The organism is Micromonospora sp. NPDC049559, assembly GCF_040676675.1.
Classification (GTDB): domain Bacteria; phylum Actinomycetota; class Actinomycetes; order Mycobacteriales; family Micromonosporaceae; genus JBFAPK01.
This window is the reverse complement of sequence record NZ_JBFAPK010000023.1, coordinates 56,327-112,725: the sequence shown is the minus strand read 5'-3', so window position 1 is coordinate 112,725 and position 56,399 is coordinate 56,327. Positions and strand designations below refer to the sequence as shown.

Here is a 56,399-nt window from a genome sequence, read left to right as displayed (position 1 = left end):
CGTCAACGCCGCCGGCGACGTGGCCGGCGTGCTGTTCGGGCGCAAGGGGACGGTGCCGGTGGTCTGGCGGGGCGTCAACGCGAAGGCGTGGCCCGAGGAGGTCAAGGCCCCGGGGAAGGCGCTGGCCTTCGGCATCTCGGACGCCGGGGTGGTGGTCGGCACGGTCGAGGGGGAGAAGGGGTCCGTCCCGTACCAGTGGGACGCGGCCGGGGTCGGCAGCCCGCTCGCGCTCCCGGACGGGACCAGCGCCGCCACCGTGCTCGGGGTACGCGGCGACTGGGCGTACGGCCTGCTCTTCCCGAAGCCGACCGACGGCGCGGACCCGTCGGCCGTCGAGCAGCGCAAGCAGGCCGCCGCCCTGGCCCAGGAGAAGCTCCAGCCCTACGGCCCGGAAGCCACGCGTGGACCGGGGACGGCCGCGGGGTTCCCGAACCCGGCCGCGACCCGACAGCTGGGCATCGCGGCCGTCTGGGACCTGCGCAACGGTACGGCCGCCGTGGTGACCGAGGGGCGGATCGGAGTGGTCAACTCGCGCCGCTGGCTGGTCGTCAACCGGCCGGAGGGGCTGGCCGAACTGCGCGCCCCCGACAACACCTCGCGGGAGTTGCCGGGCCTGCGGGGCAAGCCGGACAGCTACGCCGCCGCGCTGAGCGAGGACGGCGGCTGGATCGGCGGCAGCAGCGCCGGCGTGCCGGTCCGCTGGAACTGCCCCTGACCAGGGAGCGGGTCGAGCGGGTCCGCCGCTCAGGCCGGGTACGGCACCTCGACGAGCCGGTCGTCCGTGACGTCGGCGACCGGCGCCCACGCCTCGTACACGCCGCGCTCGTAGCACTGCGCCCCGAGCGCGGCGATGTTCTCCGGGCTCGGGAAGCAGAGGCGCAGCCGCAGCCAGGCCGCCTCCTCCCGGAGCACCAGGCAGTCCGTGCCGCGCCAGGTGGCGTACCGGGCTCGGCGGCTCACCGACTCCACCGGGTAGCGGGCGGCCCGGGTCATCGCCAGCACCCGGAACTCGCCGGGCAGGTCGGCGACGGCCTCGTACACCTGGTCGCCGTACCGGCCGACGAGCTGGGTCGAGCGGGGCGCGTCGCCGGTCGGCACGTACTCCTGGTCGGGGGAGATGTTGGGCACGGCGGCGAGCAGGTGCCGCCACTGCGGGCCGGCCAGCCGCAGCCAGCCCCGCTGCTCCGGCTGGTACGTGTAGAGCACCACCTCGTCCCCCTGCGGCGTGTACGCGAGCAGGCTCGCGTTGGCCGGCATGGGCAGGTCGGCGAAGTTGCGGGTGACGAACTCGGGGATCAGGTGCCGCCCGCTCGGGGTGAACCCGGTGCCGAGCACGGGTGAGCCGATCCGGTCGTGCGGTGGGATCCGGGCCAGGTCGCGGTAGCCGTCGCCGACCGGTACCGCGTAGTCGATCGGGTCGATGGCCCGCCAGCGCAGCGCGTAGACGACGTCGGGCGCGGCGCCCCCGGTGGCGTCGGCGTCGGTGCGCAGCAGCGACAGGCCGGCCGGGGTGCGCAGGTGCGCGACGTCGTGCTCGCGGTAGCAGAAGCCGTACGGCAGCCACCCCCGCACGTGCCCGGCGAGCTGCCGCGCGGAGAGCACCTTGATCATCCGGGTGCCGCGCCGGATCAGCGCCGAGCCGAGCACGGCCGAGAGCACCGGGTGTTCGGCGTTGGCCGGGTTCTGGCTGAGCTGGTGGATGTCGGCCCAGCCGCGGGTCTGGCTGAGCGGCGCCATCAGCGGCGCGTCCAGCTCACCCGCCTCGCCGCGGCCTGCCGCGCTCCGGCCCGGCTCGCCTCGGCCGGGCTCGCCCCGGTCGGGCCGGGCCCCGGAACCGACGGCCGTACGGTCGGGCCGGCTGGACACCCCGGAGATCTCGGTGAGGTGTACGAACCGGTGCCACCCGTACCGCGACGTCGGCCGGGTGTCCCGGTCGAACCCGTCGACCGGCTCGGCGCTGTACAACTCGTACGCCGCCCCACGGGCCAGCTCCTCGGCGGGGTAGACGGCGCCGCGGTAGCTCACCCGGAGGCCCGCCGGTGCCTCTGCGCCGCTGGTTCGGTCAGTGACGCTCACGTGGGCGAACGTAGGGTCGTCCGGTGCCCGTCACGTGAACGGCGGATTGCCGGGAGGCTACCCGGGCGACCATGGTGAACAGGGCAAACCGTCCGGCGGGGGAGTTCGGGGCCGTCCGGTCAGCCGGTTCCGCCCGTCCGGCCGGTGACCGGGACCGATCATCCGGCCGGGCGCGCGGGACCGGGTCCGCGGTATGTGATGCTGGCGGGTGATGACTGAGCCTGCCAAGTCCCGCGGCGGCAAGAACGGCCGCCGGGCGGGAGAGTTCCCGCCGCCGCCCGAGCCGCTGCCGCTGCCGGTGTTCGACAGCCACACCCACCTCGACCTCACCATCGCCGAGGCCGGGGTGCCCGGCGGTGGGCCCGGGACCGACCCCGACGGGCGTGTGCCCGACGGAGGATCCGACGCAGGCGGGCTCGACCCGATCGCCACGGCGCTCGCGGTGGCGGCCGAAGCCGGGATCGACCGGTTGGTCCAGGTCGGCGTCGACGTCCCGTCGTCCCGCTGGGGGGTCGAGCTGGCCCGGCGCGAGCCGGCGGTGCTGGCCACCGTCGCGGTGCACCCGAACGAGGCGCCGCTCCTCGACGACCTCGACGCGGCGCTGCGCGAGATCGAGACGCTCGCCGCGGACGACCGGGTACGCGGGATCGGCGAGACGGGACTGGACCACTTCCGTACCGGCCCCGAGGGGCGCGCCGCGCAGGAGCTGAGCTTCCGGGCGCACATCGCCATCGCGAAGCGGTACGGCAAGCCACTCATGATCCACGATCGCGACGCGCACGACGACGTGTTGCGGGTGCTGGACAGCGAGGGCGCGCCCGACACGGTGATCATGCACTGCTTCTCCGGTGACGCCGCGTTCGCCGCCGAGTGCGTCCGCCGCGGTTACCTGCTGAGCTTCGCCGGCACGGTCACCTTCGCCAGCGCCGGGGCGCTGCGCGAGGCGGCCCGGGTCACCCCGCTGGACCAGATGCTGGTGGAGACCGACGCGCCGTACCTGACCCCGGTGCCGTACCGGGGCCGCCCCAACGCGTCGTACCTGATCCCGCTGACCGTCCGGGCGCTGGCCGAGACGACCGGCGCCGACCTGGCCGAACTCTGCACCGCCATCTCCGCCACCGGCGAGCGGGTCTTCGGGCCGTGGCGGCCGTGACCGGGCCCCTCGGCGGCACCGGGCTGCTCGGCCCGGCCGAGATCCGGGAGCTGGCGGCCCGGCTGGGCGTGGCGCCGACCAAGCGGCTGGGCCAGAACTTCGTCCACGACCCGAACACCGTCCGCCGGATCGTCGCCGCCGCCGGCCTGGCCCCCGAGGACGTGGCGCTGGAGGTCGGCCCGGGGCTCGGCTCGCTCACCCTGGCCCTGCTGCCGGTCGTCGCGCACGTGCACGCCGTCGAGATCGACCCGGTGCTGGCCGGCGCCCTGCCGGAGACCGCGGCGGCGTACGCCGGACCGCCCGGCGCGGCCCGGCTGACCGTGCACCGGGCCGACGCGCTGCGGGTCACCGCCGCCGAGTTGGCCGACCCGCCGCCGACCGCGCTGGTCGCCAACCTGCCCTACAACGTGGCCGTACCGGTGGTGCTGCACCTGCTCGCCGAGCTGCCGAGCCTCGCCCGGGGGCTGGTGATGGTGCAGAAGGAGGTCGCCGACCGGCTCACCGCCGGCCCCGGCTCCAAAACCTACGGCGTACCGTCGGTGAAGCTCGCCTGGTACGCCGCCGCCCGGCCCGCCGGCCGGGTTCCGCCCAGCGTCTTCTGGCCGGTGCCCAACGTGGACTCCGGGCTGGTCGCCTTCGTCCGCCGCGACCCGCCCCGCACCGACGTACCCCGGGCCCGGGTCTTCGCGGTGATCGACGCCGCGTTCGCGCAGCGGCGCAAGACGCTGCGCGCGGCGCTCGCGGGCTGGGCGGGCGGCGCCGACCGGGCCGCCGCCGCGCTCGTCGCGGCCGGGGTCGACCCGGGTGCCCGGGGCGAGTCGCTCTCCGTCGAGCAGTTCGCCGCCGTGGCCGCGTCGGCCCCACCGGCCCCGCCGGCCGCCGAGTAGGCTGGCGCCGTGCCCATCAGGAGGTGTACGACATGACGGCCCAGCCGCTGGGGCCCGCTGGCCGCCCGCTGTGGTCACCCGATCCGGTGCGGCAGCGGTTGGGCAACTACACGGTCGAGGACGTGCTGGCCCTCCCCGACGACGCGCCCCGCGTCGAGCTGCGCGATGGAGTGATGATCGTGGTCCCGTCCCCGACCTTCGGCCACCAGGACATCAGCGCGCTGCTCTGGATGTGGCTGCGCCAGCACGCTCCGCTGGATCTGGTGCCGAGTGTCGCCACCGGCGTCCTGATCGACGGGGTGCAGACCTTCGAGCCGGACGTGCTGCTGCTCCAGCGCGAGACGCTCAACCCGCAGAGCCACTATGCACTGCCCGACCACGTGGTGCTGGTGGTGGAGGTGGTCTCGCCGAGCACGCGCCGGCGGGACCGGCTGGAGAAGCCGGCCGGGTACGCCGCCGCCGGCATCCGGTACTTCTGGCGGATCGAGCAGGACCCGGTCCGGATCTACGCGTACGAGCTGGTCGACGGCGGCTACCAGCTGGTCGCCGAGGCGGCGGAGGAACTGGTGCTGGAGAAGCCGTTCGAGATCCGCCTGCCCGTGCGGGACATCGCCGGATGACCGAAGCGTGGGGGCCGGACGACGAGGACGACCGTCGTCGGCGGGGGGCGTCCGGTCCGGTACGGGTCCGGGTACCTTCCAAGATCAACCTGCACCTCGGTGTCGGCCCGCTGCGCGCCGACGGCTACCACGAGCTGAGCACCGTCTACCACGCCATTTCGCTCTACGACGAGCTGACCGCCCGGCGCGGGGACACCCTCACCCTCACCATGGAGGGCGAGGGCGCCGGCGAGCTGGCCCTCGACGAGTCCAACCTCGTCATCAAGGCGACCCGGGCGCTCGCCGCGTACACCGGCATGCCCGCCCACGCCCGGCTGCACCTGCGCAAGCAGATCCCGCTCGCCGGCGGGCTCGCGGGCGGCAGCGCCGACGCGGCCGCCGCCCTGGTCGCCTGCGACGCGCTCTGGGGCACCGGGCTCTCCCGCGACGAGCTGGCCCGCATCGCCGCTGGCATCGGCTCCGACGTGCCCTTCCTGGTGTACGGCGGTACCGCGCTCGGCACCGGCCGGGGCGAGGTGGTCAGCCCCGTGCTCGCCCGCCCCGTCTCCTGGCACTGGGTCGTCGCCGTCGCCGACGGCGGCCTCGCCACCCCGCAGGCGTACGGCGAACTGGACCGGCTCCGCGCGGCCGGCGGCGCCCCCGAGCCGGTCGGCGAGCCCGACGCGCTGCTGGCCGCGCTGCGCCAGCGCGACCCGGCGGTGCTCGCCGCGGCGCTCGGCAACGACCTCCAGGCCGCCGCGCTGTCGCTGCGCCCCGCCCTGGCCGAGACGCTGAAGGCGGGCGAGGCGGCGGGCGCGCTCGCCGGCCTGGTCTCCGGGTCCGGGCCGACCTGCGTCTTCCTGGCCCGGGACGCGGCACACGCCGAGCGAATCGCCGACGAGCTGATCGCCGCGAACGTCTGCCGGGACGCCCGCGCCGCACACGGACCGGTCGCCGGGGCCCGGGTGAGCTGAGCCGGCCGCCGGCCCGGAACCCGCCGGCCGCGACGGTCCGCCCCGCCCGGGTCCCCGCGGGCGTACCCTTGACCGTCGCAGGCGTCCTCCCGAGCCGTCACCGGCCGGCGGGACGCCTTGATCGTGGAAAGGTGAGTGTGGGTGGCAAACATCGTCAACCTCGACCGGGTCTCCAAGGGGTACGGCGCGGCCGGGCAGTTGCTCACCGACGTCTCCCTGGGCCTGGACGACGCCGACCGGATCGGCGTGGTCGGGCTCAACGGCGCCGGCAAGTCGACGTTGCTGCGCCTGCTCACCAAGACCGAGGAGCCGGACGCCGGACGGGTCACCCACCGGCGCGACCTGCGGGTGGCCTGGCTGCCGCAGACGCTGCGGCTCGACCCCGAGGCGACCGTACGGGACGTCGTCCTCGGTACCGCCTGGCTCGCCGAGGGCTTCGGCGCCGAGCACGAGTGGGCCGGCGACGCGGGCGTACGGGCCATCCTCGACGGCCTCGGCATGCCGTACCTCGGGCTGGACCACCCGGTCGGCCCGATGTCCGGCGGCGAGCGGCGACGGGTGGCCCTGGCGGCCCTGCTGGTCCGCTCGACCGACCTGCTGATCCTGGACGAACCGACCAACCACCTCGACGTCGCCGGGGTGGACTGGCTGGCCCGGCACCTGGTCAAGCGGCGCGGCGCGCTCGTGGTGGTCACCCACGACCGCTGGTTCCTGGACGCGGTCTGCACCACCACCTGGGAGGTCGCCGACCGGACGGTACGCGGCTACGAGGGCGGCTTCGCCGCCTGGACGCTGGCCCGGGCCGAGCGGGAGCGGGTCGCCGCGGCGACCGAGGCCCGCCGGCAGAACCTGCTCCGCAAGGAGATCGCCTGGCTGCGCCGGGGGCCGCCCGCGCGCACCTCCAAGCCGCGGTTCCGGATCGAGGCGGCCAACGCGCTGATCGCCGACGTGCCGCCGCCGCGCGACTCGGTCTCGCTTCAGCGCCTGGCCACGGCCCGGCTCGGCAAACAGGTGTACGACCTCGAACACGTCACCCGGTACGCCGGCGACAAGCTGATCCTGGACGACCTGGACTGGCAGGTCGGGCCGGGGGACCGGATCGCCATCGTCGGTGCCAACGGCGCCGGCAAGACCACGCTGCTGCGGCTGCTCGCCGGCGTCGCCGAACCCGACCAGGGCCGGGTGGCCACCGGATCGACGGTACGGCCGGCCTTCCTCTCCCAGGAACTGGCCGAGCTGCCGAACGAACTGCGCGTGCTGGAGGCGGTCGAGGAGGTGGCCCGCCGGGTCGTGCTCGGCGACCGCGAGCTGGCCGCCTCCCAGCTGGCCGAGATGTTCGGTTTCGACGACCGCCGGCTCTGGACGCCCGTGGGCGACCTCTCCGGTGGGGAACGGCGCCGGTTGCAGCTGCTGCGGCTCCTGGCCGCCGAGCCGAACGTGCTCCTCTTCGACGAGCCCACGAACGACCTGGACACCGACACGCTGGCCGCGCTGGAGGACCTGCTCGACTCCTGGCCGGGGACGCTGGTGGTGGCGAGCCACGACCGGTACCTGATCGAGCGGGTCACCGACGTCGTCTACGGCATGTTCGGCGACGGCCGCCTCGTCCATCTCCCCGGCGGCATCGACGAGTACCTCGCCCGGGTCGCGGCCGGCGCCCCCGGTGACGCCGGGCGGGCGCCGCGGACCGTCGAGGAGAGGCCGGCCGCCGCGCCGGCCCCGGACGGCGGGCTCTCCGCCGCCGAGGTGCGGGCGGCGCGCAAGGAACTGGGGCGGCTGGAGCGCCAGATCAGCAAGCTGGAGCAGCGGGAGGCGGCGCTGCACGGGGAGATGGCCGACCACGCCACCGACTACGCGAAGATCGCCGAGTTGGACGGCCAGCTCCGGTCCGTACGGGCCGAGCGGGAACAGATCGAGGAGGCCTGGCTCACCCTCGCCGAGCGGGTACCGCAGGGCTGAGCGACCGGCCGGCGCGGGGCTGACCGGCGGGGGTGTGCGGCGTCACCCGGGCGCATGCGGGAGAATCGTCGACGATCCCCCACTGGCACACGGCGTTGGAGAGTTCGAACCATGGCCCACAACCCCGTCAATCACCCCGCCCGGCCGGTCTACCGGGCCATCGGCGGGCTGACCGGCATCTATCTGGTGATCTTCGGTGTCCTCGGCGTGCTCCAGACCGGGGACGGCGAACTGTTCGCCCAGGACGACAAACTCGTCCTCGGACAGGGCGTCAACCTGGCCGGCTCCGCACTCTCGATCGCCCTCGGGGCGATCGTGCTGATCGGCGTACTCATCGGCCGCAACGTCGACGTCGCGATCAACAAGTGGTTCGGCTACCTCTTCCAGGCGATCGGCCTCGGCTCGCTGGCGCTGCTGCGGACCGACGCGAACTACCTCGACTACTCGCTGGCCACCTGCGTCGTCATGATGCTCCTCGGGCTGGTGCTGCTGATGGCCGGCATGTACGGCAAGGTCGGCACCGACGAGGAGGCCAAGGCCTGGCGGGACGCGCGGCTGGTGCTCTGACGCCGCCGCCCCGGGTGGGCTTCGGCGAAACCGGGTCCGACCTTCTCCGCTACGAGCGACAATTCGGGTGAAAAGTCGCTCGTAGCGGAGGTGGCAGGCGCATGGCGCACATCCCGGTCAACCACCCGGCCCGGCCGCTGTACCGGGTCCTCGCCGCGCTGAGCGGGCTCTACATCCTGATCTTCGGCGTCTTCGGCATCTTCGAGACCTGGGACGACTCGCTCTTCTCCCGGAACAGCCACTGGGTGCTCGGACTCCGTACCAACCTGGCGTTCGCCCTGGTCTCCGTCGTCTTCGGGGCGGTCGTGCTGTTCGGGGCGCTGCACCGCGGCAACCTCGGCCACTTCATGAACCTCACGGCCGGAGTGGTCTTCCTGGTCGTCGGGCTGGTGATGATGTCGGTCCTGCAGACCGACGCCAACATCCTCAACTTCTCGATGTCGACCGTGATCGTCTCGCTCCTCTTCGGCCTGCTCTTCCTCGCCACCGGCCTGTACGACAAGATCGGGCCGCACGAGAGCGCCGAGGCCGAGCAGGCGTACCGCCGCAACCCCCTCTGACCGCCCCGCCGACCGGATGCCCCGGCAGTACGGTCAGCGCGCGCGCCGGGTGAGCAGCGTCGGCTTCGGCTCCAGGTGCGACAGCCCGTTCCAGGCCAGGTTCACCAGGTGCGCCGCCACGGTTTCCTTGCGGGGCTTGCGGACCTCCAGCCACCAGCGGCCGGTCAACGCCACCATGCCGACCAGGGCCTGCGAGTACAGCTCGGCGAGCTTCGGGTCGTAGCCCCGGCTGGAGAACTCGGCCCCCAGGATGTGCTCCACCTGGTGCCCCACGTCGTTCATCACGCTGCTGAAGTTGCCGGTCGCCGACATCAGCGGCGACTCGCGTACCAGCACCCGGAACCCGCTGGTCTCCTCCTCGATGTAGCCGAGCAGGGCGAGCGCGGCCTGTTCGAGCATGGCCCGGGGATGTCCGGCGGTCAGCGCCGTGGTGATCCGGTCGAGCAGGGCGCGGACCTCGCGGTCCACCACCACCGCGTAGAGCCCCTCCTTGCCGCCGAAGTGCTCGTAGACGACCGGCTTCGAGACCTTGGCCCGGGCCGCCACCTCCTCGATCGAGGTGGCGTCGAAGCCGCGCTCGGCGAAGATCTGGCGGCCGATGACGATCAGTTGCTCGCGGCGCTGCGCCGCGGACATCCGTACCCGGGAACTCGTCTTGGCGGGTGGGGGCGCCTGGGCCGGCAACCGCCGGGGTCCGGCGCCCTCGGTGCTCGAGCCGTTTGCCACCTCGTCACCTCGCTGGCGCTCGGCGATACCGTTCCTCCGGGTGTTGCGTCTACTGCTGCCCTCGCCGCCCTCGCTCACCCGGCCATCCTGCCAGGCGCTGTCGCCGGGCAGGACGACCGGAGAGAGGTCGGTCACTGGGACGCGGCCGGTTTCGCCAGTTTCGCCGCGATCCGCTCCGGCTTCGGCCAGCGCACGTCGTACGCCGCGCCGACCTTCTCCAGCAGCCAGATCGTGCGGGCCGAGATGTCGATCTGCCCGCGTAGGACCCCGTGCCGCGCCGAGGTCGGATCGGCGTGGTGCAGGTTGTGCCAGCTCTCGCCGAAGGACAGGATCGCCAGCGGCCAGAAGTTCGCGGCGCGGTCGCCCTGGCGCACCTCGAACGGGCGCTCGCCGTAGACGTGGCAGACCGAGTTGATCGACCAGGTGACGTGGTGCAGCAGGGCGATGCGCACCAGGCCGGCCCAGAAGAACGCGGTCAGCGCGCCGGTCCAGGACCAGGTGACCAGGCCGCCCACGAGCGCCGGACCGAGCGCCGAGATGATCACCAGCGGGCCGAAGAGCCCGGTGACGCGGCGGATGTCCTTGTCGGCGAGGAGGTCCGGGGCGAACCGCTCCCGGTTGGAGAGTTCCCGGTGGAACAGCCACCCGACGTGCGCGTGGAAGAGGCCCTTGGTCAGCCCCCAGACGCTGGTACCGAAGCGCCACGGCGAGTGCGGGTCGCCGTCGAGATCGGAGAAGGCGTGGTGGCGCCGGTGGTCGGCGACCCACTGGGTGATGTCGCCCTCGACCGCCAACGAACCGGCGACCGCCAGGGTCACCCGCAGCCACCGCTTGGCCTTGAACGAGCCGTGCGTGAAGTAGCGGTGGAAGCCGACCGTGATGCCGAGCCCGGCGACCACGTACCAGACCAGGGCGATGGCCACGTCGGTCCAGGTCAGCCAGCCGCCCCAGGCTGCCGGCACGGCGGCGATCAGGGCGAGGAACGGGATCACGACGAAGGACCAGAGGGCGACCAGGATCCCGGGGGACTGGACGCCTTCGGTGAGCGGCTTCGGGCCCCTCGTGTCGGTGTTGGCGGGCGGTTCGAGGAGAGCGGTCGACATGGCACCTCGCAGTGGGGAACGCTGATGATTCAGCAACTTACGCCTACGTCACCGTAACCTACGCTCGCGTAGCTCGCTACGGACGAGTTTCTGGCAGTTGCCTGGGAGGCATGGACGGTCGTCGTCGTACCGGCACCCGGATCGGCAGCTCGCCGGCTGGTTCGACGGGCGGCTCCGGCGTGCCGGGGGAGCGTGCCAGGAGACCGGGTCGGGCGCCGTCGCCGCGACGGCGATCCGTCGTACGTACGTTCTAATCTGCTGCTCATGGCCGATCCTCTCGCCGACGAGGTGCGCCGGCTGCGTACCGTCGAGCGGCTCTCCGCTCGCCAGATCCAGGCCCGGCTCGGCATCGGCAAGGGCCGGCTGTACGAGCTGCTCCGGGGCGTACCGCCGCCGGAATGGACCCGGCGGCCGAACGCCAAGGACGGACTGCGCGCCCGCGCCGTCGAGCTGCGCGGCGAGGGATGGTCGGTCAACGAGATCGCCGGCGAGTTGGGCGTCGCGAAGTCCACCGTCTACCAGTGGGTCCGGCAGCTGCCGCCGGGCACGGATGCGGACCAGGCGGCAAAGAGACGTGCTCGCAGCAAGGCCATGAACGAGGCGCGCTGGGCTGAACATCGGATCGATCGGGAGAGAGCGCGTGCTGAGGTGCACGAACGAGCTGTTGATCGGATCGGTCCGATCGACGACCGTGATCTGCTCCTGCTCGGGGCGGCTATCTTCTGGTGCGAAGGGACAAAGTCGAGGCCGTGGCGCCGCGACGACCGACTCCAGCTCATCAACAGCGACGTGCGGCTGCTCGCGCTCTTCTTGCGCTTCCTAGAGTCGTGTGGAGTGGAGCGAACCGTCCCGAGCTACCGGGTCAGCATTCCATGAGTCTGCTGACGTCGATGCCGCGGTGGCCTGGTGGGTGCGGGAGCTGAGCCTGCCGATCGAGAGGTTCCGTCGCGCAACGCTGAAGCGCCACGCGCCCAAGACCTCGCGCTACAACACGGGCGAGGACTACCACGGTTGCCTAGTTGTCGATGTGCCGCGGAGTAAGGAGTTGTACTGGTTGGTTGAAGGCGTAGTCACCGGCCTGAGCAGGACGAAGGGATAGCAGGTAGCCTGTGCGGGGCAAGGCCGTTAGTCTGGCTCCGCACACTTTCGGCCGTGGTGTAATTGGCAACACCCAAGATTTTGGTTCTTGTGTTTCAGGTTCGAGTCCTGACGGCCGAGCTGGGTCTTATGTCCGTTGCGCGTCGATGGCAGGGAGTCCGAAGCCCTGGCCAGTCCGCCCGGTTAGCATGAGGCCGCAGACTGCCCAGCCGCTCGACGGGAGCTTTCTCGTGTCCCAGCCCCGTGCCCGTACCGTCGTCGTTCTCGCCGCGGGTGAGGGCAAACGGATGAAGTCGGCGCTGCCCAAGGTGCTGCACCCGCTGCTCGGCCGTACCCTGCTCGGGCACGCGCTGACCGCGGCGGCGCCGCTCGGGGCCGAGCGCACCCTGGTCGTGGTCGGTTACGGCGCCGACCAGGTCGCCGGCCACCTCGCCGAGGTCGCCCCGACGGCCGAGCCCGTGTTGCAGGCCGAACAGCGGGGCACTGGTCACGCGGTGCGTACGGCGCTCGACGCCGCGCCGGACGCCGCCGGCACCGTGGTGGTGCTCAACGGCGACGTGCCGTTGCTGCGCGCCGAGACGGTCGCGGCGCTGGTCGAGGCGCACGAGAGCGCCGCCGCGGCGGCCACCGTACTGGCCGCCGAGGTGCCCGACCCGACCGGACTCGGCCGGATCGTGCGCGACGACGCCGGCCGGTTCGAGCAGATTGTCGAGGAGCGCGACGCCACCCCGGCCCAGCGTGGCATCCGGGAGATCAACGCCGGGATCTACGCGTTCGACGCCGCCCGGCTGCGCGACGCGCTGCGCAAGCTCTCAACCGACAACGACCAGGGCGAGGAGTACCTCACCGACGTCTTCGGCCTGCTCGTCGCGGTCGGCGAGCCGGTGGCGGTGCACGTGGCCGCGGACGCGACCGAGACGCTGGGCTGCAACGACCGGGCCGAGCTGGCGGGGCTGCGCCGGCTGCTGCGGGACCGGGTGAACCTGGCGTGGATGCGGTCCGGGGTGACCCTGCTGGACCCGGAGACGACCTGGATCGACGTCACGGTCACGCTGGAGCGCGACGCGCTGGTGGACCAGAACACCCAGTTGCGGGGCGCCACGACGGTCGGCGCGGAGGCCAGGATCGGTCCCGACGTCACGCTGATCGACAGTACGGTCGGTGCCGGCGCCACGGTGCTGCGCAGCCACGCGGTCGGGGCGGAGGTCGGCCCCAGGGCCAGCGTCGGCCCCTACGCGTACCTGCGCCCCGGGTCCCGGCTGGGGGTCGCCACCAAGGTCGGCACCTTCGTCGAGACCAAGAACGCGGAGATCGGTGACGGCTCGAAGGTGCCGCACCTGTCGTACGTGGGTGACGCCACGATCGGCGAGCAGAGCAACATCGGTGCCGCGACGGTCTTCGTGAACTACGACGGTGTCGCCAAGCACCGGACGGTGATCGGGAGCCACGCCCGGACCGGGGCGGACAACATGTTCGTGGCGCCGGTGGAGGTCGGCGACGGCGCGTACACGGCCGCCGGGTCGGTGATCGTCGACGACGTACCGCCGGGGGCGATGGGTGTGGCGCGGGCCCGGCAGCGCAACGTCGAGGGCTGGGTGGAGCGCCGGCGGGCGGGTACCGCGGCGGCCGAGGCGGCCCGGGCCGCGCGTTCGGCCGGGGTGGTGACCCCGACGGACGCCGCCGAGGTGGCCGTGGAGATCGAGGTGCCGGCGGATCCGGCGGCACCGGCGGTGGGTGGGCGAGTGATTTCGGACCAGCCGGGTACTTCGGTGGGGTCGGCGGAGGGTGCCGGCTCGCCGGTGGTCGACGCAAGCCAGGGTGACCAAGCCCACGGCCGGCCTCACGGGGTCGGCGGTGGGTCGGGGGCGGGACATACTGCAACCGAATAGTCCCTGGTCTACCGCCGGGAACCACCGACTAACGGGAGCAGACGAGCCGATGGGTAGCATCGTCGCCGAAAACCGTAAGAGCCTGATGCTCTTCTCCGGCCGGGGATTTCCGGAGTTGGCGCAGGAACTCGGCGAGGTGCTCGGCGTGGCGCCGACACCCGCCGATTCGTACGAGTTCGCCAACGGCGAGATCTTCGTACGGTTCAAGGACTCCGTGCGCGGGTCCGACGCCTTCGTGGTGCAGTCGGTGACCCACGGTGTCAACAAGTGGGTCATGGAGACCCTGATCATGATCGACGCGCTGAAGCGCGGTTCGGCGAAGCGGATCACCGTGGTCCTGCCGTTCTACCCGTACGCCCGGCAGGACAAGAAGCACCGCGGCCGGGAGCCGATCTCGGCGCGGCTGGTGGCGGACCTGCTGAAGACGGCGGGCGCGAACCGGATCCTGACGGTGGACCTGCACACCGCGCAGATCCAAGGCTTCTTCGACGGGCCGGTGGACCACCTCTTCGCGATGGACATCCTGGCCGAGTACGTGGAGCGCAAGTACGCCGGCCGTCCGCTCACGGTGGTGGCGCCCGACTCGGGCCGGGTACGGGTGGCCGAGCGCTGGACCGACCGGCTCGGCGGCTGCCCACTGGCTTTCATCCACAAGACCCGCGACCCGCTCAAGCCGAACCAGGTGGTCGCCAACCGGGTCGTCGGTGACGTGGAGGGCCGGGTCTGCCTGATCGTCGACGACATGATCGACACTGGCGGCACCATCTGCAAGGCGGCCGAGATCCTGAACGAGGCGGGCGCCTCGGAGGTGCTGGTCGCGGCGACGCACGCGCTGCTGTCGGACCCGGCGACCGAGAAGCTGAAGAACAGCCGGATCAGCGAGGTCGTGGTGACCAACACGCTGCCGCTGCCGCCGGAGAAGCGCCTGGACAAGCTGACGGTGCTGTCGATCGCGCCGCTGCTGGCGCGGGCGATCCGCGAGGTCTTCGACGACGGTTCGGTGACGACGCTCTTCGGCGGTCTGAGCTGACGCCTGCCCGCCGCCCGGCCGCGGGTACGCGCCGGTGTGGGTGCGGACGGGTGCCCGCGGCGGGTGTGGGTACCGGCCTGCAGGGTGGCGGCTGGCCTCGGGTAGACTAGTCCGGTTGCCACGGCGAGGGTGCCCTGCGGGCCGCTGAGCGAGCGCCGCACGGAGGCGCCGTCATCGACGCGGTGCTCCGGGCAGTGTTCATGTACGCAAGAGCCCCAGCGAGCCCCCCGCCCCGGCACCGCCAGTCGACGTACCGCCGTAAGCGACCGTATCAGGAGTTTTGCCGTGTCCGAGGTAAAGATCAGCGCCGAGCCCCGTACCGAATTCGGCAAGGGTGGTGCCCGTCGTACCCGTCGGGCCGGCAAGGTGCCCGCCGTGCTGTACGGCCATGGCGAGAAGCCCAAGCACATCGCCCTTCCCGCCCGCGAGTTCGCCGCCGCGATCCGGCACGGTGGCGCCAACCAGCTCTTCACGATCGAGATCAGCGACGGCACCCAGGCGCTCGCCCTGCCGAAGGCGATCCAGCGTGACCCGATCAAGGACACCTTCGAGCACGTCGACCTGCTGCTCGTCCGCCGTGGCGAGAAGGTCACCGTCGACGTACCGGTGCAGCTCACCGGCGAGCCGGCCCGCGACACGCTGGTGATGCACGAGCACGACACCCTCTCGGTCAACGCCGACGCGACCCGGCTGCCGGAGGCCCTGGAGGTCTCGATCGAGGGCCTCGAGGTCGGTGCGCAGATCACCGCCAAGGACGTCAAGCTGCCCACCGGCGTCGAGCTCGCCGCCGACCCGGACGCGGTGCTCGTCGTGATCACCGCCGCCCCGACCGCCGAGCAGCTCGAGTCCGAGGGCCCGGAGCCGGCCGAGGAGGAGGCGACCGAGGCCGAGGCCGCGGAGGCCGCCGAGGCGGCGGCCGAGTCGGCCGACCAGGCCCAGGCGCCCGCCGAGGCCTGATCCGTACCGTGCCCCAGGCGCCGCCGACCCGTCGGCGGCGCCTGTTCCGTACTTCGGCGAGGATGTGAAGGTGTCGGACGAGGCTCACCCGTGGCTGCTGGTCGGGCTCGGCAACCCCGGCAAGGAGTACGCCGGTAACCGCCACAACGTCGGCTTCATGGTGGTCGACCTGCTGGCCGGCCGGATCGGCGCGAAGTTCGGCCGGCACCGCCGGGCGGTGGCGGAGGTCGCCGAGGGGCGGCTCGGGATCGGTGGGCCGCGGGTGGTGCTGGCCAAGCCGATGACGTACATGAACCTCTCGGGCGGCCCGGTCGCCGCCCTGGCCCAGTTCTACAAGGTGCCGCCGGGCCAGGTGGTCGCGGTCCACGACGAGCTGGACATCGCCTACGGCCAGCTGCGGGCGAAGTCCGGCGGCGGCGAGGGCGGGCACAACGGGCTGCGCTCGATGTCCAAGTCGCTCGGGACGAAGGACTACATCCGGGTGCGGTTCGGCATCGGCCGCCCGCCGGGGCGGCAGGATCCGGCGGACTTCGTCCTGTCGGACTTCTCCAGCACCGAGCGCAAGGAGCTGGAGTTCCTGGTGGACCGGGCGGCGGACGTGGTGGAGTCCGTCGTGACCCGGGGCCTGGAGTGGGCGCAGAACGCGTACCACGGCGGCTGACGGCGTGCCGTCGGGTCGAGCCGGGGCGGATATCCGACGGGTACCCGCCGACGGCCCGCCCGGCGGGGTCCGGGTCGGTTAGTCTGCGTCAGATGCGGGTCGGCCGGTGCCGGCCGACCGGTGGAGACGATCGGTGACCAGAGCGCGCCCGGGGACGGCGACGCGGTCGGCAGGATCGGAGATCGGTGATGGGCAGTCCCCCGATGCTCGACGCGGCGTTCGCGCGCTGGCTCGCCGAGCGCGCCGGTCAGGCGTTGGTCGAGGTCCGGGCCGAGCTGGGGTACGCCGACCCGGGCGCGCTGCGGGCGGCGGGCGACAAGGTCTCGCACGACCTGCTCCGTACGGAGCTGGCGCGGTGGCGCCCGGCGGACGCGGTGCTGTCGGAGGAGGACGAGGGCGCCCGGCTGGCGTGGGCGGCCGGGGTCGACGGGGCGGTACCGCGGCTGAGTGCCGAGCGGGTGTGGATCGTCGACCCGCTGGACGGTACGCGGGAGTTCGCCGAGGAGGGCCGGGCGGACTGGGCGGTGCACGTGGCGCTCTGGGCGCGGCGGGCGTCGCAGGAGCACGGGCTGGTGGGCGGGGCGGTGGCGTTGCCGGCTCAGCACCGGGTGCTCGGTACGGATTTTCCGCCGGCGTACCCACCGCTGACGGCGGAGGCGGCCAGTGCCGGTAGCGGGCGGCCGATCCTGCTGGCGGCGAGCCGGAGCCGACCGCCGGCGTTCCTAGAGGATCTCGCGGAGGCGCTGGGCGCGCGGTTGGTGCCGATGGGTTCGGCCGGGGCGAAGATCGCGGCGGTGATCGCCGGGGACGTGGACGCGTACGTGCACGCGGGTGGCCAGTACGAGTGGGACTCGGCCGCCCCGGTGGCTGTGGCGATGGCCACCGGTCTGCACGCTTCCCGGATCGACGGTTCTGCGTTGAGATACAACGAGGCCGATCCGCGCCTGCCCGACCTGGTGGTCTGCCGCAAGGACCTGGCCGTTCCGCTGCTCGCGGCGCTGCGGCAGCACGGCGGATAGCGCCTCTGCGCCCGGCCGGCCGGGGTCACGCGCTGGTGGACCGCCCGCGCGCCGGGTTCCCGGCGAAGGCGGGGAGGGACGCGCCAGGGGTATCCGGGGTACGCTGGTCGTCATCTTGACTTGACCGACCGGAAAGGTCTGGAATTCGGATGACCACGCCCGCCGCCCGCTGTCCGGCCCGTGTCGCCCTCTTCCCGTCCACGGCCGATTCCTGTCCGTCCCGCGCCGTCGACCCGTCCCGCGCCGCCGTCCCCCCGAACCGGGCCGCCGGCCGCGCGGCCCGCTCGCCGTACCGGGGGTGGTCCGCGTGACGGGCACGAGCGCGGCGTACCGGGTTTCCCACCTGGACGCGCTGGAGGCGGAGAGCATCTTCGTCTTCCGCGAGGTGGTGGCGGAGTTGGAGCGGCCGGTGTTGCTCTTCTCCGGCGGCAAGGACTCGATCGTGATGCTCCGGCTGGCGCAGAAGGCGTTCGCCCCGGCGGGCATCCCGTTCCCGGTGATGCACGTGGACACCGGCCACAACTTCCCCGAGGTGTTGGAGTTCCGGGACCGGCGGGTGGCCGAGCTGGGCCTGCAACTGCTGGTCGCGAGCGTGCCGGAGGCGCTGGAGGCGGGGCTGGTACGGGAGTCGCCGGACGGCACCCGCAACCGCATCCAGACGCCGGTGTTGTTGGCGGCGGTGGAGAAGTACCGGTTCGACGCGTTGTTCGGCGGGGCGCGGCGGGACGAGGAGAAGGCGCGGGCGAAGGAGCGGGTCTTCAGTTTCCGCGACGAGTTCGGCCAGTGGGATCCGAAGAACCAGCGGCCGGAGCTGTGGTCGCTGTACAACGGCCGGCACCACCCGGGGGAGTCGATCCGGGTGTTCCCGCTGTCGAACTGGACCGAGCTGGACGTCTGGCACTACATCGCCCGGGAGGGGCTGGCGCTGCCGTCGATCTACTACGCGCACGAGCGCGAGGTGGTGGAGCGCGACGGCATGCTGTACGGGGTGAACGAGTTCCTGCCACCCCGCTCGGGTGAGGCGCCGTTCGTGGCGCGGGTGCGGTACCGGACGGTGGGGGACGCCTCGTGCACGGCGGCGGTGGCCTCGCGGGCGGCCACGGTGGCCGAGGTGATCGCGGAGGTGGCCGCGACCCGGCTGACCGAACGCGGCGCGACCCGGGGTGACGACCGGGTCAGCGAGGCGGCGATGGAGGACCGCAAGCGGGAGGGCTACTTCTGATGACGGTGACGCCGGTGACCGAGCAGGTGGGCGCGGCCGACGGGTCGCGGGTGACGGAGTTGCTGCGGTTCGCCACCGCGGGCAGCGTCGACGACGGCAAGTCGACGCTGATCGGTCGGCTATTGTACGACACGAAGTCCCTGTTCACGGACCAGTTGGCGGCGGTCGAGGCGGTGAGCGCGGCGCGGGGGGACGAGTACACGAACCTGGCGCTGCTGACCGACGGGCTGCGGGCCGAGCGCGAACAGGGCATCACCATCGACGTGGCGTACCGGTACTTCGCCACGCCGCGGCGGAAGTTCATCATCGCGGACACCCCGGGGCACGTGCAGTACACGCGGAACATGGTGACCGGGGCGTCCACGGCCGACCTGGCGTTGATCCTGGTGGACGCCCGTAAGGGGCTGGTGGAGCAGTCCCGCCGGCACGCGTTCCTGTGCTCGTTGCTGCGGGTGCCGCACCTGGTGCTCTGCGTGAACAAGATGGACCTGGTGGACTTCTCGCGGGAGGTCTTCGAGCGGATCGCCGACGAGTTCACGGCGTTCGCGGCGAAGCTGTCCGCGCCGGACCTCACGGTGGTGCCGGTGTCGGCGCTGCACGGCGACAACATCGTGTCCCGGTCCGCGCGGATGCCGTGGTACGAGGGGCCGTCGTTGCTGCACCACCTGGAGCGGGTGCACATCGCCTCGGACCGGAACCTGGTGGACGTGCGATTTCCGGTGCAGTACGTGATCCGGCCGCAGTCGACCACGGTCACCGACTACCGGGGGTACGCCGGGCAGGTCGCCTCGGGGGTGCTCAAGCCCGGCGACGAGGTGATGGTGCTGCCGTCGGGGTTCACCAGCCGGATCGCCTCGATCGAGACGGCGGACGGGCCGGTGGCCGAGGCGTTTCCGCCGATGTCGGTCACCGTGCGGCTGACCGACGAGATCGACATCTCCCGCGGGGACATGATCTGCCGTCCGAACAACGCGCCCGCGGTGACCCAGGACGTCGACGCGATGCTGTGCTGGATGGACGAGTCGCAGCCGCTGCGGGTCGGCGGCCGGTACGCGGTGAAGCACACCACCCGCAACGCGCGGACGATCGTGCGCGGCCTGCAGTACCGCCTGGACGTGAACTCGCTGCACCGGGACGAGGAGGCGACCGAGCTGCGGCTCAACGAGATCGGCCGGGTCCGGTTGCGTACGACGGTGCCGCTGCTGGCCGACGAGTACCAGCGCAACCGCACCACGGGCGGGTTCGTCCTGATCGACGAGGCCACCAACCGCACCGTCGCCGCCGGCATGATCATCGGCACCAGCTGAGCGGCCGGGCGCGGTACCAACCGAGCGGCCGAGCACGGCACCGGCCGGGCGGGCCGGGGTACGGCCGGCGCGGCGCGGGAGCGGACGCCGGCCCTCTGCCGTCGGCGAGCCGATGGCAGAGGGCCGGTTCTGATCAGTCCAGCCGGGTGGCGGACGACAGGGGGCCGGTGCCGGTCAGTCCAGCCGGGTGGCGCCGGGGCCGGGGGTGACGGTGAACGAGAGCGGCGCGGCGAAGCCGCGGGCGGCGTACGCGTCGGCGACGGCGGCGGCCACCGCGTCGGCGGCGGACGCGTCGACCAGCGCCAGCACGCAACCGCCGAAGCCGCCGCCGGTCATCCGCGCCCCGTACGCCCCGGCGGCCAGCGCCGCCTCGACGGCCGTGTCGACCTCCGGGACGGTGATCTCGAAGTCGTTCCGCATCGAGGCGTGCGACGCGGTCAGCAGCGGTCCGATCTCCCGGATCCGGTCGACCCGGAGCAGCTCGACCGTGTCGAGCACCCGCCGGTTCTCGGTGACCACGTGCCGGGCCCGGCGGCGTACCACCGGATCGTCGAGCCGCGCCAGCGCCGCGTCCAGCTCCTCGAACGCGACGTCGCGCAGCGCCGGTACGCCCAGCCGCTCCGCGGCCGCCTCGCAGGCGGCGCGCCGGGCCGCGTACTCGCCGCCCACGTGCCGGTGCGGCGCGCGGGTGTCGATCACGAGTACGGCGAGCCCGGCGGCCGCGCAGTCGAACGGGATCTGCTCGACCGCCAGCGAGCGGCAGTCCAGGAAGAGGGCGTGCCCCTCCCGGCAGCGGATCGAGGCGGACTGGTCCATGATTCCGGTGGGCGCCCCGGCGTAGACGTTCTCGGCCCGCTGCGCCACCGCCGGGCGGTCGTCGACCGGCAGCTCCAGTCCGCCGAGGTCGACCAGCGCGGTGAGCACCGCCGACTCCAGCGCGGCCGACGAGGAGAGCCCGGCGCCCAGCGGTACGTCGGAGGCGATGGCCAGCCGCGCTCCCGGTACGTCGAACCCGGCGTCGGCCAGCGCCCAGACGACCCCGGCCACGTACGCGCCCCAGTCGGGCACCGCGCCCGGGCGCAGCGCCGAGCCATCGAACGAGATCTGTTCGCCGGACTGCTCCGACCAGACGGTCCAGCGGCGCTCCTCGACCGGGGCGGCGGCGACCACGGTGAGCTGTGGCAACGCGAACGGCAGCACGAAGCCGTCGTTGTAGTCGGTGTGCTCGCCGATCAGGTTGACCCGGCCCGGCGCGGCCCAGCTGCCGGCGGGCCGGTCGCCGTACTCGGCGGTGAAGCCCTTGGCGGCGCGGGCCGCGACCTCGCCGGTCATGCGCCCGCCCCCCGCTGCTGGGTCGGTCCCTGCTGGTAGAAGGCCCAGGCGTCGCCGACCATGTCCCGCAGCGTCGGCTTGGCCGGCGTCCAGCCCAGCTCCTCGCGGGCCCGGGCCGAGGAGGCGACCAGCTCGGCCGGGTCGCCCTCGCGCCGGGGCGCGACCTCGACCGGGATCGGGTGCCCGGTCACCTCGCGGACCACCTCGACCAGCTGCCGGTTGCTGAAGCCGTTGCCGTTGCCGAGGTTGTAGATCCGGTGCCGGCCCGGGGTGGCCGCCTCCAGCGCCAGCAGGTGCGCCCGGGCCAGGTCCTCGACGTGGATGTAGTCGCGCACACAGGTCCCGTCGACGGTCGGGTAGTCGTCGCCGAAGAGCTGCAGCTTCTCCCGCTGCCCGGCGGCCACCTGGAGCGCGATCGGGATCAGGTGGCTCTCCGGGTCGTGCCGCTCGCCGATGGCGATGCCGGGGCGCAGGTACGCGCCGGCGACGTTGAAGTAGCGCAGCGAGACCGCGGCGAGGTCGTGGGCGATCGCCTCCGAGGTCAGCGCCATGTCGACCGCGAGCTTGGTGGCGCCGTACGTGTTGGTCGGCGCGGTGGCGGCGGTCTCGGGGATCGGCAGCTCGGTGGGGTTGCCGTAGACGGCCGCGGTGGAGGAGAAGACGAAGCGGGGGACCCGGGCGGCGCGTACGGCGTCGAGCAGCGCGAGCGAACCGACCGTGTTGTTGGTCCAGTACAGCTCCGGCTTGATCATCGACTCGCCGGCCTGGATCAGCGCGGCGAAGTGCAGCACCCCGTCGAAGCCGGCGTCCGGCGTGAGCACCTGGGCGGCCTCGCTGACGGCGGCGCGGACGAACGTCGCCTCCGGGGCGAGGGCCTCGGCGTGACCGGTACGCAGGTCGTCGAGGACGACGACCTGGTGCCCGGCGTCGATCAGCATCCTGGTGACGACGCTGCCGATGTAGCCGGCGCCCCCGGTGACGAGAAGTTTCACGTATGCCTCCTCCGCGCCGGCGCTGCGCCGGCGGTACCGGTCGACGTCGTGCCGGCGGCGCTCGCCCCGGCACGTCCATCATTTTCGACCATTATCCAACAGAACCGAACATTCGGATCCGGCCATGGTGCCCACGTCGGCCGACCCCCGTGTCTACCATCTCTGGCATGCGGGAATCCGGCAGTACCGGGCCCCGGCGCAGCACGCCGGGGCGTCCTCGACGGCAACCCGGGCCACTGGCCCGCGGGTTGGCCCGGGTCATCGTCCGGGCCGCCGACTCGGCCACCCGGCTGGTCACCGACGTGCTCGGGGCCACCCCCGGCGCCGGCCGGGAGCGGATCAGCGAGGCCGAGCTGCGCGCCCTGGTCGCGGCGAACACTCGGATCGACCCGGACGAGCGCCGGATCCTGGAGGAGGTCCTCGTCGCCGGCGCCAGCCTGGTCCGCGAGGTGATGATGCCCCGCACCGAGGTGACCTTCCTCGCCGCGGGGCTCACCCTCAAGGAGGCGGCGCAGCTGGTCCGGACCGAGACGCATACCCGCTACCCGGTGGTGGACGGTACGCACGACGACGTGATCGGCTTCGTGCACCTGCGCGACGTGCTGCTCCGCCCGGACGACGACGGGCGCGGCACGATCCGGGAACTCACCCGGGAGGTCAAGCAGTTGCCCGGCAGCAAGCGGGTGCTGGCCGCGCTCACCGAGATGCGCCGGGAGCGGCAGCACCTCGCCGTGGTGGTCGACGAGTACGGCGGTACCGCTGGCATCGTCACCCTCGAAGACCTGATCGAGGAGCTGGTCGGCGAGATCCACGACGAGTACGACGCCGCGCCCGAGCCGGTGCTCGCCGGGGTGCCCGCGGTGGTCGACGGGCGCCTCAACCTGGCGGACTTCGCCGAGCGGACCGGCTTCGCCCTGCCCGCCGGCCCGTACGAGACGGTGGGCGGGTTCGTGATGGCCGCCCTGGGCCGGCTGCCCGTCAGCGGGGACGAGGTGCAGGTGAGCGGGGAGGACGTGCGCCCGCTCGGACATGCGGACCCGTACGCCGGGCCGGGCGCCCACGACCCGCTCGCGCGCGGGTCCGACGGGGTCGAGCCCGGCGGCTGGGTGCTGCGGGTGCTGGCGCTGGAGGGCCGCCGGGTGGCCCGGGTGGCGATCTCCCCGGCCCGGCTGCCCGAGCAGCGCCGGACCGCCCCGCCGCAGCCGCCGCCCGCCTCGTTGTCGCCGGCACCGTCCCAGCCGCCGCCGACTCCCTCGCAGCCGCCGGGCGGGCCGTCGCGGCTCAGCTGATCTGAAGCTTCCGCCAGGTCGTACCGTCGGCCGAGAAGGCCACCCAGCCGCTGCCGAAGAGGTCGTAGGCGACGTACCCGGCCCGGGTGCGGGCCAGCCGCCCGACCGCGGGGAGGGTCCCCTCCGCGCGGCGGAAGCTGCGCCCGTCGTCGGCGCTGAGGTACCAGCGCCGGTCGGTACCGGCCACCAGCAGCCGGCCGTCGAGCAGCGGCACCAGCGCGCCGGCCAGCGCCGCCGGCCCGCCGCCCCCGGCCCCGGCGGACCGGGTACGGGCGAACGTCCGCCCCCCGTCGGCCGAGTGCCACAGCGAGTACAGCTCGCCCCCCGGTCCGAGTACGGCCGCGTAGGCGTGGCTGCCGAGCTGGGCGACCTCGACCGAGGCGAGGGCGCCGGGCGGCGTCTCCAGCACGGCCGACTGCCAGCTGCCGCCGCCGTCACGGGTCACCGCCACGACGGCCCGCCCGTCGCGTACCCCGCCGACCCACCAGCCACCGTCGGTGGCCGGGGCGTCCGCCACCCAGCAGACGCCCAGCGGCGGCTGCCGTACCGGCCCGCTGTCGTGCACGGCGCCCTGACGCCAGAGCCGCACCTGCGCGCCGCAGCCGGCCGTACCGCCGTCGCCCGGCCGCAGCAGGTCGTCCGGTCCGGCGGTACCGGCCGCCGTGCCGGCCGGGGGCGGGTCCGCCGCCGTCCAGCTCCCGCCCCCGTCGAGCGAGGCGTACGTCGTCGGGCCGGTGATCATCAACGGGCCGGCGGGAAAGGCCAGCAGCTCGCCGCCGGCGGTCCGGGCCACGTCGGGCGGGAGTTCGTGGACCGTCCAGGTCAGGCCGCCGTCGCTGGTCCGGGCGGTGTCCCGGCGGCAGGGGTCGGTGCCCGGGCAGGAGGTGAGCAGGTAGCCGTGGCGCGGGTCGGTGAACTCGACGTCGCCGATCGCGCCGGGCAGCTCCCAGACGTTGGCGCCGCCGACGAGGCCGTGGACGACGATGCCGTCGGCGGAGTAGGCGGGGTCGGCCGAGGGGCTGGCGGCGGGCGCCGGGCGCGCCCCGTCCGGCCCGAGCACCCGCCCGGCGAGCGCGGTCGCGGCGACGACGCCGAGCAGGGCCACCGCGACGCCGAGACCTCGCCGGCGCCGCCGGGCAGCCGCGCGTCGTCGCAGCCGTTCCAACGGTGGCCCGTCGATGCGGTCGAGCAGGTCGACCCGCCCCTGCGCGAGGCGTACGTCCAGCTCAGGCATGTCTCACCTCCGGGTTGCCCGGCGCGGCGGCCGGCGCCGCCCCGGCGGGCCCGACGCCTGGCCGGGCCGGCGCCGCGCCGGGCGGCCCGACGCCTGGCCAGTCCGGTGCCGCGCCGGGCGGCCGGTCGGTTGCGGGCCGGTCGGGCAGGTAGTCGCCGAGCGAGACGGCCAGCGCCGACCGGCCGCGGGACAGGCGCGACTTCACGGTTCCGGCCGGCACGCCGAGCAGCCCGGCGATCTCCTCGACCGGCAGGTCGGCGAAGTAGTGCAGGACGATGACCTCGCGGTACGCGGTGGGCAGCACGGCCATCGCGCTGCGCAGGTCGGCCCGCTCCGGTCCGGGGGCGGGCTGCACGAGGTGGGCCACCGGCCGGTCGCGCAGCAGGATCAGGTCCAGCAGCCGGCGGCGGCGCCAGCGGCGGCGGACGACGTTGACCGCGACGGTACGCAGCCACGCCTCCGGGTTGTCCACGTCGGCCAGGCCGCGCGGCCGGGCCAGGGCGCGGGTGAACGCCTCCTGCACCACGTCCTGCGCCTCGTTCAGGTCCGTGGTGAAGGCGTAGACCTGGGCGACGAGCCGCCGGTAGCTGGCGTGGTACAGCTCGCCCATCGCCCGGTCCGCCTCGGGCCGTCCGCCCATCGCCCCGCCCGTCGTCGCGCCGGTCGCCGCCCGCGCCACCGGCGGCCGGCCGCGCGCCGTCGGGGTACCGGCCGCGCCGCCGCGGTACGGGCGACTCGAGCGTACGAGTCACCGCCGGCCGCGCGGGTTCCCCGGGCGGTACCGGAATTCGCGGGCGGCACGCGGATTGGCACGGGGCCGTCCGGGCGTGTGTCGGGGGCGGCTGTCAGAATTGCCGGCATGTCCGACGCTCCTGCCCGGCTCCGGGTGCTCTCCGGCATCCAGCCGACCGGTGACTCCTTCCACCTCGGCAACTATCTCGGCGCGGTACGCCACTGGGTGGCGCTGCAGGAGACCCACGACGCCTTCTACTGCGTGGTCGACCTGCACGCGATCACGGCCGGGCACGACCCGGAGGTGCTGCGCCGGCGCACCCGGGTCTCGGCCGCGCAACTGCTCGCGGTCGGGCTGGACCCGGAGCGCTGCACGCTCTTCGTGCAGTCGCACGTGCCGGAGCACCCGCAGCTGGCCTGGGTGCTGAGCTGCATCACCGGCTTCGGCGAGGCGAGCCGGATGACCCAGTTCAAGGACAAGTCGGCCAAGCAGGGCGCCGACCGGTCCAGCGTCGGGCTCTTCACGTACCCGATCCTGCAGGCGGCGGACATCCTGCTCTACCAGGCCGACGCGGTACCGGTCGGCGAGGACCAGCGCCAGCACCTGGAACTCACCCGCGACCTCGCCGGGCGGTTCAACACGCTCTTCGGGCCGACCTTCACGATGCCCGCGCCGCACATCGTCCGGGACACCGCGAAGATCACCGACCTGCAGGACCCGGCGGCCAAGATGTCCAAGTCCGCCTCGTCGCCGGCCGGCCTGATCGAGCTGCTGGAGGACCCGGCCCGGTCGGCCAAGAAGATCCGGTCCGCGGTGACGGACACCGGGCGGGAGATCCTTTTCGACCCGGAGCACAAGGCGGGCGTCTCCAACCTGCTGACGATCTACTCGGCGCTGACCGGGCGGGGCATCGACGAGCTGGTCGTGGCGTACGCCGGCAAGGGCTACGGGGATCTCAAGAAGGACCTCGCCGAGGTGCTGGTGGAGTTTGTCCGCCCGATCCAGGAGCGGACCCGCACCTACCTCGACGACGCGGCGCAGCTCGACAAGCTGCTCGCGATCGGGGCCGAGAAGGCCCGCGCCGTGGCGGCGCAGACCCTGCGCACCGCCTACGACCGGGTCGGGTTCCTGCCGGCGGGCAGGAATGGCTGACCTCGACCTGTCGGCGGGCAGGAATGGGTAGCACCGAGCGGAGCGTGGTCGGTACCGCGCCGTGGCCGGGCGTGGACGCCCGCACGGCCCAGATCGGCGTCGCCGTCAACATTCCGGAGCCGTGGGGCGAGTACCTCACCCGGTGCCGGGCGGAGGCCGGTGACCCGCAGGCCAAGGACATCCCGGCACACGTGACGCTGCTCGGGCCGACCGAGATCCTGCTGGCCGACCTGCCCGCGGTGGAGGAGCACCTCGCCGAGGTCGCCGCCGAGCACCTGCCGTACACCGTGCACCTGCGCGGCACCGGCACCTTCCGGCCGGTCACCGAGGTCGTCTTCGTGGTGGTGGCGGCCGGGATCAGCGAGTGCGAGCTGCTCGCCGCCGCCATCGGCTCGGCCCCGGAGCTGCGCCGGGAGACCCGCTTCCCGTACCACCCGCACGTCACGGTGGCGCAGGACGTGGCGCCCGAGGCGCTGGACAAGGTGTACGAGGAGCTGGCCGGCTTCTCGGCGCTGTTCGAGGTGGAGGGCTTCACCCTCTTCTCGCACGGCGGGCAGGCCCGCTGGCAGCCGCGCCGCCACTACCGCCTCGGCGGGTAGCGGCCGGCGCCGGGCCGGTGGCCGCCGGACCCGGACCGGGGGAGTGCGGCGCGCCGGAGTGGGCAGCGGCGCCGGTTACGGGCCGGCGTCGCGCGGATCGGCGAGGATGACGGCGTGAACGTCTTCGATCGGATCGAGGCGGCGATCGACCGGCCGGTGTCGGCGCTGCGGCGGCGGTACCGCCGGTTCGACCACCTGTGGCGCGCCCTGATCCGTTACAACGAGGTTCTCGGCGGCCGGCTCGCGGCGGCCATGGCGTACTACGGCTTCTTCGCCGTCTTCGCGCTCGGCCTGGTGGGGTACTGGATCTTCGCCGCGGTGCTCGAACAGAACGACGCGGTCAACCACGCGGTCTCGGGCTTCCTCGAGCAGCACCTGCCGTTCCTGGACCCGGTGGAGATCCAGCAGGGCAGCGGGCGGGTCGGTGCGATCGGTCTGGTGCTGCTGGCGTTCACCGGGATCGGCTGGGTCGAGGCGATCCGTACCTCCCAGCGACTGATCTACGGCTTCGAGCAGCACCCCGGTTACATCGTGATCCGCCAGCTGCTCGACCTCGCGGTGCTCGTCTTCCTCTTCGTGCTCCTCGGCGTCTCGATCGGCGCGGTGGACGCGCTGGAGTCGCTGCTGGCCTGGATGCTCGGGGCCCGCTCGCTCGGCGCGTCGATATCGAGCTGGATCCTGTCGCAGCTGGTGAACATGGTGATCGCCGCCGCGCTGCTGGCCGTGGTGCCCCGGCTGCGGATGAGCGCGCGCCGGCTGCTGGCGCCGGTGCTCGTCGTCTCGCTCGGCATCACCCTGCTCAACTCGGTCGGCCGCTACTACGTGATGCGCTGGGAGCGCAACCCGGCGTACACGGTGGTCGCGGGCGCCGTCGGCGTGCTGCTCTACCTGTACCTGCTCAACCAGCTGCTGCTCTTCGGCGCGGCGCTGGCGGCGACGAGCCGGCACGGCCGGGTGGTCGACCTGGCGGACCGCAACGCCACGCCGCCACCGCCGCCCGGCGGCCCGCCCCGCTGATAACTTGTCGTTCGCGAGCCGTTACCGGGAGGCGCTGCCGAAGTGATCGTTTCCGTGGACCAGGATTCGCCGGTCCCGCCGTACGAGCAGGTGCGCGCGCAGATCGCCGCGATGGTCGGAGACGACCGACTGCCCGTCGGGACCCGGCTGCCCACCGTACGGCAGCTCGCCGCCGACCTGGGCTTGGCGGCGAACACGGTCGCGCGGGCGTACCGGGAACTGGAGGGCGCCGGACTGATTCAGACGCGCGGGCGGCACGGTACCTTCGTCGCCCCGGGCCGCAACGACGCGCTCGACCGGCTCCAGCGGGCGGCCTCCGGGTACGCGGACGAGGCGTACCGGCTCGGCGTCGAGCCCGCCGCCGCGCTGGCGCTGGTCCGCGCGGCGCTGCGGCTCGACGCCGGCTGACCGGGCCGGGCGCCGCCGCTCGTCGCCCGTCCCGGCGCGGCCGGGTCCGGCCCTACGCGGCGGTACCCAACCGCACCCCGCCGGCACACTCGACCACGCTGCCGGTCATGAAGCCGTTCACGGCGGTGAGCAACACCGCCGAGGCCACGTCCTCGGGGCGGCCCACCCGTCCGACCGGCAGCGCATTGGCGTGCTCGGCGAAGAGCGCCTCGCGCTGCTCGGCCGGCAGGCCGTCCCACCAGGGCGTGTCGACGATGCCCGGGGAGACCGCGTTGACCCGCAGCGGGGCGAGTTCGACCGCCAGCGGCCGGACCATGGCCTCCAGCGCGCCGTTGATCGCGGCCAGTCCCGCCGTGCCCGGCAGCGCGGCGCGCGCCGACGCCGCCGTGACGAACGTGACCGAACCGTCCGGGCGCAGCCGGGGCAGGGCCGCGCGCAGGATCCGCAGGTGCGCCCAGAACTTGCCCTCGAAGCCGGTGCGCAGCTGGTCCAGGTCGAGCGAGGCGAAGGCTCCGCCGCCCGCGCCGCCGCTGAGCGCCAGTACCAGTTCGTCGTAGCGGGTCTCCTCGCCGAAGAAGTCGGCCAGCTCGGCCGCTGACGCGGCGTCCACGCGGCGGGGCTGGTACGCCAGGCGGCCCGGCGCGGAGAGGACCCGATCCACGGGTAGGCGAATCGGGGCAAATCATGTCAGCCGCAGCCGCGCGACGGCCATGATGGCTCCGTGGGTGCCCTAGTGACGTTGCAGCTGCCGGACGACTCGCCGGTGCTCGACCTGCCGTGGATCATCACGTTCGGACCCCTGGACGACGAGGACGACTGGGAGCCGGTGGTCTGCGGCCCGTACGAGCGGCTGCATGCCCTGGCCCTGGCCGAGTCCGTGGTCGCCGACGAGGAGCTGATGGCCGTGGTCGAGCCGCTGCTGCCCAGCGCCTCGGCGGACGAGGTGCGCGGCGAGATCCTCGCGGCGAAGACGGCGGCCGAGGACGAGGCGGCCCAGGCCGAGGACGCCGAGGTCTACGGCGACTACGACGAACTCGCCGTGGCCGAGCCGACGGAGACCGTCGAGCAGGAGGCCGAACCACGCCCCGCCCCCACCCCCGACGAACTGCGCGCCGGCTTCACCCGCATCGGCGCCATGCTGGCCCGCCTCGGCCAATAGCGAGCAAGCGGCAGCGGCGCCGGCGTCGTCCTGGAGCCGAGGAACGCGCCGCGAAGCGGTCGCGCCCCGCAGGCGAAGGACGATCGCCTCCCGGGCGCCGCGAAGCGCAGCGAGCGCGGAATTACAGCCCAGCCGCCCGTCGGCGCGGGGCACAACGGACGACCAGGTCGGTCGGGGTTACCCGCTCCGGCGCTGTCGGAACCAGCGGGCGCGGCCGGCCGGGCCGGGGCGAGCCGGAGCCGTTCCGGTCAGGCCGGTACCGCCAGCGAGGCGGAACCGGGTCCGGCCGGCTCGGCGGCGACCGGGGTGGCGTGCCGGGTCGGTGCGATCGCGGTGGAGCCTCGGACGACCAGCTCGGGCCGGAAGACGTACTCGGAGTGGGGCGCCGCGTGCCCGTTGATCTCGTCGACGAGGGCCCGTACCGCCGCCACCGACATGGCGTTCACCGGCTGCCGCACGGTGGTCAGCGGTGGGTCGGTGAAGGCGATCAGCGGGGAGTCGTCGTACCCGACGACGGAGAGCTGGCCCGGTACCGACAGGCCGCGCTGCCGGGCTGCCCGGATCGCTCCCAGCGCCATCAGGTCGGAGCCGCAGACGAGGCCCGTCACGCCGCGGTCGAGTAGCCGTCCGGCGGCCGCCTCGCCGCCCTCCACGCCGAACAGCGACAGCTCGGTCAGCTCCGCCAGCTCGGCCTCGTCGAGTCCGACCAGCCGTTTCATGGCGGTCTTGTAGCCGCTCACCTTGCGCTGTACGGGTACGAAGCGGGCCGGCCCGGTGATCAGCCCGATCCGCCGGTGGCCGAGCGCGACCAGGTGCGCCACGGCGAGTTCGCCGGCCTCGCGATCGTCGCAGGAGACGAAGGGCGCCGGGACTCCCGGGACGTACCCGTTGACGAGGACGATCGGCATCCGGCGGGCGACCAGCGCGCGGTAGCGCTCGTGGTCCGCCGAGGTGTCGGCGTGCAGGCCGGAGACGAAGACGATTCCGCTGACCTGCCGGTCGAGCAGCATCTCGACGTACTCGTCCTCGGTCACCCCGCCGGGGGTCTGGGTGCAGAGCACCGAGGTGAAGCCGGTCTGCGCCAGCGCCGATTCGATGATCTGGGCGAACGCCGGGAAGATCGGGTTTTCCAGCTCGGGTACGACCAGCCCGACGAGACCGGCGCTGCGCTTGCGCAGCCGGGCCGGACGCTCGTACCCGAGTACGTCCAGTGCGGTGAGCACGGCCTGCCGGGTCTCCGGCGCGACGCCGGGGCGGTCGTTGAGCACCCGCGACACGGTCGCCTCGCTGACCTGCGCCTGTCTGGCTATGTCGGACAGTCGTGCGCGCATGGCGGAACCTTAGCCTACGGGCAAGTTTTTGCGCAGTCTTCCGCAAGTGCTGCCATTTTTTGCAACGTCGCGCTAACACCGCGGCAATCTGCGCCGAACCCCGGCACCGGGCCCGGTGCCGGAACGCCGCTCAGTCGTGGCCGCCCGTACCGCCGGCCGACCGGGCGGCGCCCAGCAGCGTGCGTACGCCGGCGAGGTAGCTCTCCGGGTCGGGCGATCCGGTGAGGATGCGTTGCAGGAGGTAACCGGGCATCAGGCCGAACAGGGCCGCGCCGACCGCCTCGTCGTCGGCGTCCGGCGGCAGCTCGCCCGAGCGCCGCGCCTGGCCCGCGAGGGTCACGTAGTAGGCCCGGAAGCCGGTGTACTTCTCGCGGACGAATCCGGCCAGCACGGGGTCGCGCAGGGACTCGGCCCAGACCTGGATGGCGATGCGCAGCAGGCCGTCCGGGCCGGACTGGCGGTCCACGAGCGTCAGCACCCGCGCCAGCGCCTCGGCCAGCGGCAGCGGGGGGTCGTGCCGGGTGATCTCCCGGAGGAGTTCGTCGAGCGCGCCGATCGCCTCTTCGGCGATCGCGGTGACGAGGTCGTTCTTGCTGCGGAAGTAGCGGTAGACGGCGCCCACCGACAGGCCCGCCTCGGCGATGACGTCCTGCATCGAGGTGCTGTGGAAGCCGTTGCGCAGGAAGCACGCGCGGGCCGCGGTCATGATCTGCTGCCGGCGGGCGGCGAGGTGTTCGTCGGAGACGCGTGGCACGCCTCCCAGCATAAAACGAACGTTCGTTCTTGACGCCTGGAACGCCCGGGTGTCATCCTCCTCGCATAAAAGAGAACGAGCGCTCGTTTTTGGAGGAAGGACGATGTCCCACCCCACCCGGCGGCGCCCCTCGCCGCCGCTCCTGGCGGCCCTGCTCGCCGCCGTCGCGGTCGTCGCGCAGGCGCTGCTCATCCCGCTCTTCGCCGCGCCGGCGGCCAACCTCGCCCCCCGGGACCTGCCGATCGTCGTGGCCGGCCCGGCGCCGGGCACCACCGAGTTGGCGAACCGGCTCGCCGCCGCCCAGCCGGGTGCCTTCGAGATCCTCGTCCGGCCGGATGCCGCCGCGGCCGAACGGGCGCTGCACGACCGCGAGGCGTACGCCGCCTTCGTCGTCGGCCCGGCGGGTCCGGTGCTCTACACGGCGCCCGCGGCGAGCCCGACCGTGGCGTCGCTGCTGGTCCAGGGCGCGGCCGAACTCTCCGGCGGGCGGCCGCCGCGCGTGGTGGAGGTGGTGCGCGCCGATCCGGACGATCCGCGCGGCAGCGGCTTCGGGGCCGGGTTCCTGCCGCTGGGGATGACCAGCGTGGCGGTCGCCGTGCTGCTGAGCCTGCTGCTCCCGGGCCGGGTCGCCCGGCTCGCCGGACTGCTCGCGTACGGGGTCCTCGCGGGCCTCGGCGCGGTGGCCGTCTGGCAGGGCTGGCTGGGCGTGCTGCCCGGCGCGTACCTGGCGGACGCGGCGGCGGTCGGGCTCTTCGCGCTCGCCACGGCGGCGACCGTGGCCGGCCTCGGGGCCCTGCTCGGGCGGGCCGGCATCGGCCTCGGCGTGTTGGTCGCCTTCCTGCTCGGCAACGCGCTCGGCGCGGTCAACGCCGCTCCCGAACTGCTCCCGCAGCCCTGGGGGACGGTGGGCCGGTGGCTGCCGATCGGCGCGGGCGCCGACCTGATCCGTTCCACCGCGTTCTTCGACGGGGCCGCGGCGGCGCGGCCGCTGGGCCTGCTCGCCGGGTACGCGATCGTCGGGCTGCTGCTGGTGCTCGTCGGGCGGGCCGCCGTGATCCCCCGGCACACCGCGCGCTGACCGCGCTGCTCGCCCTCGGACGGCGGCGGCCAGGGCTGGCCCGTGGCCCGGGGGTCGAGCGGCCCCCGGGTCCGGGGTGGCCGGGCCGGCGGGCGATTTGGGAGGATGGCCGCCGTGGAAACTCTCCGGCTCGTATTGCTCTTCATTCACCTGATCGGGTTCGCGCTGCTGCTCGGCGGCGGGATCGCGCAGTACCTGACCGGTCAGATCCGGATCAACGGTGCGATGCTCTGGGGCTCGGTCATCCAGCTGCTCAGCGGCCTCGGACTCGCCGCCCCGCTGCGCGACGGTCACGAGCCGGACCCGGCGAAGCTGGCCGTCAAGCTCGTGATCGCGGTGCTGATCCTCGTGATGGTCTTCGTCCCGCGCAAGCGCACCGTCGTCGCCCGTGGGCACTTCCTGGCGATCATCGGGCTGACGCTCGCCAACGCCGCGGTGGCGGTGTTCTGGCGGTAGCACCCGTCACGGCGAGCCCGCCGTGACGCTCCGCAGTCGCTCCGACCGATGTGGCACCCCGCTCACCTGCGGAAAGTCCCCGAACGCGACGTTGCGCCCCTTCGCCCGGTAGTCCCGCCAACCCGTGGAGTGATCTCCCCCACGGGACAGTTACGTGAGGGTAACGAGCGTTCAACAGTCAGGCAGCATTGTCTGCCGGTGGGTGGGCGCGGGCACTACGCTCCCGTCCGTAACGTGGGACGCCGGCGGGCAGCCGCAGGCCGGCTTAAGGCTGCCACCGCAGACAGCGCGGTGCGCAATCGGAAGGAGACGTCTTGCGCTCTGTGCGTGGGATGCGGATTGTCTCGGTACTCGCGGTGGGCGGGCTCGCGCTGGGCGCGGCCGCCGCGTGTGGTGAGGCGCCCAAGGATGGCAACTCCGGCGGCGACGCCGCGAAGAAATTCAGCGCCTGCATGGTCACCGACGTCGGCGGTATCGACGACAAGTCCTTCAACACCTCGGCGTGGAAGGGTCTGCAGGAGGCCAAGGCCGAGAACAGCAACATCGAGATCAAGAACACGCCCTCGAAGTCCGAGGCGGACTACGAGCCGAACCTGACGCAGTACGTCAACCAGAAGTGCGACTTCATCCTGGCCGTCGGTGGCCTGATGGGTGAGGCCACCTCCAAGGTCGCCCAGGCGCACCCGAACCAGCAGTTCGGCATCGTCGACTCGAAGCGTCCCGAGAGCAACATCTTCCCGATGCAGTTCGACACCGCGCAGGCGGCGTTCCAGGCCGGGTACCTCGCGGCGGGCATGACCAAGACCGGCAAGGTCGGCACCTACGGCGGCATGAAGATCCCGCCGGTGACGATCTTCATGGACGGCTTCGTCGACGGCGTGGCCCAGTTCAACAAGGTCAAGGGCAAGAACGTCCAGGTGCTCGGCTGGGACAAGGCCACGCAGAACGGCTCGTTCACCAACGACTTCGTCAAGCAGGACGAGGGCAAGAAGGTCAGCGACACGCTGGTCGCCCAGGGCGCCGACATCGTGATGCCGGTCGCCGGCGCCGCCGGCCAGGGCACCACCGCCGCGGCCCAGGCCTCCAACGGCAAGTTCTCGGCCATCTGGGTCGACGTCGACGGCTGCGAGAGCACGCCGAACTGCCCGGCCCTGCTGACGACCGTGGTGAAGAACATCCCGGACGCGGTCAAGGACGCCGTGCTCAAGGCCGCCAAGGGCGAGAAGCTGGCGCACGACCCCGGCTTCCTCGGCACCCTGGCCAACAACGGCGTCGAGCTGGCCCCGTACCACGATTTCGACAGCAAGGTGCCGGCGGAGCTGAAGGCGGAGGTCGAGAAGCTGAAGACGGACATCGTCTCCGGCGCGATCACCGTCACCTCGCAGAGCCAGCCCAAGTGAGGCGGCGCCGGCCGCGCCGACCGGATCTCCGGTCGGCGCGGCCGGCCACGCCGGGCGACGCGGCGGTCGCGCGCGACCACCGCCGGTAGGACCGGTAACGACCCCGGCCGCCCCGCGGCCCGCACCGGAGCGGCAGCTCCGCCGGGTGGGGCGGCCGGCAGCGTCCGCGCGACGGACCTGGCACAACGCGTACGAGGCCGAGAAGCGGCCGGTCCGCGCGGACCGGTACGGCAGCGGCTAGGCTGCACCATCGCCCGACTCCCAGGAGGTCACGCTGAGACTCGAACTGCGCGGCATCACCAAGCGGTTCGGTGATCTGGTCGCCAACGACCAGATCGACCTGACGGTGGAGCCGGGAGAGATTCACGCGCTGCTCGGTGAGAACGGCGCGGGCAAGTCCACGCTGATGAACGTCCTGTACGGGCTGCTCCAGCCGGACGAGGGCGAGATCCTGATCAACGGCGAGCCGGTCCAGATCAAGGGACCGGGGGACGCCATCGCCGCCGGCATCGGCATGGTGCACCAGCACTTCATGCTGGTACCCGTCTTCACGGTCGCCGAGAACGTGATGCTCGGCGCCGAACAGGTGCGCGGCGGCATCACCGGCTTCCTGGACCGGCGGCGGGCCCGCCGGGAGGTGGCCGAGGTCTCCGAGCGGTACAACCTGCGGGTCGACCCGGACGCGCTGGTCGAGGACCTGCCCGTCGGCATCCAGCAGCGGGTGGAGATCGTCAAGGCGCTCACCCGCGAGGTCGACCTGCTGATCCTGGACGAGCCGACGGCGGTGCTGACCCCGCAGGAGACCGAGGAACTCCTGGCGGTCATGCGGTCGCTCAAGGCCGCCGGCAAGTCGATCGTCTTCATCACCCACAAGCTCAAAGAGGTCAAGGCCATCGCCGACCGGATCACGGTCATCCGGCGCGGGCGGACCGTCGGTACGGCCAGCCCGGAGGCGACCGAGGACGAGCTGGCCGCCGCGATGGTCGGCCGCTCGGTGAGCCTGGAGGTGACCAAGGCGGCGGCCCGGCCGGGCGAGCCGGTGCTCCAGGTCGAGGGCCTGATCGTCGACGACGAGCGGGGGCACCGGGCGGTCGACGGCGTGGAGCTGACCGTACGGGCCGGCGAGGTGCTCGGCATCGCCGGCGTGCAGGGCAACGGGCAGACCGAGCTGGTCGAGGCGATCATGGGTCTGCGACCGGTGCTGAGCGGCTCCGTCATGCTGGCCGGCGACCGGATCGACGGGTGGTCCACCAAGCGGGTGCTCCGGGCCGGCGTCGGCTACGTGCCGGAGGACCGCAGCGTCGACGGCCTGGTCATGGAGTTCTCCGTCGCGGAGAACCTGGTGCTGGACCTCTACGACCGCCCGCCGTTCGGCTCGGGCCTGGCGCTGCGACCGGACGCCATCGCGTCCTCCGCCCGGGAGCGGATCGAGCAGTTCGACGTGCGTACCCCCTCGGCCGACGCCGCCGTGGGCACCCTCTCCGGCGGCAACCAGCAGAAGGTCATCGTGGCGCGGGAGCTGTCCCGGCCGCTGAAGCTCTTCGTGGCCTCGCAGCCGACCCGGGGCGTCGACGTCGGCTCGATCGAGTTCATCCACGGCCGGATCATCCGGGAGCGGGACATCGGCACCGCCGTGCTCGTGGTCTCCAGCGAGCTGGACGAGGTGATCGGCCTGGCCGACCGGATCGCGGTGATGTACCGCGGGCGGATCCTCGGCATCGTCGGACCGGAGACCCCGCGCGAGGAGATCGGTCTCCTGATGGCCGGTGTCACCCCCGAGCCGGCCGCCGCCGACAACGCCGGAGCCGGCAAGGCCGGTGGCCCGGACAGCCCTGGCAGCGACGAGGAAGAACATGAGTGACGTGAACCCCGCCAGCGGCTCCGGGGCGCCGGAGCGGGAACCGGCCGGCGCCGCGTCGCCGGACCAGGCCGCCGCGCCGGAGCAGGCTCCCTCGCCGGAGCAGGCCGCGTCTTCGGCCGACGCCGCGTCGCCGGACAAGGACGTGGCGACCGAGTCGCGCCGGGCCGAGTCCGCCGCGTCCGACGGCGACCCGAGCGCCGGCAACGCCGGCCCCGCCGCCACGGACGCCGGCCGGTCGGGCCGTGCCGCCACCGGCACCGGCGCGCCGGAGGGGCGCGGGCCGGGGCTCGGCCAGCTCTTCCTGCAGAACCTCTGGTCGGCGAACACCGTCACGGTCACCGTGCTCGCCCTGGTGCTGGCGATCGTGATCGGCGCCGTACTGATCATCATCTCGGACCCGGACGTGCTCGCCACATACGGATACTTCACCGCCCGCCCCGCCGACGCGATCAATTCGAGCTGGTCGGTGGTGAGCGAGGCGTACGCGAACCTCTTCAAGGGCGCGGTGGTCGACCCGGCCGCCGTCTCCGGCTGGGCCGACGGCAGCAACGGCTGGCAGCTGGTCTTCGCGCCGATCTCCGAGACGCTCACCTACACCGCGCCGCTGGTCTTCACCGGCCTGGCGGTGTCGCTGGCCTTCCGGGGTGGCCTGTTCAACATCGGCGCGCAGGGACAGGCCACGCTCGGCGTGATCCTCGCCGCGCTGGCGGGCTTCCTGCTGCCGCTGCCGCCGGTACTGCACCTGATCGTGGCGCTGCTGGCCGGCGCGATCGGCGGCGCGATCTGGGGCTTCATCCCCGGCATCCTGAAGGCGCGGCGGGGCGCCCACGAGGTGATCAATACGATCATGCTCAACTACGTCTCGCTGTACTTCCTCTCCTGGATCATCAACCAGCGCGGCGTGCACGAGCCGACCCGTACCGACGCGATCAGCAAGTCGGTCGAATCGTCGGCGCAGCTGCCCCGGCTGCTCGGCGGGGACCTGCGGGTGCACGCCGGCATCCTGCTGGCGGTGCTGGCCACCTGGGGCGTCGCCTGGCTGCTCAACCGCTCCACGTTCGGCTTCGAGCTCCGCGCGGTCGGCGCCAACCCGGACGCGGCCCGCACCGCGGGCATCAGCGTCACGAAGACGTACGTCCTGCTGATGGTGCTCTCCGGGGCGCTGGCCGGGCTGGGCGGCAGCAACATGGTGCTCGGCACCACAGCCAGCGCGCTCACCCCGGCGGTGGCCGCGCAGATCGGCTTCGACGGCATCCTGGTCTCGCTGCTCGGGCGGAACAAGCCCTGGGGCGTAGCGCTCGCGGCCCTGCTCTTCGGCGCGCTCCAGGCCGGCGGCAACCGGATGCAGTCGTACGCCGGCATCTCGCTGGAGCTGGCGACCGTGTTGCAGGCGCTGATCGTCATCTTCATCGCCGCGCCGGCGCTGGTAAAGGCGATCTTCGGGCTCCGCGCGGCGCGGGCGGCCAGGTTGCAGACGAGCGTGGCGAAGGGCTGGTAGGGACGTGTCCACGATGGCGGTCGACGATGTCGCGCTCGCACCCGTGAGCGTGGGGTTCTGGACCCGCAACCGCAAGATCGGTGCCGGGCTGCTGCTGGTCGGCGCGCTCGCCGCGGCCGTCTTCGGCCCGCTCGCCACCGGCCAGGAGGCGCGCTTCACCCTCAGCGAGGACGCCGGCGGCGCGGCCCTGGAGATCCAGGGGACGCTCGGGGCGATCCTCTTCGGGTTGATCGCCGCGGCGGCCGGCGCGGCGCTGCTGGTCGGCCTGCCCCGGCGCTGGTTCGGTCCGCTGCTCGGGGTCGGCGTGGTCGCGTTCGTCCTCTCCTTCCTCTGCTGGCAGGTCTCGGCCGCGCCGGCCGGGCAGAACTTCATGCCCCTGGTCAACATGCTGCGGGGCACGTTCCTGCTCGCCCTGCCGTTGATCTTCGGGGCGCTCGCCGGGGTGCTCTGCGAACGCTCCGGCGTGGTCAACGTGGCGATCGAGGGTCAGCTGCTGACCGGCGCCTTCGCCGGCGCGCTCTTCGGCACGATCACCGGCAACGTCTGGATCGGCCTGGTCGCCGCGGCGCTCGGCGGCGCCTTCATCTCGCTGCTGCTCGCCGTGTTCGCCATCCGCTACCTGGTGGACCAGGTGGTCATCGGCATCGTGCTGAACCTCTTCGCGGTCGGGCTGACCGGCTTCCTGTACGAGCGGCTGATGCAGTCGGACGCGCAGGCGTACAACCAGCCGCCGCACTTCGGCACCTGGTCCATCCCGCTGCTGTCGGAGATCCCGGTGCTCGGGCCGGCGCTGTTCCGGTCCAACATCTTCCTCTACCTCGCGCTGGTGCTGGTGCTGGTCGTGCACGTCGCGCTCTTCCGGACCCGGTGGGGGCTGCGGACCCGGTCGGTGGGAGAGCACCCGACGGCCGCCGACACCCTCGGCGTACGGGTGCTGCGCCTGCGGTACCGCAACGTGCTGCTCGCCGGGCTGGTGGCCGGGATCGGCGGCGCCTCGTACACGCTGGCGTCGTTCACCTTCAGCAAGAACATGATCGGCGGTAAGGGCTTCATCGCCCTGGCGGCGCTGATCTTCGGGCGGTGGAGCCCCACCGGTGCCCTGCTCGCCGCGCTCTTCTTCGGCTTCGCCGACCAGCTCGGCACGTACCTGGGCGCGGTCAACAGCGTGATCCCCAGCGAGTTCCTGGCGATGCTGCCGTACCTGGCGACGATCCTGGCGGTGGCCGGACTGGTCGGCAGGGTCCGGGCTCCCGCCGCCGACGGCAAGCCCTACGTGAAGGGCTGACCAGCGGCGGTGCAGGATGGAACGGTGACACCAGAGGTCGACTGGGCGCGGCTGCGGGCCGCCGCCACCGAGGTGATGCGGCACGCGTACGTGCCGTACTCGAAGTTTCCCGTCGGCGCGGCGGCGCTGGTCGACGACGGCCGGGTCGTGGTCGGCTGCAACGTCGAGAACGCGGCCTACGGCGTGGTGCTCTGCGCCGAGTGCGGCGTCGTCTCGGCGCTGCACGCCACCGGCGGCGGCCGGATCGTCGCGCTCTCCTGCGTCGACGCGACCGGGCAACCGCTGATGCCGTGCGGGCGCTGCCGGCAGCTGCTCTGGGAGAACGGCGGCCCCGAGTGCCTGATCGAGGCGCGGCAGGGCCCGCTGCGCATGAGCGAGCTGCTGCCGCACGCCTTCGGCGTGGAGGACCTGGACGCGATCGTCTCCGGGCCGGCGGTGCCGGCCGTACCGGAGCGGCTCGCCGCCCTGCGCGGGCGCGGCACGGTCTTCGTGCACGCCGACGTCTCCGGCGGCCAGCAGGTCTGGACCGCCTACTGGGAGCGGTCCACCGGCGGCGACGACCAGCCGGCCGGGGTGCTGGAGGAGGCGCCGAGCTGGGCCGAGGCCGACGAGGCGATCGCCTGGGGGCACGCCCGCACGCCGCGCGTGGTGGTCGTGGACGCCGAGGGCGCCATGTTCTGGGCGGGCGAGAGCGACCCGCCCGGCGAGATCCCCACCCGCTGGCCGGGTACGGAGTAACGCCCGCCCGTACAGCCGCCCGCCGATCTAGGGCAAATCCTCGTTAGTGGATCTCCATTCATCGAGATTTGCCCTAGATCGGCGGGGAGAGCGGGTTCGGCGGGGAGAGCGGGTTCGGCGGGGAGAGCGGGTTCGGCGGGGAGAGCGGGTTCGGCGGGGAGAGCGGGTTCGGCGGGGAGTACGGGGAGTACCGGGAGTACGGAGAGGGAAGGTACGGGATGGGCGGGTTCGCCGCGGTCGACGTGATCCGGACGAAGCGCGATGGAGGGGTGCTCTCCGACGCGCAGATCGACTGGGTGGTCGACGCGTACACCCGGGGCGAGGTCGCCGACGAGCAGATGTCGGCGCTGGCCATGGCGATCCTGCTGCGGGGCATGACCCCGGCGGAGATCGCCCGGTGGACCGCCGCGATGATCGACAGCGGGAAGCGGCTGGACCTGTCGGCCGTACCGCGCCCGACCGCGGACAAGCACTCGACCGGCGGCGTCGGTGACAAGATCACGCTGCCGCTCACCCCGCTCGTGGCGGCCTGCGGCGCCGCCGTACCGCAGCTCTCCGGTCGCGGCCTCGGGCACACCGGCGGCACCCTGGACAAGCTCGAATCGATCCCCGGCTGGCGGGCGGCGCTGGACAACGAGCGGTTCCTCGCCCAGCTCGCCGAGGTCGGCGCGGTCATCTGCGCGGCCGGCGACGACCTGGCCCCGGCCGACCGCAAGCTCTACGCGCTGCGGGACGTGACCGGCACGGTCGAGGCGATCCCGCTGATCGCCAGCTCGATCATGAGCAAGAAGATCGCCGAGGGGACCGGGGCGCTGGTGCTGGACGTCAAGGTCGGCTCCGGCGCCTTCATGAAGTCCCTGGAGACCGCCCGCGAGCTGGCCCGCACCATGGTCGAGCTGGGCACCGCGCACGACGTGCGTACGGTCGCGCTGCTCACCGACATGTCCACCCCGCTGGGGCGTACCGTCGGCAACGCGGTCGAGGTCGCCGAGTCGGTGCAGGTGCTGTCCGGCGGCGGGCCGGCGGACGTGGTCGAGCTGACCCTCACCCTCGCCCGCGAGATGCTCGACGCCGCCGGGCTGCCCGACGCGGACCCGGAACGGGCCCTGCGCGACGGCCGGGCGATGGACGTCTGGCGCAGCATGATCCGGGCCCAGGGCGGCGACCCGGAGGCGCCGCTGCCGGTGGCGAAGGAGACCGAGATCGTCCGCGCCGACCGGGACGGCTTCGTGGCGGGACTGGACGCGTACGCGATCGGGATCGCCGCATGGCGTCTCGGCGCGGGCCGCGCCCGCAAGGAGGACCCGGTCAGCGCCGCCGCCGGGGTGGTCCTGCACCGTAGGCCGGGCGACCCGGTCCGGGCCGGCGACCCGCTCTACGAGCTGCGCGCCGACGACGCGGAACGGATTCCGGCCGCCCGCGCGGCCGCCGAGGCCGGGGTGAGCATCTCCGCCACCCCGCCGGCGGCGACACCATTGGTCATCGAGCGGATAGCCTGACCGCGGCGCCGCGCACGCGCTGGTGGGGCACGTGCGATGGACGCGCCGAGAGACGAAGTAGGGAAACGAACGCCGTGTCCGTACCCGTCCCCGACCCCCGGGCCATCCGCGAGTCCAACCTCGACGAGCTGGAGCGGCTGCGGCTGCCGCTGCCGCCGGAGGAGTTCCCGCTGGTGTGGGAGCCCGGCGACGAGGTGGAGCTGCGCCCGACCGCCGAGATCGAGGCGCGTACCGCCGTGCTGCACCTGGTGCTGGCGCGCTGCTTCGGCATGCCGCCCGAGGCGGGGATGAGCTGGCTGCTCGGCTCGCACCTGATGGAGAAGGTGACCCCGCCGGAGTGGCAGTTCGTGGTCGGGGGCCGGGGCGACCACCGCTCGTTCGTCCTGCACCACGACGCGGTATTCGCGCTCGCCTGGGTGCTCGGGCTGACCCGGCACCTGGACCCGACCGCCCCGACCGACCAGGACCTGATGGAGCGCCTGCCGAACATCGCCCAGGGTGAGACCTTCGCCGAGTGGCGGTCGCGCACCCTGGCCGCGCCGCGCCCGGCCGTCGAGACCGCGGCGGTGCTGGACCTCTACTACTGCCTCGACTGGGCGTACCTGGAGGCGGAGCGCACCGGCGCGCCGCTGCCGGGCCTGATCGACGCGAACGCGATCGGGCAGCGGCGCTGGGCGCTGGAGTGGGCGGTCGTCTTCCGCGGGCCGTTCCACGACGAGCCGGCCGGCTGGGAAGAGGTCGACCTCTCCACCTGACCGGGCGGGCGCCCCGGGAGGGCTCAGCGCGGACGGTAGACGGCGAGCCGCACCGACGCGGTGACCGCGACCGGCTCGGGCAGCGCGGCGATCCGGGCCGCGAGCCGGTCGGCGTCCGCGTGCCAGGCGCTCGGGCCCATCCCCACCAGGGTGCGCACCTGCGGGCGGGGCAGTTCGAGCGTACGGCGGTGCGGCGCCTCCTCGACGAGCGTGAAGTGCGCGGCCAGGCTCCCCGCCACCCGTTCCGTCTTGTCCGGGTCGACCCGGAGCAGCCCGAGCGGGTCGATCAGCTCGGTGAGGTGCTCCGGGCCGGGCGTCACCACCAGCAGCGCGCCGTCGCGGCGCAGGATCCGGTGGAACTCCGCGCCGTTGCGCGGCGCGAAGACGTTCAGCAGCAGCGCGGCCGACGCGTCGGCCAGCGGGAGCGGGCGCCACGCGTCGGCCAGCGCCGCGTCGGCCCGCGGGTGCGCCCGGGCGGCCCGGCGCAGCGCCGGCTTGGAGACGTCCAGCGCCAGTCCGCTCGCGCCGGGCAGGGCGTCGAGCACCGCGGCGAGGTACCGGCCGGTGCCGGCGCCGACGTCCACCACCACCGGATCCGGGTACGCCCCGGGCGGCGCGTACCGCGCGGCCGAGCCGGCCAGCGCCGCCGAGATCACGTCGTAGTGGCCCGCGCCGAGGAACTCCTCGCGGGCGGCGACCATCTCGGCGCTGTCGCCCGGGTGCGGGGCCCGCCCGGCGAGCAGGTTCACGTACCCCTGCCGGGCGATGTCGAAGCTGTGTCCGCGCGGGCAGCGCAGCGTCCGCGCGGTGCCGGCCGCGCCGGGGGCCAGCGGCTCGCGGCAGAGCGGGCAGCGGAGCTGGCGCAGCGTCTCGGTCCTCATGTCGCGAGCGGATGCTACCCGAGCCGGCGGCCCGTCGCCCTTCGGTCGCGCCCGGCGGACGTGCCGTGCCGGCTCTCCGCCCCGGCGGCCGACTAGGGTCGGAGCATGGCGGCAATCGGATACGAAGAGATCGTCAAGGCCCCGAAGGCCCTGCTCCACGACCACCTGGACGGCGGACTGCGGCCTCGAACGATCGTCGAGTTGGCGGACGAGGTGGGACACCCGCTGCCGGCCACCGATCCCGACGAACTCGGCCGGTGGTTCGTGGCGGCGGCCGACTCGGGCTCGCTGGAGCGGTACCTGGAGACCTTCGCGCACACCGTGGCGGTGATGCAGACGGTCGAGGGGCTGCACCGGGTCGCCGCCGAGTGCGCGCTGGACCTGGCGGCCGACGGTGTCGTCTACGCCGAGGTGCGCTTCGCGCCCGAGCAGCACCTGGAGCGGGGTCTGAGCCTGGACGAGGTGGTGGAGGCGGTGCTGGCCGGCTTCGCCGACGGCGCGGCGCAGGCGGCCCGGACCGGCCGGCCGATCCGGATCGGCACGCTGTTGACGGCGATGCGGCACGCGGCGCGCTCGCAGGAGATCGCCGAACTCGCCGTGCGGCACCGCGACCGGGGCGTCGTCGGCTTCGACATCGCCGGCGCCGAGGCCGGTTTCCCGCCCACCCGGCACCTCGACGCCTTCGAGTACCTGCAGCGGGAGAACTTCCACTTCACCATCCACGCCGGCGAGGCGTTCGGGCTCCCCTCGATCTGGCAGGCGATCCAGTGGTGCGGCGCGGACCGGCTGGGGCACGGGGTGCGCATCGTCGACGACATCACCGCGGGCGCCCAGCCGGTGTTGGGGCGGCTGGCCGCGTACGTCCGGGACAAGCGCATCCCGCTGGAGCTCTGCCCCTCGTCGAACGTGCAGACCGGCGCCGCCCCGTCCATCGCGGAGCACCCCATCGGCCTGCTGCGGGACCTGCGCTTCCGGGTCACGGTCAACACCGACAACCGGCTGATGAGCGGTACCTCGATGTCGCGGGAGATGGCGCTGCTGGTGGAGGCGTTCGGCTACGGCTGGGCGGAGCTGCAGTGGTTCACCATCAACGCCATGAAGAGCGCCTTCATCCCGTTCGACGAGCGGCTGAGCATCATCAACGAGGTGATCAAACCGGCGTACGCGAAGCTGCTGGCCTGACCGGCGCGGCGCTCACCGCGGGGGCGGTCGCGAGCAGCTCGGCGACCTGCCGGACCACCTGCCGACCCCGGTACGGCTGGCAGCCGAGCCCGGCCTGGCGGCGCAGCACCGCGGGTTCGGCGCGCAGCAGCGTGACGCCGCGCCGGACCAGCAGCCCCGGCCCCTTGCGCCGCTCGCTCAGATCGCGGGCGAGCCGCCGGACGAAGGTGACGGTACGGGGCCGGCGCAGCGCGTACGCGCCGGCGAGCAGTCCGCGCCGGCGGCATTCCTGAACGATCTCGGCGGCGAAGATCCCTTCGGCGACGAAGAGTGGCGAACCGGCCAAGTCCAATGTCCGGGTGTCCACCCGACGGTCCGCGCCGATCGCGTAAACCGGCACTTCGGCCTTGCCGTCGGCGATCAGTCGGGCAATGGTTTCCACCGCTGCGGCGGAATCCCACGCTTCGGGTGACTCCCAGTCCGCGACGCCGCCGCGCCGGGGGAGGGTAGGGTCGTCCCCGTCCTTGTAGAAGTCGTCAAGGGAGAGCACGGGGAGCCCGGTACGTCGGGCGATGTACGACTTGCCGGACCCCGACGGGCCGGCGAGGAGTACGACTCCTAGAGGGCGTCTCATTACTTTCCGTAACTCCGAGCAGACGGATAGCTATCAAATTGCTTGAACATCTCAGCACACTCTCGGTGAGGAACAGCCTGGGCTTTCTCTTTGAGTTACGGCGTGATGGAATCTCGGGGGTCCGACCCGCCCAGGGTCGGTCGCTGAGCGGTGCCCACCAATCTACCGGGCACCAAAACGGAGGGCGGTGACGTGAGCAAGCGGCCGAACACGGCGAACTCGTTCCTGTCGCGTCTCCGCCGGCCGATGGGCCGGCTCCGGGACATGCCGATCTGGTCCAAGCTCGGTCTCATCATGATCGTGCCGACCGTGGCCACGGTCGTCGTCGGTACGAGTGGACTCATCGACCACCTGGACACGCTCGGCACCGCCAACCGGGCCAGCACGCTCGCCAATCTCACCCAGGCATCCGGCGAACTCGTCGCCGACCTCCAGGACGAGCGGGCGGCGGCCGTGCTGCTGCTCGCCCCGAACACCCCGGCCGCGGCCAAGCAGAAGTACCGCGAGACGTACAGCCAGCTCCACCCGAAGGTCGACGGCGCCAAGGGGCCCTACTCCGAGCAGCGCAGCAAGCTCGAAGGGCTGCCGACCAACTTCTCCCGCCTGCTCGACGAGATCGACCAGGAGCTCGCGGACCTGCCCGCCGTACGCAGCCAGGTCTTCAACGCGAAGCTGCGGCTCACCGACGCCGTGCAGTCGTACGAGTCCCTCATCGGCGACCTGCTGGACATGCGTGACTCGGCCGCCGCGCTCGCCGGGGACACGTCGCTGAGCGAACGGATCCGGGCGGTGGCGGCGGTGGCGCGCGCCAAGGAGTTCCTGGAGATGCGCCGCGTGGTGGTCCACCGGGCGCTGATCCAGAACACGCTCAGCTCCGCGCTGTTCACCGAGTACATCGGTACCGAGCAGGGCCAGCAGCAGGCGTTGCAGAGCTTCAAGGCGGTGGCCACCCGGGCCGAGAGCGACTTCTACGACCAGACGGTCTCCGGTTCGGACCAGCGCGAGGCCGACACCTACAGCGGCTGGGTACGCAGCAAGCAGACCGACACCACGATGCAGTTCGCGCCCTTCAACGCGGACCAGTGGGACGCCGCGGTGGTCAGCAACGCCAAGCTGATCCGGACGGTGGAGTCGCGCTTCGACGCGGACGTGGTCGCCCAGGCCGACAACATCCGTGGCGACGTGCAGCGCCAGGTCTTCCTGGAGACCGGTGGTCTGCTCATCACCCTGCTGGTCGCCATCTTCTTCGCGTTCCTGGTCGCCCGGTCGATGGCCCGGTCGCTGCGCGAGCTGCGGCATGGCGCGCTGTCGATCGCCCAGTACGGCCTGCCGCAGGCGGTCGCCCGGCTGCGCGACCCGCAGCTGACGGCGCAGATGTCCCCGGTGCAGGTGGCCAACCAGATCGCCGAGCCGCTGCCGGTACGCAGCAACGACGAGTTCGGCCAGGTGACCGAGGCGTTCAACGCGGTCCACCTGGAGGCGGTCCGTACCGCCGCCGAGCAGGCCGCGCTGCGCTCCTCGGTCGCCACGATGTTCGTCAACCTGGCGCGCCGCTCCCAGATCCTCGTCGACCGGCTGATCGGCCACCTCGACCGGCTGGAGCGCGGCGAGGAGGACCCGGACCGGCTGGCGGAGCTGTTCCAGCTCGACCACCTGGCCACCCGGATGCGCCGCAACGACGAGAACCTGCTGGTGCTCGCCGGCGCGGACTCCACCCGCGTGCAGCGGGAGCCGGCCGCGCTGATCGACGTGCTCCGCGCCGCGCAGTCCGAGGTCGAGCACTACACCCGGATCGAGTTCGGCACCATCGACCGGGACATCGAGGTCGCCGCGCACGCCGTCAACGACCTGGTCCACCTCGTCGCCGAGCTATTCGACAACGCCACGGCGTTCTCGCCGCCGGACTCGAAGGTGATGGTCGAGGCGCGGCGGGTGGGCGACCGGGCCTCCCTCTTCGTCGAGGACCGGGGCATCGGCATCAGCGCCGACCAGCTCCGCGACCTCAACGAGCGGCTCGCCACGCCGCCGATGGTGGACGTGACCGTCTCCCGGATGATGGGCCTCGTCGTGGTCGCCCGGCTGGCCTCCCGGCACGGCGTCAAGGTCGAGCTGCGCCCGGGTACGGATCGCGGTACGACCGCCGACGTCACGCTGCCGACCGCGGTGCTCGTACCGCGGGCCCTCGCCGGTCGGCCGCTGCCCGGGGCGGACCAGCCGGCACCGCGCCCGCCGGCCACGTCGCCGCTCGCGCTGGAGAGCGCCCCGACCATCCCGCCGCTGCCGCGGCAGGGCGACCGGGACAACCAGCTGGTCGGCCCGGGTGGGCGACGCTTCGACCCGATGCCGCTCAACGGCGGGTCGCCCGGCGGCAACCGGTCGGGCGGGGGCCGCTCGATGCCGGCCTGGTCGGACCTCACGGGCGCGAACGCCGGCCCGAACGGCGGCGACCCGTTCACCCCGAAGCCCTCGAACGGCCGCGGCGGCGAGCCGCTGCCGCAGCGCCGCTCCCCGGCGGACGAGGAGACGCCCGAGGAGACGCCGGGCGGCGGCATTCCCCGGCAGATCCCCACCAGCCCCGAGACGTGGTCCGACCCGAGCAGCACGACAGTGCTTCCGCCGGTCTCCGGACCGCCCGTCTCGGCGCCCCCGCGGTCGGTCTCCGGACCCCCGGTACCGCCGCGCTCCGTCTCCGCGCCGCCGCTGGGCGCTCCCGGCAACGGGGTCGTACCGCCGGTCGGCGGGGGTCTCGGTGCGGGCAACGGCGCGCCGCCGGTGATCCCGCCCGGCAACCCCACCCCGCCCCCGGCCTGGCCGCCGGTCGCTCCGCCGGAGCGCGAGACGACGACCCCGCCGGTGCCCGAGAAGCTCGCCGCCGCGCTCGACATGACCGCCGAACTGCCGAAGGTCATGCGCAACCGACCGGAGCCGGCGGCCCCCCAACAGCCCGCCGCGAACCGCCAGCAGTTCGCCGACGAGACCATGGAACTGCCGATCTTCCGGGAGCTGGAGTCCGCCTGGTTCCGCACCCGGCGGCCCGCGGCCGAGGAGGCCGGCGGCGGCGCCCCGGCGCCGAAGCAGCCCACCGGTCAGGTCGCGACGGTCGACGTCGACCTGCCGGCACCGCGGTCGGCCGCGCCCGCCCCGGGCGCCGGCGGTACGGCCGGTCAGGGCACCCCGCCGGGCTACGGCGCCGAGCGCCGTGGCGACCCGGCGCTGCCGAGCTGGCAGACGGCGGCCGATGACGGCTGGCGCGCCGCGAGCGCGGCGACCGACGTTCCCGTCGCCGAGACCACCCAGGCCGGGTTGCCGAAGCGGAAGCCGATGGCACAGTTGGTACCCGGAGGGGTGGAGAAGCCGACGAACTCGACGCAGCGCCGCACACCCGAAGCGGTGCGGGGTCTCCTCTCGGCGTACCACCGAGGTGTGCAGCGTGGCCGTACGCACCCTACGGATGACCACATGACCAACCCGGAGGGCACTCCGGGAGGGCAGCAGTCCTCGCAGCCTGGCTTAGGCCCCGCGGCCGGGAGCGGGCAGAAGGAGCATGAAGGATGACAACTACGCAGGATCTTGGTTGGCTCCTGGCCAACTTCGCCGACCGGGTACCGGGGGTCGCGCACGCGATCGCGGTCTCCGCCGACGGTCTGCTCCTCGCGTCGTCACGAGACCTTCCTCGCGACCGGGCAGACCAGCTCGCCGCCATCGCTTCCGGCCTGGTCAGCCTCACACAGGGCGCGGCGCGCTGCTTCGAGGGTGGGGCGGTGCTGCAGACGGTGGTCGAGATGGACAATGGTTTCCTGTTCCTCATGTCCATCTCGGACGGTTCGTCGTTCGCCGTGCTCGCCGCCCGCAGTTGCGACGTGGGACAGGTCGGGTACGAGATGGCGCTGCTCGTCGACCGGGTGGGCGACGCGCTGACCCCGCAGCCTAGGGCCGCTGCGGGGATGTTGGGCTGAAACAAGCCGCACGCGGCCGGCGGAGACGTTGGCCGCGTGAGCGGTGTGACAATAGGCGACAGACGACGAGCTCCACCGATCGAGATTCCGGCAGGGTACGAAGGAGGTGAGCGGCGATGGCCGAGCGTGACGAGCCGACTGGCGCGCTGGTCAGGCCATACGCCGTCACCGGCGGTCGGACCCGTCCCCGGCTCGATATCGCCCTGGAGGCGCTCGTCGAGACGACGGTGCGGGGCCGGTCGGCCGGTAACGCCAATGGCGGCCAGAGCCGGGAGCACCAATACATCGCCGCGCTGTGTGACGGACGGCTTCAGTCGCTCGCCGAGATCGCGGCGCGGATGCAACTGCCGCTCGGAGTGGCCCGGGTTCTGATCGCCGACATGGCCGCCGACGGTCTTGTCGCCGTGCACGAACCGACATCCCTGGAAGACTCGAACGACGCGGTGGGCACTGAACTGCTGGAGAGGGTGCTGAGTGGACTTCGCAGGCTCTGACATGTCGCACCGCCCGACGGCCGGGCGCGTGACATCGGCGAAGATCGTCATCGCCGGTGGATTCGGCGTTGGTAAGACGACGCTGGTCGGCTCGGTCTCCGAGATCACGCCGCTGACCACCGAGGCGATCATGACGTCGGCTGGCGTGGGCGTCGATGACACGCGACAGGTACCGGGTAAGACGACCACCACGGTCGCCATGGACTTCGGCCGTATCTCGATCGACCGAGACCTGATCCTCTACCTGTTCGGAACGCCGGGCCAGACGCGGTTCTGGTTCATGTGGGACGAGCTGGTACGAGGGGCGATCGGTGCCGTGGTCCTCGTCGACACGCGTCGACTGGCGGACTGCTTCGCGGCGATCGACTTCTTCGAGCACCGGCGGCTGCCGTACCTCGTGGCGATCAACTGCTTCGACGGGATGCAGTACCACGACCCGCAGGACGTACGGGACGCGCTGGCCATCTCGAACGACGTACCGGTCGTCGCGTGCGACGCGCGTAACCGCGAGTCGACCAAGCACGTGCTGATCTCGCTGGTCGAGTACGTGCTGACGATGCGGCGGTCGCGCGCGGTCGCACCGGCCTGACGGTCGGGGAACCCGGCCGGCGCGGGCGCTCGCGCCGGCGGCGGGTCGGCCGGCACCGGGGCGACCCGGTGACGCGGCGGTCCGCCCTGTGCGCGTTCGCCCGCGCTGCGTCGCGCTCGTAAGCGGACCGCCGTCGTACCCGTGGCGCGGATCGTCCCGGTGCCCGTCGGGTCTCCACACCGGACGCCGTGGACGCTCGGTACCACCGTCCTGGTTGGTCGCCGGGGCGGTCGTCCCTGAGCCGCACGGAGCCGTGCCGCTCCGCGCGCTGCGGGCCTGCGGTGGACCGAGCGGGACCCCGCCGCCGCCGGGGGAGCCGGGGCATGGTCCCGGTCGCACCGTCCACGCCGTACCAGTTCCCAACTCCTGCCGGACCTGCGGGCCTGCCCCACTCCACTCCGGAGGGACGGGCGGAGCCGCGCGCCAGCGGCCACTGTGCTTCGTCGCCGCTCCGGCCGGCACGAGGTGGTCGGCCCCGGCCGGCACGCCGCCTCGTCTCCGTCCGGCCCGCGCCGTTTCGCCTCTGCCCGGCCCGCGCCGGCGGCGGTCCGCTGCGCCGGGTGCCCGTACGCGTCGATCAGAGCCGCCGCGTACGGGCCGACGGCGGCCGGTACGCCGCCAGGAGCGCCGTAGCGGGCACGGACGCGCCGGCCATCGTGTTGCCAGGATCCGCCCCGCTCCGTCGCTCCAGCGGGCGCTGAGGCGGCCCGTACGCCCGTTCCCGTGGCGATGCCCGGCAGGATGCGACACGGGTCGGGTGATACCCCGATCCGCGGGATCCTCACCTCCGCGCCGTACCCGGTCCACGAACGAGCGTCGCCGCGCCCCGATCGGGACGCGGCGACGCGACGGAGTTCAGGCTGTTGGGCCGCGTTTCATAAGGACTGGCCGGCCTGCGGCGGGCCCAGACGACGGCCGGCCGCGTTGCGCTACCGCCCGGATACCACAGCGGTATCCGGACGAAACCGCGCCTTGCCGGACCGCCGTCCGGACTCCGCCTCGGCTCGACCGCCCTTGTGAGACGCGGCCTAGGAGCGGTACCCCGCAGAGCGTGGGAACTCGAACTCCCGGCTCTCGTCCTGCCCGCTCGGGTCCCGGCTGAAGTCCCAACCGCCGGCCGACTCGCGGCCCGGACGGCCGCCGACCGCGAACCCGCCGATCTCCTGCCCGCGACGCCAGCCGCGGAAGTAGCCCGTGGTGTTCTCGGCGAGGCTCGCCGGGTCGCGCACGATCCGCAGTGGACGCTCGTCGCGCAGCGGCGAGCCCGGCACCAGGTTGGCCTGCGGTACGCGCTTGGGCAGGCCGGCGCTGGTCTCGGCGCCGACCGCCGGCCGGGCGGCCTGCTCCGCCGCCCGCCAGCCGGTGTCCGCGGTGGACGACCACTGCACCTCGGACTCGTCCGGGTGGTCGGTGAACCAGGCCGAACGCGCGGCCGCGAAGATCAGCAGGTCGCCGTCGCCCTCGTCCGGCACCGGAGGCTCGCTGTGCTCGGCGGCCGGGCGCGCGGGTCGGGTGGGAAGCTCGTCCCGGCCGGCGCCGTTCGGCTCGACCAGGCGCAGCGGCGGGGCGTCGAGCGGCAGCTGCGCCGACTGCTGGGTGTTCTCGCGCAGCGCCCGGTCGGCCAGCGGCGGCGGCTCGACGAGGCGCAGCATCGGCGGCTCCTGCGGCAGGTCGTCGGCGAGCCACGGCGGGGTGATCCGGTTCTCGCCCGTACCCGGATCGGTCGGCGCGTCGATCGGCGACCGGCCGCGCTCCGAACCGGGGTACGGGGGAGGCTCCGGCGCGCCGGCGGCCTCGGGACGCTCGTCCGACGGCGTCACCAGGGGCCAGTTCGCCCGGGAGCCCGGCGGGGCCGGTTCCGGGCCGGGCCGGGTCGGTACGGGCATCGGCAGGTCCGTCGCGCCGAACCCGTTGGTCGGCGCCGACGCGGACTCGGGCTCCGGCTTGGTACGGGGCCGCGGGGTGATCGGTGTCGGACGCTGCCGCTCGGCGCGCGCGTTCTGGATCGCGGCGGTGGTGAGCGTGGCCCGGAACGGCTCGCCCGCCTCGGCCGGCGGTATCTTGCCCCGCTGCTGCTGCTGACCGATCGGCGTGATGCCGGGCGGCGGTGGTGGGGCCGAGATCGGGCGGTTGGCCGGGACGTCGCCGCGGTGCGCGGCCGGCGCCAGCGGGGCCGGCTGCGGCGCGGGGGCGGGCGGCGTACGCAGCGGTGACGGCGCGGTGGGCGGGGTGGCCGGCGTCGGCATGGCGGCGGCCGGGGTGACCGGCGCGGGCGCCATCGGCGGCGGGGCCACCGGGGTCGGCGCGACCGGCGTCATCGGCTGGGACGCCGTCAGCCCGCCGCGACCCGCCGGCTCCGGACGGCTGCGCCGCCCACCGCCGGGCAGCGGGTCGTTCCGGTTGGTCGCGGCGTCGACGGCCGGCGGAGCGGAGGCCGGGGTGGCCAGGTCGGGGGCGCGGCGCAGGGACCGGCGGGCGGTGGACGGCGCGGTGCCGACCCGGGCCGTCAGCGTCGCCACCAGCGCGTCGCAGCCGGCGTCGCAGGCCCGTACCGCCGCGACGGCCTGCCGTACCGTCTCGGCGATCGCCGAGGTCATGGCCTTGTTCGCGACGGGCCGCCGGGGCGTCTCGGCGATCGCGACCCGCAGCGCGGTGACCGCCTCGGTGATGGCGCCGGCGTCGGCCACACCGTCGGCCGCGAGGTGGGCGGCGATGGCGTCGGCCGCCACCGCGGTGTCCCGACCGCGGCTGCCGTTGGCGGCCAGCATCCCGGGCTCGGGCAGCGCGTCGAGCACCGCCAGCGAGACCGGTTCGGCCGGGTCCGGATAGGCGCGCAGCGCGGCCGGGTAGAGCTCGCGCAGCACCTCGCGCAGGGCCACGGCGGCGGAGTGCCGGCCGTTCGCCAACGCGGCGTGCGCCGCCAGCACGGACTTGTAGCCGGCGAGGTCGCGCGGTGCCGGGAGGGTCACCGCGGAGAGCGCGCCGGCCTGCAACGCCCGGGCCAGTCCGACTGCGCGCCGCTCGGCCGGTGGCGACTGCATCTCGTCCAGGGACTCGTCGTCGGCGAAGCGCTCGGCGAAGTCGTCCACCGAGTCGTCGTCGGCGATGGCGAGCGGCCGTCCGGCGGCGCTGAGCAGCGAGGTGACGGTGTGGTCGTCACTGTCGGCGGCGATCGCCGCACCGCTCGGCCCGCCGGAGCGCTCGACCAGCAGCGCGCCGAGCCGGGCGTAGCCGAGTGGATCGTCGGCGATCTCGCAGACGTGCAGTAGCCGTCCCGCGTCGTCGACGACGGCCGCGGTCAGCGACGAGTCGGCCGAAGCCGGCCGCGCGGTCGGATCCGCCGAGGCAAGACCGCAGTACACCCGAACGAGCGCCAAGGCGTCGTCCTCCTCCCGGGACTCATGTCGTGCGCGCCAAAGACTGATGCTCCCTGGTGAGGGTCAGTCGCGCCAGTCCACGGCGGCAGAGATCTTGCCGACAATAGTGCGCCACCCGAGACTTGCGGTTTGTGCCCCGATTTTTTTCAACCGCCGGCGGCCCATGAAACCGCCGATGCCGCCGCCCACCGAGGCCCGCAGCGCCTCGTCCAGGTCGTCGAGGCTGGAGCCGGGGGAGAGCATGTCCAGAACGGACGGTAGCCGCAGGGCGTACGAGAGGTCACGGGCCACCTCGCCGGCCTCGATCAACAGCGTCGGGTCCCAGGTGTCGTGCCCGCCGCGCAGATTCTCCACGACCAGGTCGAGCTCGTAGGAGTCCTCGTCGAGCGGGGCGATGTCGGCCGGGCGGACCCGGGAGACCAACTCGTCCCAGGTGTCGAGCTGCGCCAGGTCGTGCGGGGCGTCGGAGCGTACGAAGTCCACCAGCGACTCCGCGCTCTTGAAGAGCAGCAGCTTGCCGCGGTGGCTGAGGAAGACGGGCACCTCCTCGGCCGCCGGCTCCTCTTCCTCTTCCTCTTCTTCTTCCTCGGCCTCCGCCTCGGCGTCGGGCTCGGTCTCCTCGCCGTCCTCGTCGCCGTCCCGGCGGCGGCGCCCGCGCTCGGCGTCGGCCGCCGCGTCCTCGTCGCCGAAGTCGTCCGCGAACTCCTCGTCGAGGATGACGACCTCCTCGTCCTCCTCCGCCGCGGCGCGGGCGCGCGCGGCGAACGGGTCGTCCTCCTCGCGGTCGCCGATGTCGGTCGGGGTCAGCTCGTTCGAGAGCCGGTACGCCCGCAGGGTGAAGCCCGTCCCGGCGGGGAGGGCGATCTCCACGGGGTCGATCCGGACCTCTTCCCACAGGGTCCGGTCCGCGGATTCGGCCGGCGACGCGTCGGCCTCGAGGTCGGCATCCGCCGCCTCGGGCTCGGCGGGCCCACCGGTCTCGTCGAGCTCCGTCTCGGGCTCGTCTGCGTCGGGGCGCTGGGACGACTGGCGGGCCACACTGACCTCCGTGTGCAACTCAGGTTTGCGGCACTCGGCCCGGCGTCTCGACGGCGGGTCGGGTGACTCTGCGCACATACCCTAGTCGGCTCTCCTGCGAGTTCGATGCCCGCACCCCGTTGGAGTTCGGTGCGCTTATTAGTAGGCTTTCTACTTATGAAGGCGCAGGCGCTGCACGGCCACCTCGACGCGCTCCTGCTCGCGGTGCTCGAAGGCGGCCCGCTGCACGGCTACGCGATCATCGAGGCGCTCCGGGACCGCAGCGGCGGGACGCTCAACCTCCCCACCGGCACGATCTATCCGGCGCTGCGCCGGCTGGAGCGGGCCGGCTACGTCGAGAGCAGCTGGAGCACGGTCAACGGCCGGGAACGGCGTACCTACCACCTCACCGGTGCCGGGCAGCGGGCGTTGACGGGCGAGCGGTCGAGCTGGCAGGAGTTCAGCTCGACGGTCGGACGGTTCCTCGGCGGGCCCTCGGCCTCGCCCCAGGCGCCCGCCTGATCGTCGGCGCGATCGCGCCGGGCCGGCTGCCCACGGTCAGCCGGCGACGGCGGGCTCGGCGGCGGCGACCGCGCGGGTGCTCGCGCGGCAGGACCAGGCGGCGTGGGCGATCCAGGCGAAGGCGAGCACCGTCAGCCCGCCGCCGACCAGCATCGGCGGCCAGGCCCGCGCGGCCGACCAGAGCCCCATCGACCAGACGTACACGGCGACCCCGCCGAGCGCGCCCAGCGCCACCACCGCGGTGAGCACCTGGCCGACGGTACGGGCCGGCCGGTCCGCGCCGGTACGGCCGCCTCGGGTCGACCAGACCAACCACGCGTAGCCGAGCACGCCGAGCAGACCGATGACGAGCCACACCAGGTCCAGCGCGGCGGCGAGCAGCAGGTAACCGGTCGAGGGTCGGCTCCCCGTCCAGGGCGCGCCCCGCCACATCACGTCCGCCTTCGCCACCAGCAGGAGACTCACCAGCGAGGTCCGGGCGGCCAGCGACCGCAGCGCTCCGGCGGCCAGTTCGGCCTGGTAGGCCGGGGCCAGCTCGGCCGGGGTACCGAACTCGGCCACCGCCCGCCGCTGGGCCGCCTCGGGGTCCAGCCCGGCCGCCAGGTACGCCGAGACGGCGTCCTCCAGGCCGTGTCGTGCCTCCCTGAGCAGGTCGGACCGGCGCCGGCCGGGGCCGGTCAACCGGCCGCCGAGGGCACGGAGGTGGTCGTCCACGACGGTGGTCGGGGCGGGCATGCCGTCCAGGGTGCCATCCCCGGCCGGCCGGCGGACTCCGGAACTACCCTGACCCGACCCGGAGATCCGCCCGACCCGGAGATCCGCGCGACCCGGAGATCCGCTCAGGGCGCGATGGCGAGGTAGCCCCGCTCGGCCGCCTCCTGGAGCAGCCACTGGTCGCGGTACCAGCCGGGGGTGGCGACCAGTTCGTCGTGCCGGCCACGCTGGACGATCCGGCCGCCGTCGAGGACCACGATCTCGTCGTACCGGTCGAGGCCGCGCAGCCGGTGGGTCACCAGTACGACGGTGTGCTCCGGCCCGGCGGCGGCGGTGGCGCTCGCGAGCACCCGGTCGGCGGCGACCGGGTCGAGCCCCTCGGTCGGTTCGTCCAGCAGCAGTACGGCCGGCGCGGCGAGCAGCGCCCGGGCCAGGGCGAGCCGCTGGCGCTGGCCGCCGGAGAGCTGCCCGCCGTCCTCGCCCACCACCGTGTCCCAGCCGTGCGGCTGTCGCCGTACCCAGTCCAGCAGGCCGGCCGCCGCGGCCGCCCCGGCGAGCTCGTCGTCGTTCGCCCCGGCCCGGCCGAGCAGCAGGTTGTCCCGTACCGAGGCGTGGAAGACGTGCGCCTCGGCGAGCAGTCCACCGACCAGCCGCGGCAGCCGCTGCTCCGGGTACGCCCGCGGCGGTGTCCCGTCGA

53 protein-coding genes and 1 tRNA gene (2 of these 54 running past the window's edge) are annotated in these 56,399 nt (G+C 73.4%); 38 read left to right on the top strand and 16 right to left on the bottom strand.

Going from position 1 to position 56,399, the window contains the following annotated elements:
• A protein-coding gene (locus AB0J86_RS23720; protein WP_363859782.1) for a hypothetical protein crosses the window boundary here: on the top strand, window positions 1-715 show its 3' portion. The gene continues 587 nt to the left of window position 1, outside the view; only the last 715 of its 1,302 coding nucleotides appear in the window; its start codon lies off the left edge, out of view; its stop codon occupies window positions 713-715.
• Between the two features lie 29 nt (window positions 716-744).
• Here AB0J86_RS23720 and AB0J86_RS23715 read toward each other — a convergent pair whose 3' ends face one another.
• Entirely contained in the window at window positions 745-2,076 is a 1,332-nt protein-coding gene (locus tag AB0J86_RS23715; protein ID WP_363859781.1) for a hypothetical protein, read from the bottom strand.
• Between the two features lie 211 nt (window positions 2,077-2,287).
• Here AB0J86_RS23715 and AB0J86_RS23710 point away from each other — a divergent pair, with 211 nt between their 5' ends.
• The 7 genes from AB0J86_RS23710 (at window position 2,288) to AB0J86_RS23680 (ending at window position 8,775) form a co-directional block, all read left to right on the top strand.
• Entirely contained in the window at window positions 2,288-3,229 is a 942-nt protein-coding gene (locus tag AB0J86_RS23710) for a TatD family hydrolase (protein WP_363859780.1), read from the top strand.
• The gene (gene rsmA / locus AB0J86_RS23705; protein WP_363859779.1) at window positions 3,226-4,116 is read left to right on the top strand and encodes a 16S rRNA (adenine(1518)-N(6)/adenine(1519)-N(6))-dimethyltransferase RsmA; all 891 of its coding nucleotides are present in this window, start codon (window positions 3,226-3,228) and stop codon (window positions 4,114-4,116) included. The genes AB0J86_RS23710 and rsmA overlap by 4 nt, the downstream gene beginning before the upstream one ends.
• Window positions 4,117-4,148: 32 nt before the next feature.
• A complete protein-coding gene (locus AB0J86_RS23700; protein ID WP_363859778.1) occupies window positions 4,149-4,736 on the top strand; it encodes a Uma2 family endonuclease in 588 nt (195 codons plus the stop codon).
• Window positions 4,733-5,689, top strand: a complete 957-nt coding sequence (locus tag AB0J86_RS23695; protein WP_363859777.1) for a 4-(cytidine 5'-diphospho)-2-C-methyl-D-erythritol kinase — start codon at window positions 4,733-4,735, stop codon at window positions 5,687-5,689. Before AB0J86_RS23700 ends, AB0J86_RS23695 begins: the two co-directional genes overlap by 4 nt.
• 141 nt (window positions 5,690-5,830) lie before the next feature.
• Window positions 5,831-7,648 (top strand): ABC-F family ATP-binding cassette domain-containing protein, encoded by a 1,818-nt coding sequence (locus tag AB0J86_RS23690; RefSeq protein ID WP_363859776.1) that lies wholly within the window; start codon window positions 5,831-5,833, stop codon window positions 7,646-7,648.
• Window positions 7,649-7,759: 111 nt separating this feature from the next.
• On the top strand, window positions 7,760-8,215 hold the full coding sequence (locus AB0J86_RS23685; protein ID WP_363859775.1) for a DUF4383 domain-containing protein: 456 nt from the start codon (window positions 7,760-7,762) through the stop codon (window positions 8,213-8,215).
• Window positions 8,216-8,316: 101 nt separating this feature from the next.
• On the top strand, window positions 8,317-8,775 hold the full coding sequence (locus AB0J86_RS23680) for a DUF4383 domain-containing protein (RefSeq protein WP_363859774.1): 459 nt from the start codon (window positions 8,317-8,319) through the stop codon (window positions 8,773-8,775).
• Window positions 8,776-8,808: 33 nt separating this feature from the next.
• Here AB0J86_RS23680 and AB0J86_RS23675 read toward each other — a convergent pair whose 3' ends face one another.
• Entirely contained in the window at window positions 8,809-9,459 is a 651-nt protein-coding gene (locus tag AB0J86_RS23675; protein WP_363859800.1) for a TetR/AcrR family transcriptional regulator, read from the bottom strand.
• Between the two features lie 173 nt (window positions 9,460-9,632).
• Entirely contained in the window at window positions 9,633-10,604 is a 972-nt protein-coding gene (locus tag AB0J86_RS23670; protein WP_363859773.1) for an acyl-CoA desaturase, read from the bottom strand.
• Between the two features lie 264 nt (window positions 10,605-10,868).
• Between AB0J86_RS23670 and AB0J86_RS23665 the strand changes: the two genes are divergently transcribed.
• From AB0J86_RS23665 to cysN, 9 genes are all read left to right on the top strand, one after another.
• Entirely contained in the window at window positions 10,869-11,480 is a 612-nt protein-coding gene (locus AB0J86_RS23665; protein WP_363859772.1) for a helix-turn-helix domain-containing protein, read from the top strand.
• A gap of 270 nt (window positions 11,481-11,750) precedes the next feature.
• Window positions 11,751-11,822, top strand: a tRNA-Gln gene (locus tag AB0J86_RS23660).
• 110 nt (window positions 11,823-11,932) lie between these two features.
• Entirely contained in the window at window positions 11,933-13,591 is a 1,659-nt protein-coding gene (glmU, locus tag AB0J86_RS23655) for a bifunctional UDP-N-acetylglucosamine diphosphorylase/glucosamine-1-phosphate N-acetyltransferase GlmU (RefSeq protein WP_363859771.1), read from the top strand.
• Window positions 13,592-13,640: 49 nt separating this feature from the next.
• Window positions 13,641-14,621 carry a ribose-phosphate diphosphokinase gene (locus tag AB0J86_RS23650; RefSeq protein WP_363859770.1) on the top strand — a complete coding sequence of 327 codons (981 nt, stop codon included), beginning with the start codon at window positions 13,641-13,643 and terminating at the stop codon, window positions 14,619-14,621.
• A gap of 285 nt (window positions 14,622-14,906) precedes the next feature.
• Window positions 14,907-15,578 (top strand): 50S ribosomal protein L25/general stress protein Ctc, encoded by a 672-nt coding sequence (locus AB0J86_RS23645; protein ID WP_363859769.1) that lies wholly within the window; start codon window positions 14,907-14,909, stop codon window positions 15,576-15,578.
• 70 nt (window positions 15,579-15,648) lie between these two features.
• Window positions 15,649-16,239, top strand: a complete 591-nt coding sequence (pth, locus tag AB0J86_RS23640) for an aminoacyl-tRNA hydrolase (protein ID WP_363859768.1) — start codon at window positions 15,649-15,651, stop codon at window positions 16,237-16,239.
• 188 nt (window positions 16,240-16,427) lie between these two features.
• Window positions 16,428-17,258, top strand: a complete 831-nt coding sequence (locus AB0J86_RS23635) for a 3'(2'),5'-bisphosphate nucleotidase CysQ (protein ID WP_363859767.1) — start codon at window positions 16,428-16,430, stop codon at window positions 17,256-17,258.
• 307 nt (window positions 17,259-17,565) lie between these two features.
• Window positions 17,566-18,480: a sulfate adenylyltransferase subunit CysD gene (gene cysD, locus AB0J86_RS23630; protein ID WP_363859766.1), complete on the top strand. Its 915-nt coding sequence runs from the start codon at window positions 17,566-17,568 to the stop codon at window positions 18,478-18,480.
• 14 nt (window positions 18,481-18,494) lie between these two features.
• Window positions 18,495-19,787 carry a sulfate adenylyltransferase subunit CysN gene (gene cysN / locus AB0J86_RS23625; RefSeq protein ID WP_363859765.1) on the top strand — a complete coding sequence of 431 codons (1,293 nt, stop codon included), beginning with the start codon at window positions 18,495-18,497 and terminating at the stop codon, window positions 19,785-19,787.
• A gap of 174 nt (window positions 19,788-19,961) precedes the next feature.
• Here cysN and galK read toward each other — a convergent pair whose 3' ends face one another.
• Both galK and galE read right to left on the bottom strand, forming a co-directional pair.
• Window positions 19,962-21,119, bottom strand: coding sequence for a galactokinase (gene galK / locus AB0J86_RS23620; RefSeq protein ID WP_363859764.1), 1,158 nt, complete (start codon window positions 21,117-21,119; stop codon window positions 19,962-19,964).
• Window positions 21,116-22,111, bottom strand: a complete 996-nt coding sequence (gene galE, locus AB0J86_RS23615) for a UDP-glucose 4-epimerase GalE (RefSeq protein ID WP_363859763.1) — start codon at window positions 22,109-22,111, stop codon at window positions 21,116-21,118. Before galE ends, galK begins: the two co-directional genes overlap by 4 nt.
• A 167-nt stretch (window positions 22,112-22,278) precedes the next feature.
• Between galE and AB0J86_RS23610 the strand changes: the two genes are divergently transcribed.
• Window positions 22,279-23,400, top strand: a complete 1,122-nt coding sequence (locus tag AB0J86_RS23610) for a hemolysin family protein (RefSeq protein WP_363859762.1) — start codon at window positions 22,279-22,281, stop codon at window positions 23,398-23,400.
• Here AB0J86_RS23610 and AB0J86_RS23605 read toward each other — a convergent pair.
• Together AB0J86_RS23605 and AB0J86_RS23600 are read right to left on the bottom strand one after the other, a co-directional pair.
• Window positions 23,393-24,634: a hypothetical protein gene (locus tag AB0J86_RS23605; RefSeq protein ID WP_363859761.1), complete on the bottom strand. Its 1,242-nt coding sequence runs from the start codon at window positions 24,632-24,634 to the stop codon at window positions 23,393-23,395. The two genes, AB0J86_RS23610 and AB0J86_RS23605, sit on opposite strands and share 8 nt — an antisense overlap.
• Window positions 24,627-25,274 carry an RNA polymerase sigma factor gene (locus AB0J86_RS23600; protein ID WP_363859760.1) on the bottom strand — a complete coding sequence of 216 codons (648 nt, stop codon included), beginning with the start codon at window positions 25,272-25,274 and terminating at the stop codon, window positions 24,627-24,629. Before AB0J86_RS23600 ends, AB0J86_RS23605 begins: the two co-directional genes overlap by 8 nt.
• A 219-nt stretch (window positions 25,275-25,493) precedes the next feature.
• Here AB0J86_RS23600 and trpS point away from each other — a divergent pair, with 219 nt between their 5' ends.
• The 4 genes from trpS to AB0J86_RS23580 all read left to right on the top strand — a co-directional run bounded on the left by trpS (window position 25,494) and on the right by AB0J86_RS23580 (window position 28,543).
• On the top strand, window positions 25,494-26,519 hold the full coding sequence (gene trpS / locus AB0J86_RS23595) for a tryptophan--tRNA ligase (protein WP_363859759.1): 1,026 nt from the start codon (window positions 25,494-25,496) through the stop codon (window positions 26,517-26,519).
• Between the two features lie 23 nt (window positions 26,520-26,542).
• A complete protein-coding gene (locus AB0J86_RS23590) occupies window positions 26,543-27,118 on the top strand; it encodes a 2'-5' RNA ligase family protein (RefSeq protein WP_363859758.1) in 576 nt (191 codons plus the stop codon).
• Between the two features lie 114 nt (window positions 27,119-27,232).
• Window positions 27,233-28,135 (top strand): YhjD/YihY/BrkB family envelope integrity protein, encoded by a 903-nt coding sequence (locus AB0J86_RS23585; RefSeq protein ID WP_363859757.1) that lies wholly within the window; start codon window positions 27,233-27,235, stop codon window positions 28,133-28,135.
• A 42-nt stretch (window positions 28,136-28,177) separates the two neighbouring features.
• Entirely contained in the window at window positions 28,178-28,543 is a 366-nt protein-coding gene (locus AB0J86_RS23580) for a GntR family transcriptional regulator (RefSeq protein WP_363859756.1), read from the top strand.
• 52 nt (window positions 28,544-28,595) lie between these two features.
• Here the strand turns inward: AB0J86_RS23580 and AB0J86_RS23575 are convergent, their stop codons facing one another.
• Entirely contained in the window at window positions 28,596-29,153 is a 558-nt protein-coding gene (locus AB0J86_RS23575) for an SDR family oxidoreductase (RefSeq protein ID WP_363859755.1), read from the bottom strand.
• Between the two features lie 111 nt (window positions 29,154-29,264).
• Between AB0J86_RS23575 and AB0J86_RS23570 the strand changes: the two genes are divergently transcribed.
• On the top strand, window positions 29,265-29,702 hold the full coding sequence (locus AB0J86_RS23570) for a hypothetical protein (protein WP_363859754.1): 438 nt from the start codon (window positions 29,265-29,267) through the stop codon (window positions 29,700-29,702).
• Window positions 29,703-29,950: 248 nt separating this feature from the next.
• Here AB0J86_RS23570 and AB0J86_RS23565 read toward each other — a convergent pair whose 3' ends face one another.
• Entirely contained in the window at window positions 29,951-31,033 is a 1,083-nt protein-coding gene (locus tag AB0J86_RS23565; protein WP_363859753.1) for a LacI family DNA-binding transcriptional regulator, read from the bottom strand.
• 130 nt (window positions 31,034-31,163) lie between these two features.
• Complete coding sequence (locus tag AB0J86_RS23560; RefSeq protein WP_363859752.1) at window positions 31,164-31,787, bottom strand: TetR/AcrR family transcriptional regulator; 624 nt, start codon at window positions 31,785-31,787, stop codon at window positions 31,164-31,166.
• A gap of 103 nt (window positions 31,788-31,890) precedes the next feature.
• On the opposite strand from AB0J86_RS23560, the gene AB0J86_RS23555 reads away from it, so the two are divergent.
• The 9 genes from AB0J86_RS23555 to AB0J86_RS23515 all read left to right on the top strand — a co-directional run bounded on the left by AB0J86_RS23555 (window position 31,891) and on the right by AB0J86_RS23515 (window position 42,357).
• Window positions 31,891-32,865: a hypothetical protein gene (locus AB0J86_RS23555; RefSeq protein ID WP_363859751.1), complete on the top strand. Its 975-nt coding sequence runs from the start codon at window positions 31,891-31,893 to the stop codon at window positions 32,863-32,865.
• A 114-nt stretch (window positions 32,866-32,979) separates the two neighbouring features.
• Window positions 32,980-33,321, top strand: coding sequence for a hypothetical protein (locus tag AB0J86_RS23550; RefSeq protein WP_363859750.1), 342 nt, complete (start codon window positions 32,980-32,982; stop codon window positions 33,319-33,321).
• A 332-nt stretch (window positions 33,322-33,653) separates the two neighbouring features.
• Window positions 33,654-34,721: a BMP family ABC transporter substrate-binding protein gene (locus AB0J86_RS23545; protein WP_363859799.1), complete on the top strand. Its 1,068-nt coding sequence runs from the start codon at window positions 33,654-33,656 to the stop codon at window positions 34,719-34,721.
• A gap of 274 nt (window positions 34,722-34,995) precedes the next feature.
• The gene (locus tag AB0J86_RS23540) at window positions 34,996-36,582 is read left to right on the top strand and encodes an ABC transporter ATP-binding protein (RefSeq protein ID WP_363859798.1); all 1,587 of its coding nucleotides are present in this window, start codon (window positions 34,996-34,998) and stop codon (window positions 36,580-36,582) included.
• Window positions 36,575-38,080: an ABC transporter permease gene (locus tag AB0J86_RS23535; protein WP_363859749.1), complete on the top strand. Its 1,506-nt coding sequence runs from the start codon at window positions 36,575-36,577 to the stop codon at window positions 38,078-38,080. The genes AB0J86_RS23540 and AB0J86_RS23535 overlap by 8 nt, the downstream gene beginning before the upstream one ends.
• Window positions 38,081-38,084: 4 nt before the next feature.
• Window positions 38,085-39,365, top strand: a complete 1,281-nt coding sequence (locus tag AB0J86_RS23530) for an ABC transporter permease (RefSeq protein ID WP_363859748.1) — start codon at window positions 38,085-38,087, stop codon at window positions 39,363-39,365.
• 24 nt (window positions 39,366-39,389) lie between these two features.
• Entirely contained in the window at window positions 39,390-40,103 is a 714-nt protein-coding gene (locus AB0J86_RS23525; protein WP_363859747.1) for a cytidine deaminase, read from the top strand.
• Between the two features lie 218 nt (window positions 40,104-40,321).
• On the top strand, window positions 40,322-41,602 hold the full coding sequence (locus AB0J86_RS23520; protein ID WP_363859746.1) for a thymidine phosphorylase: 1,281 nt from the start codon (window positions 40,322-40,324) through the stop codon (window positions 41,600-41,602).
• A gap of 74 nt (window positions 41,603-41,676) precedes the next feature.
• On the top strand, window positions 41,677-42,357 hold the full coding sequence (locus AB0J86_RS23515; RefSeq protein ID WP_363859745.1) for a DUF4272 domain-containing protein: 681 nt from the start codon (window positions 41,677-41,679) through the stop codon (window positions 42,355-42,357).
• Window positions 42,358-42,380: 23 nt separating this feature from the next.
• On the opposite strand, the gene AB0J86_RS23510 is transcribed toward AB0J86_RS23515, so the two are convergent.
• Window positions 42,381-43,238 (bottom strand): putative RNA methyltransferase, encoded by an 858-nt coding sequence (locus AB0J86_RS23510; protein WP_363859744.1) that lies wholly within the window; start codon window positions 43,236-43,238, stop codon window positions 42,381-42,383.
• 105 nt (window positions 43,239-43,343) lie between these two features.
• On the opposite strand from AB0J86_RS23510, the gene AB0J86_RS23505 reads away from it, so the two are divergent.
• Window positions 43,344-44,420, top strand: a complete 1,077-nt coding sequence (locus AB0J86_RS23505; RefSeq protein ID WP_363859743.1) for an adenosine deaminase — start codon at window positions 43,344-43,346, stop codon at window positions 44,418-44,420.
• Here AB0J86_RS23505 and AB0J86_RS23500 read toward each other — a convergent pair.
• The gene (locus tag AB0J86_RS23500) at window positions 44,389-45,033 is read right to left on the bottom strand and encodes an ATP-binding protein (RefSeq protein ID WP_363859742.1); all 645 of its coding nucleotides are present in this window, start codon (window positions 45,031-45,033) and stop codon (window positions 44,389-44,391) included. The genes AB0J86_RS23505 and AB0J86_RS23500 overlap by 32 nt on opposite strands.
• Before the next feature lie 192 nt (window positions 45,034-45,225).
• Between AB0J86_RS23500 and AB0J86_RS23495 the strand changes: the two genes are divergently transcribed.
• The 4 genes from AB0J86_RS23495 (at window position 45,226) to AB0J86_RS23480 (ending at window position 50,072) form a co-directional block, all read left to right on the top strand.
• Entirely contained in the window at window positions 45,226-48,588 is a 3,363-nt protein-coding gene (locus tag AB0J86_RS23495; protein ID WP_363859741.1) for a nitrate- and nitrite sensing domain-containing protein, read from the top strand.
• On the top strand, window positions 48,585-48,989 hold the full coding sequence (locus AB0J86_RS23490; protein ID WP_363859740.1) for a roadblock/LC7 domain-containing protein: 405 nt from the start codon (window positions 48,585-48,587) through the stop codon (window positions 48,987-48,989). Before AB0J86_RS23495 ends, AB0J86_RS23490 begins: the two co-directional genes overlap by 4 nt.
• Window positions 48,990-49,105: 116 nt before the next feature.
• Window positions 49,106-49,483, top strand: a complete 378-nt coding sequence (locus AB0J86_RS23485) for a DUF742 domain-containing protein (RefSeq protein WP_363859739.1) — start codon at window positions 49,106-49,108, stop codon at window positions 49,481-49,483.
• A 1-nt stretch (window position 49,484) separates the two neighbouring features.
• A complete protein-coding gene (locus AB0J86_RS23480) occupies window positions 49,485-50,072 on the top strand; it encodes an ATP/GTP-binding protein (protein WP_363859738.1) in 588 nt (195 codons plus the stop codon).
• A 1,028-nt stretch (window positions 50,073-51,100) separates the two neighbouring features.
• Here the strand turns inward: AB0J86_RS23480 and AB0J86_RS23475 are convergent.
• Together AB0J86_RS23475 and AB0J86_RS23470 are read right to left on the bottom strand one after the other, a co-directional pair.
• A complete protein-coding gene (locus AB0J86_RS23475; protein WP_363859737.1) occupies window positions 51,101-53,449 on the bottom strand; it encodes a transposase in 2,349 nt (782 codons plus the stop codon).
• A gap of 63 nt (window positions 53,450-53,512) precedes the next feature.
• The gene (locus tag AB0J86_RS23470) at window positions 53,513-54,565 is read right to left on the bottom strand and encodes a DNA primase (RefSeq protein ID WP_363859736.1); all 1,053 of its coding nucleotides are present in this window, start codon (window positions 54,563-54,565) and stop codon (window positions 53,513-53,515) included.
• A gap of 78 nt (window positions 54,566-54,643) precedes the next feature.
• Between AB0J86_RS23470 and AB0J86_RS23465 the strand changes: the two genes are divergently transcribed.
• The gene (locus AB0J86_RS23465) at window positions 54,644-54,988 is read left to right on the top strand and encodes a helix-turn-helix transcriptional regulator (protein ID WP_363859735.1); all 345 of its coding nucleotides are present in this window, start codon (window positions 54,644-54,646) and stop codon (window positions 54,986-54,988) included.
• A gap of 36 nt (window positions 54,989-55,024) precedes the next feature.
• Here the strand turns inward: AB0J86_RS23465 and AB0J86_RS23460 are convergent, their stop codons facing one another.
• Complete coding sequence (locus tag AB0J86_RS23460) at window positions 55,025-55,723, bottom strand: permease prefix domain 1-containing protein (RefSeq protein ID WP_363859734.1); 699 nt, start codon at window positions 55,721-55,723, stop codon at window positions 55,025-55,027.
• A 104-nt stretch (window positions 55,724-55,827) separates the two neighbouring features.
• On the bottom strand, window positions 55,828-56,399 hold the 3' end of the coding sequence (cydC, locus tag AB0J86_RS23455) for a thiol reductant ABC exporter subunit CydC (protein ID WP_363859733.1). It continues 1,366 nt past the right edge of the window; 572 of the gene's 1,938 nt are visible here — the last part of the coding sequence; the start codon falls outside the window, past its right edge — the gene reads right to left on this strand; it ends in the stop codon at window positions 55,828-55,830.

Bases quoted from the DNA above. Each gene is read 5' to 3' on its own strand.
- AB0J86_RS23710 (WP_363859780.1), top strand. From the start codon at position 2,288: ATGACTGAGCCTGCCAAGTCCCGCGGCGGCAAGAACGGCCGCCGGGCG.
- AB0J86_RS23700 (WP_363859778.1), top strand. From the start codon at position 4,149: ATGACGGCCCAGCCGCTGGGGCCCGCTGGCCGCCCGCTGTGGTCACCC.
- AB0J86_RS23695 (WP_363859777.1), top strand. From the start codon at position 4,733: ATGACCGAAGCGTGGGGGCCGGACGACGAGGACGACCGTCGTCGGCGG.
- AB0J86_RS23685 (WP_363859775.1), top strand. From the start codon at position 7,760: ATGGCCCACAACCCCGTCAATCACCCCGCCCGGCCGGTCTACCGGGCC.
- AB0J86_RS23680 (WP_363859774.1), top strand. From the start codon at position 8,317: ATGGCGCACATCCCGGTCAACCACCCGGCCCGGCCGCTGTACCGGGTC.
- AB0J86_RS23670 (WP_363859773.1), bottom strand. From the start codon at position 10,604: ATGTCGACCGCTCTCCTCGAACCGCCCGCCAACACCGACACGAGGGGC.
- AB0J86_RS23665 (WP_363859772.1), top strand. From the start codon at position 10,869: ATGGCCGATCCTCTCGCCGACGAGGTGCGCCGGCTGCGTACCGTCGAG.
- AB0J86_RS23650 (WP_363859770.1), top strand. From the start codon at position 13,641: ATGGGTAGCATCGTCGCCGAAAACCGTAAGAGCCTGATGCTCTTCTCC.
- AB0J86_RS23635 (WP_363859767.1), top strand. From the start codon at position 16,428: ATGGGCAGTCCCCCGATGCTCGACGCGGCGTTCGCGCGCTGGCTCGCC.
- galK (WP_363859764.1), bottom strand. From the start codon at position 21,119: ATGACCGGCGAGGTCGCGGCCCGCGCCGCCAAGGGCTTCACCGCCGAG.
- AB0J86_RS23610 (WP_363859762.1), top strand. From the start codon at position 22,279: ATGCGGGAATCCGGCAGTACCGGGCCCCGGCGCAGCACGCCGGGGCGT.
- AB0J86_RS23605 (WP_363859761.1), bottom strand. From the start codon at position 24,634: ATGCCTGAGCTGGACGTACGCCTCGCGCAGGGGCGGGTCGACCTGCTC.
- AB0J86_RS23600 (WP_363859760.1), bottom strand. From the start codon at position 25,274: ATGGGCGGACGGCCCGAGGCGGACCGGGCGATGGGCGAGCTGTACCAC.
- trpS (WP_363859759.1), top strand. From the start codon at position 25,494: ATGTCCGACGCTCCTGCCCGGCTCCGGGTGCTCTCCGGCATCCAGCCG.
- AB0J86_RS23590 (WP_363859758.1), top strand. From the start codon at position 26,543: ATGGGTAGCACCGAGCGGAGCGTGGTCGGTACCGCGCCGTGGCCGGGC.
- AB0J86_RS23565 (WP_363859753.1), bottom strand. From the start codon at position 31,033: ATGCGCGCACGACTGTCCGACATAGCCAGACAGGCGCAGGTCAGCGAG.
- AB0J86_RS23555 (WP_363859751.1), top strand. From the start codon at position 31,891: ATGTCCCACCCCACCCGGCGGCGCCCCTCGCCGCCGCTCCTGGCGGCC.
- AB0J86_RS23545 (WP_363859799.1), top strand. From the start codon at position 33,654: ATGCGGATTGTCTCGGTACTCGCGGTGGGCGGGCTCGCGCTGGGCGCG.
- AB0J86_RS23535 (WP_363859749.1), top strand. From the start codon at position 36,575: ATGAGTGACGTGAACCCCGCCAGCGGCTCCGGGGCGCCGGAGCGGGAA.
- AB0J86_RS23520 (WP_363859746.1), top strand. From the start codon at position 40,322: ATGGGCGGGTTCGCCGCGGTCGACGTGATCCGGACGAAGCGCGATGGA.
- AB0J86_RS23510 (WP_363859744.1), bottom strand. From the start codon at position 43,238: ATGAGGACCGAGACGCTGCGCCAGCTCCGCTGCCCGCTCTGCCGCGAG.
- AB0J86_RS23505 (WP_363859743.1), top strand. From the start codon at position 43,344: ATGGCGGCAATCGGATACGAAGAGATCGTCAAGGCCCCGAAGGCCCTG.
- AB0J86_RS23500 (WP_363859742.1), bottom strand. From the start codon at position 45,033: ATGAGACGCCCTCTAGGAGTCGTACTCCTCGCCGGCCCGTCGGGGTCC.
- AB0J86_RS23490 (WP_363859740.1), top strand. From the start codon at position 48,585: ATGACAACTACGCAGGATCTTGGTTGGCTCCTGGCCAACTTCGCCGAC.
- AB0J86_RS23485 (WP_363859739.1), top strand. From the start codon at position 49,106: ATGGCCGAGCGTGACGAGCCGACTGGCGCGCTGGTCAGGCCATACGCC.
- AB0J86_RS23480 (WP_363859738.1), top strand. From the start codon at position 49,485: ATGTCGCACCGCCCGACGGCCGGGCGCGTGACATCGGCGAAGATCGTC.
- AB0J86_RS23470 (WP_363859736.1), bottom strand. From the start codon at position 54,565: ATGTGCGCAGAGTCACCCGACCCGCCGTCGAGACGCCGGGCCGAGTGC.
- AB0J86_RS23465 (WP_363859735.1), top strand. From the start codon at position 54,644: ATGAAGGCGCAGGCGCTGCACGGCCACCTCGACGCGCTCCTGCTCGCG.
- AB0J86_RS23460 (WP_363859734.1), bottom strand. From the start codon at position 55,723: ATGCCCGCCCCGACCACCGTCGTGGACGACCACCTCCGTGCCCTCGGC.